General features: G+C 63.7%; 51 protein-coding genes and 1 other RNA gene. 36 read left to right on the top strand and 16 right to left on the bottom strand.

Going from position 1 to position 56,340, the window contains the following annotated elements:
- Nucleotides 1-175 precede the first annotated feature (175 nt).
- The 10 genes from glnA to ACIQ09_RS06325 all read left to right on the top strand — a co-directional run bounded on the left by glnA (nucleotide 176) and on the right by ACIQ09_RS06325 (nucleotide 8,953).
- Complete coding sequence (glnA, locus tag ACIQ09_RS06370; protein WP_398307353.1) at nucleotides 176-1,585, top strand: type I glutamate--ammonia ligase; 1,410 nt, start codon at nucleotides 176-178, stop codon at nucleotides 1,583-1,585.
- 149 nt (nucleotides 1,586-1,734) lie between these two features.
- On the top strand, nucleotides 1,735-2,220 hold the full coding sequence (locus ACIQ09_RS06365; protein WP_398307351.1) for a DUF4124 domain-containing protein: 486 nt from the start codon (nucleotides 1,735-1,737) through the stop codon (nucleotides 2,218-2,220).
- A gap of 79 nt (nucleotides 2,221-2,299) precedes the next feature.
- Nucleotides 2,300-3,373 (top strand): nitrogen regulation protein NR(II), encoded by a 1,074-nt coding sequence (gene glnL, locus ACIQ09_RS06360; RefSeq protein ID WP_398307349.1) that lies wholly within the window; start codon nucleotides 2,300-2,302, stop codon nucleotides 3,371-3,373.
- Between the two features lie 81 nt (nucleotides 3,374-3,454).
- A complete protein-coding gene (gene ntrC, locus ACIQ09_RS06355) occupies nucleotides 3,455-4,858 on the top strand; it encodes a nitrogen regulation protein NR(I) (protein WP_296564686.1) in 1,404 nt (467 codons plus the stop codon).
- Nucleotides 4,859-4,946: 88 nt separating this feature from the next.
- Entirely contained in the window at nucleotides 4,947-5,750 is an 804-nt protein-coding gene (locus ACIQ09_RS06350) for a biotin--[acetyl-CoA-carboxylase] ligase (RefSeq protein WP_398307347.1), read from the top strand.
- Entirely contained in the window at nucleotides 5,750-6,469 is a 720-nt protein-coding gene (locus ACIQ09_RS06345) for a type III pantothenate kinase (RefSeq protein WP_398307345.1), read from the top strand. The genes ACIQ09_RS06350 and ACIQ09_RS06345 overlap by 1 nt, the downstream gene beginning before the upstream one ends.
- A 74-nt stretch (nucleotides 6,470-6,543) precedes the next feature.
- Nucleotides 6,544-7,314: an SPOR domain-containing protein gene (locus ACIQ09_RS06340; RefSeq protein WP_398307343.1), complete on the top strand. Its 771-nt coding sequence runs from the start codon at nucleotides 6,544-6,546 to the stop codon at nucleotides 7,312-7,314.
- Entirely contained in the window at nucleotides 7,302-7,934 is a 633-nt protein-coding gene (coaE, locus tag ACIQ09_RS06335) for a dephospho-CoA kinase (protein WP_398307341.1), read from the top strand. The genes ACIQ09_RS06340 and coaE overlap by 13 nt, the downstream gene beginning before the upstream one ends.
- Nucleotides 7,935-7,994: 60 nt before the next feature.
- Complete coding sequence (gene zapD / locus ACIQ09_RS06330; protein ID WP_398307339.1) at nucleotides 7,995-8,750, top strand: cell division protein ZapD; 756 nt, start codon at nucleotides 7,995-7,997, stop codon at nucleotides 8,748-8,750.
- On the top strand, nucleotides 8,747-8,953 hold the full coding sequence (locus ACIQ09_RS06325; RefSeq protein ID WP_296408874.1) for a DNA gyrase inhibitor YacG: 207 nt from the start codon (nucleotides 8,747-8,749) through the stop codon (nucleotides 8,951-8,953). The genes zapD and ACIQ09_RS06325 overlap by 4 nt, the downstream gene beginning before the upstream one ends.
- Before the next feature lie 26 nt (nucleotides 8,954-8,979).
- Here the strand turns inward: ACIQ09_RS06325 and ACIQ09_RS06320 are convergent, their stop codons facing one another.
- Nucleotides 8,980-9,918 (bottom strand): Nudix family hydrolase, encoded by a 939-nt coding sequence (locus tag ACIQ09_RS06320; RefSeq protein WP_398307336.1) that lies wholly within the window; start codon nucleotides 9,916-9,918, stop codon nucleotides 8,980-8,982.
- Nucleotides 9,915-10,778: an ATP-binding protein gene (locus ACIQ09_RS06315; RefSeq protein WP_398307334.1), complete on the bottom strand. Its 864-nt coding sequence runs from the start codon at nucleotides 10,776-10,778 to the stop codon at nucleotides 9,915-9,917. The genes ACIQ09_RS06320 and ACIQ09_RS06315 overlap by 4 nt, the downstream gene beginning before the upstream one ends.
- Before the next feature lie 188 nt (nucleotides 10,779-10,966).
- Between ACIQ09_RS06315 and ACIQ09_RS06310 the strand changes: the two genes are divergently transcribed.
- Both ACIQ09_RS06310 and ACIQ09_RS06305 read left to right on the top strand, forming a co-directional pair.
- A complete protein-coding gene (locus tag ACIQ09_RS06310) occupies nucleotides 10,967-12,211 on the top strand; it encodes a murein transglycosylase A (RefSeq protein ID WP_398307332.1) in 1,245 nt (414 codons plus the stop codon).
- 139 nt (nucleotides 12,212-12,350) lie between these two features.
- A complete protein-coding gene (locus ACIQ09_RS06305; protein WP_398307330.1) occupies nucleotides 12,351-13,199 on the top strand; it encodes an EAL domain-containing protein in 849 nt (282 codons plus the stop codon).
- Between the two features lie 53 nt (nucleotides 13,200-13,252).
- Here the strand turns inward: ACIQ09_RS06305 and ACIQ09_RS06300 are convergent, their stop codons facing one another.
- From ACIQ09_RS06300 to ACIQ09_RS06285, 4 genes are all read right to left on the bottom strand, one after another.
- Nucleotides 13,253-13,981, bottom strand: coding sequence for a DsbC family protein (locus ACIQ09_RS06300; protein WP_398307328.1), 729 nt, complete (start codon nucleotides 13,979-13,981; stop codon nucleotides 13,253-13,255).
- A gap of 74 nt (nucleotides 13,982-14,055) precedes the next feature.
- A complete protein-coding gene (locus tag ACIQ09_RS06295) occupies nucleotides 14,056-15,219 on the bottom strand; it encodes a UbiH/UbiF family hydroxylase (protein WP_398307326.1) in 1,164 nt (387 codons plus the stop codon).
- 63 nt (nucleotides 15,220-15,282) lie between these two features.
- Nucleotides 15,283-15,768 (bottom strand): hypothetical protein, encoded by a 486-nt coding sequence (locus ACIQ09_RS06290; protein ID WP_398307324.1) that lies wholly within the window; start codon nucleotides 15,766-15,768, stop codon nucleotides 15,283-15,285.
- A complete protein-coding gene (locus ACIQ09_RS06285; RefSeq protein ID WP_398307322.1) occupies nucleotides 15,765-16,289 on the bottom strand; it encodes a hypothetical protein in 525 nt (174 codons plus the stop codon). Before ACIQ09_RS06285 ends, ACIQ09_RS06290 begins: the two co-directional genes overlap by 4 nt.
- A gap of 211 nt (nucleotides 16,290-16,500) precedes the next feature.
- On the opposite strand from ACIQ09_RS06285, the gene ACIQ09_RS06280 reads away from it, so the two are divergent.
- The 19 genes from ACIQ09_RS06280 (at nucleotide 16,501) to ACIQ09_RS06190 (ending at nucleotide 35,829) form a co-directional block, all read left to right on the top strand.
- Nucleotides 16,501-16,929 carry a hypothetical protein gene (locus ACIQ09_RS06280; protein WP_398307320.1) on the top strand — a complete coding sequence of 143 codons (429 nt, stop codon included), beginning with the start codon at nucleotides 16,501-16,503 and terminating at the stop codon, nucleotides 16,927-16,929.
- Between the two features lie 43 nt (nucleotides 16,930-16,972).
- An RNA gene (gene rnpB, locus ACIQ09_RS06275) (RNase P RNA component class A) lies at nucleotides 16,973-17,362 on the top strand.
- Between the two features lie 349 nt (nucleotides 17,363-17,711).
- The gene (gene mraZ / locus ACIQ09_RS06270; RefSeq protein WP_398307318.1) at nucleotides 17,712-18,158 is read left to right on the top strand and encodes a division/cell wall cluster transcriptional repressor MraZ; all 447 of its coding nucleotides are present in this window, start codon (nucleotides 17,712-17,714) and stop codon (nucleotides 18,156-18,158) included.
- The gene (gene rsmH / locus ACIQ09_RS06265; protein WP_398307316.1) at nucleotides 18,155-19,084 is read left to right on the top strand and encodes a 16S rRNA (cytosine(1402)-N(4))-methyltransferase RsmH; all 930 of its coding nucleotides are present in this window, start codon (nucleotides 18,155-18,157) and stop codon (nucleotides 19,082-19,084) included. The genes mraZ and rsmH overlap by 4 nt, the downstream gene beginning before the upstream one ends.
- A 1-nt stretch (nucleotide 19,085) precedes the next feature.
- A complete protein-coding gene (gene ftsL, locus ACIQ09_RS06260; protein WP_299882525.1) occupies nucleotides 19,086-19,352 on the top strand; it encodes a cell division protein FtsL in 267 nt (88 codons plus the stop codon).
- Nucleotides 19,349-21,106 (top strand): peptidoglycan D,D-transpeptidase FtsI family protein, encoded by a 1,758-nt coding sequence (locus ACIQ09_RS06255; protein ID WP_398307314.1) that lies wholly within the window; start codon nucleotides 19,349-19,351, stop codon nucleotides 21,104-21,106. Before ftsL ends, ACIQ09_RS06255 begins: the two co-directional genes overlap by 4 nt.
- Before the next feature lie 2 nt (nucleotides 21,107-21,108).
- A complete protein-coding gene (locus ACIQ09_RS06250; RefSeq protein WP_398307312.1) occupies nucleotides 21,109-22,623 on the top strand; it encodes a UDP-N-acetylmuramoyl-L-alanyl-D-glutamate--2,6-diaminopimelate ligase in 1,515 nt (504 codons plus the stop codon).
- A complete protein-coding gene (gene murF, locus ACIQ09_RS06245; protein WP_398307310.1) occupies nucleotides 22,620-23,996 on the top strand; it encodes a UDP-N-acetylmuramoyl-tripeptide--D-alanyl-D-alanine ligase in 1,377 nt (458 codons plus the stop codon). Before ACIQ09_RS06250 ends, murF begins: the two co-directional genes overlap by 4 nt.
- 60 nt (nucleotides 23,997-24,056) lie before the next feature.
- The gene (mraY, locus tag ACIQ09_RS06240; protein WP_296564745.1) at nucleotides 24,057-25,145 is read left to right on the top strand and encodes a phospho-N-acetylmuramoyl-pentapeptide-transferase; all 1,089 of its coding nucleotides are present in this window, start codon (nucleotides 24,057-24,059) and stop codon (nucleotides 25,143-25,145) included.
- 6 nt (nucleotides 25,146-25,151) lie between these two features.
- Nucleotides 25,152-26,546 (top strand): UDP-N-acetylmuramoyl-L-alanine--D-glutamate ligase, encoded by a 1,395-nt coding sequence (gene murD, locus ACIQ09_RS06235; RefSeq protein ID WP_398307307.1) that lies wholly within the window; start codon nucleotides 25,152-25,154, stop codon nucleotides 26,544-26,546.
- Nucleotides 26,543-27,778 carry a putative lipid II flippase FtsW gene (gene ftsW, locus ACIQ09_RS06230; protein ID WP_398307305.1) on the top strand — a complete coding sequence of 412 codons (1,236 nt, stop codon included), beginning with the start codon at nucleotides 26,543-26,545 and terminating at the stop codon, nucleotides 27,776-27,778. The genes murD and ftsW overlap by 4 nt, the downstream gene beginning before the upstream one ends.
- Nucleotides 27,778-28,836: an undecaprenyldiphospho-muramoylpentapeptide beta-N-acetylglucosaminyltransferase gene (gene murG, locus ACIQ09_RS06225; RefSeq protein ID WP_398307303.1), complete on the top strand. Its 1,059-nt coding sequence runs from the start codon at nucleotides 27,778-27,780 to the stop codon at nucleotides 28,834-28,836. The genes ftsW and murG overlap by 1 nt, the downstream gene beginning before the upstream one ends.
- Before the next feature lie 22 nt (nucleotides 28,837-28,858).
- Nucleotides 28,859-30,253 (top strand): UDP-N-acetylmuramate--L-alanine ligase, encoded by a 1,395-nt coding sequence (gene murC / locus ACIQ09_RS06220; protein WP_398307301.1) that lies wholly within the window; start codon nucleotides 28,859-28,861, stop codon nucleotides 30,251-30,253.
- A gap of 4 nt (nucleotides 30,254-30,257) precedes the next feature.
- Nucleotides 30,258-31,172, top strand: a complete 915-nt coding sequence (locus ACIQ09_RS06215) for a D-alanine--D-alanine ligase (RefSeq protein ID WP_398307299.1) — start codon at nucleotides 30,258-30,260, stop codon at nucleotides 31,170-31,172.
- The gene (locus ACIQ09_RS06210) at nucleotides 31,165-32,037 is read left to right on the top strand and encodes a cell division protein FtsQ/DivIB (RefSeq protein ID WP_398307297.1); all 873 of its coding nucleotides are present in this window, start codon (nucleotides 31,165-31,167) and stop codon (nucleotides 32,035-32,037) included. Before ACIQ09_RS06215 ends, ACIQ09_RS06210 begins: the two co-directional genes overlap by 8 nt.
- A complete protein-coding gene (gene ftsA, locus ACIQ09_RS06205) occupies nucleotides 32,037-33,266 on the top strand; it encodes a cell division protein FtsA (RefSeq protein WP_296564769.1) in 1,230 nt (409 codons plus the stop codon). Before ACIQ09_RS06210 ends, ftsA begins: the two co-directional genes overlap by 1 nt.
- A gap of 151 nt (nucleotides 33,267-33,417) precedes the next feature.
- The gene (gene ftsZ / locus ACIQ09_RS06200; protein ID WP_398307294.1) at nucleotides 33,418-34,554 is read left to right on the top strand and encodes a cell division protein FtsZ; all 1,137 of its coding nucleotides are present in this window, start codon (nucleotides 33,418-33,420) and stop codon (nucleotides 34,552-34,554) included.
- Nucleotides 34,555-34,714: 160 nt separating this feature from the next.
- Nucleotides 34,715-35,632, top strand: coding sequence for a UDP-3-O-acyl-N-acetylglucosamine deacetylase (gene lpxC / locus ACIQ09_RS06195; protein ID WP_398307292.1), 918 nt, complete (start codon nucleotides 34,715-34,717; stop codon nucleotides 35,630-35,632).
- 8 nt (nucleotides 35,633-35,640) lie between these two features.
- Nucleotides 35,641-35,829: a hypothetical protein gene (locus ACIQ09_RS06190; RefSeq protein ID WP_398307290.1), complete on the top strand. Its 189-nt coding sequence runs from the start codon at nucleotides 35,641-35,643 to the stop codon at nucleotides 35,827-35,829.
- Here ACIQ09_RS06190 and ACIQ09_RS06185 read toward each other — a convergent pair.
- On the bottom strand, nucleotides 35,826-36,257 hold the full coding sequence (locus ACIQ09_RS06185; protein ID WP_398307288.1) for a DciA family protein: 432 nt from the start codon (nucleotides 36,255-36,257) through the stop codon (nucleotides 35,826-35,828). The two genes, ACIQ09_RS06190 and ACIQ09_RS06185, sit on opposite strands and share 4 nt — an antisense overlap.
- A gap of 146 nt (nucleotides 36,258-36,403) precedes the next feature.
- On the opposite strand from ACIQ09_RS06185, the gene secA reads away from it, so the two are divergent.
- Nucleotides 36,404-39,130, top strand: a complete 2,727-nt coding sequence (gene secA, locus ACIQ09_RS06180) for a preprotein translocase subunit SecA (protein WP_398307286.1) — start codon at nucleotides 36,404-36,406, stop codon at nucleotides 39,128-39,130.
- Between the two features lie 481 nt (nucleotides 39,131-39,611).
- Here secA and ACIQ09_RS06175 read toward each other — a convergent pair whose 3' ends face one another.
- Both ACIQ09_RS06175 and ACIQ09_RS06170 read right to left on the bottom strand, forming a co-directional pair.
- Nucleotides 39,612-40,490, bottom strand: a complete 879-nt coding sequence (locus ACIQ09_RS06175) for a class I SAM-dependent methyltransferase (protein WP_398307284.1) — start codon at nucleotides 40,488-40,490, stop codon at nucleotides 39,612-39,614.
- Between the two features lie 274 nt (nucleotides 40,491-40,764).
- Complete coding sequence (locus ACIQ09_RS06170) at nucleotides 40,765-41,553, bottom strand: PEP-CTERM sorting domain-containing protein (RefSeq protein WP_398307282.1); 789 nt, start codon at nucleotides 41,551-41,553, stop codon at nucleotides 40,765-40,767.
- 354 nt (nucleotides 41,554-41,907) lie between these two features.
- Here ACIQ09_RS06170 and ACIQ09_RS06165 point away from each other — a divergent pair, with 354 nt between their 5' ends.
- Together ACIQ09_RS06165 and ACIQ09_RS06160 are read left to right on the top strand one after the other, a co-directional pair.
- Nucleotides 41,908-43,131 carry an ABC transporter permease gene (locus ACIQ09_RS06165; protein WP_398307280.1) on the top strand — a complete coding sequence of 408 codons (1,224 nt, stop codon included), beginning with the start codon at nucleotides 41,908-41,910 and terminating at the stop codon, nucleotides 43,129-43,131.
- A 1-nt stretch (nucleotide 43,132) separates the two neighbouring features.
- Nucleotides 43,133-44,356, top strand: a complete 1,224-nt coding sequence (locus ACIQ09_RS06160) for an ABC transporter permease (protein ID WP_398307278.1) — start codon at nucleotides 43,133-43,135, stop codon at nucleotides 44,354-44,356.
- 89 nt (nucleotides 44,357-44,445) lie between these two features.
- Here ACIQ09_RS06160 and ACIQ09_RS06155 read toward each other — a convergent pair whose 3' ends face one another.
- Nucleotides 44,446-45,522, bottom strand: coding sequence for a molybdopterin biosynthesis protein MoeY (locus ACIQ09_RS06155; RefSeq protein ID WP_398307276.1), 1,077 nt, complete (start codon nucleotides 45,520-45,522; stop codon nucleotides 44,446-44,448).
- 353 nt (nucleotides 45,523-45,875) lie between these two features.
- Between ACIQ09_RS06155 and argJ the strand changes: the two genes are divergently transcribed.
- Entirely contained in the window at nucleotides 45,876-47,114 is a 1,239-nt protein-coding gene (gene argJ / locus ACIQ09_RS06150; protein ID WP_398307274.1) for a bifunctional glutamate N-acetyltransferase/amino-acid acetyltransferase ArgJ, read from the top strand.
- A 67-nt stretch (nucleotides 47,115-47,181) separates the two neighbouring features.
- On the opposite strand, the gene ACIQ09_RS06145 is transcribed toward argJ, so the two are convergent.
- The 6 genes from ACIQ09_RS06145 to mshL are packed head-to-tail and all read right to left on the bottom strand — an operon-like array spanning nucleotide 47,182 to nucleotide 54,757.
- The gene (locus tag ACIQ09_RS06145; RefSeq protein ID WP_398307272.1) at nucleotides 47,182-47,772 is read right to left on the bottom strand and encodes a hypothetical protein; all 591 of its coding nucleotides are present in this window, start codon (nucleotides 47,770-47,772) and stop codon (nucleotides 47,182-47,184) included.
- The gene (locus ACIQ09_RS06140; RefSeq protein ID WP_398307270.1) at nucleotides 47,769-49,283 is read right to left on the bottom strand and encodes a hypothetical protein; all 1,515 of its coding nucleotides are present in this window, start codon (nucleotides 49,281-49,283) and stop codon (nucleotides 47,769-47,771) included. Before ACIQ09_RS06140 ends, ACIQ09_RS06145 begins: the two co-directional genes overlap by 4 nt.
- Nucleotides 49,284-49,285: 2 nt before the next feature.
- A complete protein-coding gene (locus ACIQ09_RS06135) occupies nucleotides 49,286-50,488 on the bottom strand; it encodes a type II secretion system F family protein (protein WP_398307268.1) in 1,203 nt (400 codons plus the stop codon).
- The gene (locus ACIQ09_RS06130) at nucleotides 50,485-52,197 is read right to left on the bottom strand and encodes a GspE/PulE family protein (RefSeq protein ID WP_398307266.1); all 1,713 of its coding nucleotides are present in this window, start codon (nucleotides 52,195-52,197) and stop codon (nucleotides 50,485-50,487) included. The genes ACIQ09_RS06135 and ACIQ09_RS06130 overlap by 4 nt, the downstream gene beginning before the upstream one ends.
- Nucleotides 52,194-53,093 carry a tetratricopeptide repeat protein gene (locus tag ACIQ09_RS06125; protein WP_398307264.1) on the bottom strand — a complete coding sequence of 300 codons (900 nt, stop codon included), beginning with the start codon at nucleotides 53,091-53,093 and terminating at the stop codon, nucleotides 52,194-52,196. The genes ACIQ09_RS06130 and ACIQ09_RS06125 overlap by 4 nt, the downstream gene beginning before the upstream one ends.
- Entirely contained in the window at nucleotides 53,090-54,757 is a 1,668-nt protein-coding gene (mshL, locus tag ACIQ09_RS06120) for a pilus (MSHA type) biogenesis protein MshL (protein ID WP_398307262.1), read from the bottom strand. Before mshL ends, ACIQ09_RS06125 begins: the two co-directional genes overlap by 4 nt.
- Before the next feature lie 540 nt (nucleotides 54,758-55,297).
- Here mshL and ACIQ09_RS06115 point away from each other — a divergent pair.
- Nucleotides 55,298-56,340: AMP-binding protein (locus tag ACIQ09_RS06115; protein ID WP_398307260.1), on the top strand; the 1,043-nt coding region annotated here is incomplete at its 3' end.

Below are 56,340 nucleotides of genomic sequence, written 5' to 3'. Positions count from 1 at the left end.
TGCACTATTTTGGTGCTTATTTTTTTCGGGGCGCCAAGACGGGGCCTTGTGGCACAATGAACTGTTTTGATTTGAAAGCTGGCATGCTCTATGCTTTCAAGCTTTCCTGACTTATTGTTGTAACCACTATCTTTTTCCACTGCGCAGCAGCTTCAACCCGTTAGGAGTGAGTGATATGACCCCGCAAGACGTCATGAAGATGGTCCAGGAAAACGAAGTCAAATTCGTCGACTTCCGTTTTACCGACACCAAGGGCAAGGAACACCACGTTGGCGTGCCCGTGAGCGCGTTTGACGATGACAAGTTCGAAAGCGGTCACGCCTTTGACGGTTCTTCGATTGCCGGCTGGAAGGGTATCCAGGCCTCCGACATGCTGCTGATGCCGGACCCCAACACCGCCTACATCGACCCGTTCTTCGATGAGACCACCCTGGTCCTGTCCTGTGACGTTATCGATCCGGCCGACGGCAAGGGCTACGACCGTGACCCGCGCTCCATCGCCAACCGTGCCGAGGCCTACCTGAAGTCCTCCGGTATCGGCGATACCGCCTTCTTTGGTCCGGAACCCGAATTCTTCATCTTCGACTCCGTCGAGTGGAAGGTGGACATGTCCGGCGCATACCACAAGATCTTCTCCGAAGAAGGTGCCTGGTCGTCCGACATCAAGTACGAAGGCGGCAACACCGGCTACCGTCCCGCCGTGAAGGGTGGCTACTTCCCCGTTCCCCCGGTTGATTCCTTCAACGACATGCGTGCCGCCATGTGTCTGGCTCTCGAGGCCTGCGGCGTGCCGGTTGAAGTGCACCACCACGAAGTGGCGAACGCTGGTCAGAACGAAATCGGCACCAAGTTTGACACCCTGGTGCGTCGCGCCGACCAGACCCAGATCCTGAAGTACATCGTCCAGAACGTTGCCCACCAGTACGGCAAGACGGCCACCTTCATGCCCAAGCCCATCGTTGGTGACAACGGTTCCGGCATGCACGTGCACCAGTCCATCTGGAAGGACGGCAAGAACCTGTTCGCCGGCAACGGCTACGCTGGCCTGTCCGAGACCGCCCTGTTCTACATCGGCGGCATCATCAAGCACGCCAAGGCCCTGAACGCCATCACCAACCCGTTGACCAACTCCTACAAGCGTCTGGTTCCGCACTACGAAGCTCCGGTGAAGCTGGCCTACTCGGCCAAGAACCGTTCCGCTTCCATCCGGATCCCGTTCGTGAACAGCGAAAAGGCCCGCCGTATCGAGACCCGTTTCCCGGATCCGGGCGCAAACCCCTATCTGTGCTTCGCCGCGCTGATGATGGCCGGCCTCGATGGCATCCAGAACAAGATTCACCCGGGCGACCCCGCCGACAAGAACCTCTACGACCTGCCGCCGGAAGAAGACGCGCTCATCCCGACCGTCTGCTCCAGCCTTGACGAAGCCCTGGCTGCCCTCGACAAGGATCGTGAGTTCCTGACCCGCGGTGGTGTGTTCAGCAGCGACTTCATCGACTCCTTCATCGCCCTGAAGCAGGAAGAAGTGAACCGTCTGCGCGTTGAAGTGCACCCGGTCGAGTTCGAGATGTACTACGCCATCTGATCTCCGGATCCGGACCGGTCAGCCTGCTGGCCGGTTGGTGCGTTACTCAAGGACGGGCTCAGGCCCGTCCTTTTGTTTCCGGCCGGCGTTTGTGTTTGACCGGGTCGGCCCCTACACTAGCCCTGCTTCCGGAATAACCTGTGCCGACGATGATCCCGAGAATCTCCCTTTCGCTCGCTGCCTTGCTGTGCTTCTCGCCGGCCTGGGCGGACATCTACAAGTGCGTCGATGAGGCCGGCCACATCACCTATACCAATACCAAGGCTTCCGGTCGGGGCTGCAGCCTCCTGGCCCGCGATCAAGCCGTCTCCTCCGTTCCCGGGCCCGGGCCTTCTCGCCCCGCTGCGGCGCCCCAAAATAGTGCATCACCCTCTGCGGCGGGTTTTCCGAAGGTCGATACGGGCACCCAAAAGGCGCGTGACAGCGACCGGCGCCGCATCCTCGACGAGGAACTGGCCAACGAGCAGCGAGCCCTCGATGCTGCCCGACGGGATCTTGCCGCCCAGGAAAGCGTCCGCTCCGACGAGCGTAATTACCAGAAGGCCCTTGAGCGCTTGCAGCCCTACAAGGACAAAATGCAGATCCACGAGCGCAACATCGAGGCACTGCGCAAGGAAATCGCAAATCTCCGCTAGCCGCCGGCGTCTCCGCGCCTGGCGGGTGTGTCGATGATTGGGCGGGCAAGTGGTCTGCTTCTTGCATTGATCTGCCCATATGCAAAACGACCAGTCCCCCAGCCCTGCCTCTCCCTTCGCCGGCCTCGAGCTGTTGTCGTCTGCCGTGGTGCTGGTGGACGATGAACTCATCGTTCGCTATCTGAACCCCGGGGCAGAAAACCTGTTTGCTGCGAGCAGTCGCAAGATAGTCGGCTACTCCCTGCGTCGCCTGCTTGGCGAGCCGCTCGGGCTGGCCAATGCACTCAACAACGTTCTGCGGGATAACTGGAGCTACACCGGACACAACCTGACCGTGGTACGCCCCGGGATGGAGACCTTGCAGCTCGATTGCACGGTCACACCGGTCGATTCGGTCAATGCGCGCCTGCTTCTGGAGTTTCGTCCGATGGACGCGCACCTTAAGGTGGCACGTGAAGAGCAGCTCGCGCACCAACAACAGGCGAGCCGCGAACTGATCCGCAATCTGGCTCACGAAATCAAGAATCCCCTCGGTGGTATCCGCGGCTCTGCCCAGTTACTGGAGCGCGAACTGGACGACCCGCAGCTCCGCGAATACACCCAGGTGATCATTGCCGAGGTGGATCGCCTGCAGGACCTGATGAACAGGCTGCTCACGTCCCACCGGATGATGCAGCCATCCCAGCTCAATCCCCATGATGTGCTGGAGCGGGTCCGGCGTCTGATCCTGGCGGAGTTTCCGTCGGTGGGGGTGCGGCGCGATTACGACACCAGCCTGCCCTATATCACCGGCGACCGGGAGCAACTCATCCAGGCGATTCTCAACATCGCCCGCAATGCGGCCCAGGCCCTGCATGGAGACGGAGAGATCGTCCTGCGGACCCGGGCGGCCCGCCAGGTCACCCTGGCCAAGCGCCGCTTCAAGCTGGCCCTGCAGCTGCAGGTGATCGACAACGGCCCCGGCATTCCGGACAGTATCCGCGACAAGATCTTCTATCCGCTTGTGTCCGGGCGGGAAAACGGTAGCGGCCTGGGTTTGTCCCTGGCACAGAGCTTCATCGAACAACACCAGGGCGCGATCGAGGTGGAGTCCCGCCCGGGGCGCACCTGCTTCACGATCTTCCTGCCGATCTCCAGGGATCTGGAATCATGAGCGGACGGGAATGCACCAATATGGTGCTCCGTCCTTTGAACCCCTTTGTTTGCCTGTATCAAACTTGTGCGCGTGAATGACATGAATGCAGTCTGGATAGTTGATGACGACCGCTCCATCCGGTGGGTGCTGGAGAAGGCCCTGGCCCGGGAAGAGATTCCGTACAAGAGCTTCGGGTCTGCCGGCGAGGTGCTGGCTGCCCTGGAGAGCTCCTCCCAGGCACCGCGGGTGCTGCTCTCCGACATCCGCATGCCCGGCGAGTCCGGCCTGACCCTGTTGTCCAAGGTCAAGGCGCGCTTTCCGCACATGCCGGTGATCATCATGACCGCCTACTCCGACCTGGACAGTGCGGTGGCAGCCTTCCAGGGGGGCGCCTTTGAATATCTTCCCAAGCCCTTCGACGTGGATCAGGCCGTCGAGCTGGTGCGCCGTGCCATCGACGAGAGCGCCCACCAGGCGGGTTCCGAGGAGGTACTCAGTGCCGTGCCCGAGATTCTCGGTCAGGCCCCGGCCATGCAGGAGGTCTTCCGCGCTATCGGCCGCTTGTCCCAGTCCCATGCTACGGTGCTGATCAACGGGGAATCCGGCTCGGGGAAAGAGCTTGTCGCCCGCGCCCTGCACCGCCACAGCCCGCGCAAGGATGCGCCCTTCATCGCCATCAACACTGCGGCGATTCCCCGTGATCTGCTCGAATCCGAGCTCTTTGGCCATGAGCGTGGTGCCTTCACCGGCGCCCAGACCATGCGCCGGGGCCGTTTCGAGCAGGCCGAAGGCGGCACCCTGTTCCTTGATGAAATCGGTGACATGCCCGCCGAGCTGCAGACCCGCCTGCTGCGGGTGCTGTCGGACAACAACTTCTACCGCGTGGGGGGGCATCAGCCCATCAAGGCTAATGTTCGGGTCATCGCCGCCACCCACCAGAACATGGAGGAGCGCGTCCGTCAGGGCTTGTTCCGGGAGGATCTGTTCCACCGCCTCAACGTGATCCGGCTGCGTCTGCCGCCGCTGCGTGAGCGCCGCGAGGACATCCCGCCCCTGGCCAAGCACTTCATCGCCCTGTCGGCCCAGGAGCTGGGCGTTGAAGCCAAGCGCCTGTCGGAGAGCACCCTGAAGTACCTCCAGAGCCTGGATTTTCCCGGCAACGTGCGTCAGCTCGAGAACCTCTGTCACTGGCTTACCGTGATGGCGCCCGGCCAGACCGTGGAGGTGGCGGATCTGCCCCCCGAGCTCAAAGACCAGCCCACCCGGGAGCAGCCGGCCAACTGGGGCGATGCCCTGATGGCTGAAGCCGACCGCTCCCTGGCCCAGAACCCGGGGGAGGTCTTCGACCGCTTGAGCAAGGATTTCGAGCGCATCCTCATCCGGCGTGCCCTGGCCGCCACCGGCGGACGGCGTATTGAGGCGGCCCAGCTGCTCGGGATCGGCCGCAACACCATCACCCGCAAGATCCAGGAGCTGGGGCTCGAGGATCCGGATCCGGTCTGAAAAGGTATCAAAGCGTCGCTGCCGCTGCGCAGGGCGCTCGCCTTACTCCATAATGTCCGGCTTGTTTTCATTAGCCGGGAATCGATTCTTGGACCGTTCCGATTACGACGCCCTCGATGCGGGGGCGGTGGCGGCCGCGCTGGGTGACCTGGCCGACGCCTTTTCACTGGTGCTCCTGGCGGAGTGCGATTCCACCAATAGCCGTCTTCTGGCCCAGTTGCCGCCGGATGACGGGCGCGTGCATGTGCTGGCGGCCGATGTGCAGACATCGGGGCGTGGGCGGCGTGGGCGGGTGTGGCAGTCCTGGCCGGGCGCCAGTCTGACCTTTTCTGCCCTGTGGCGCTTCGCCCCCGGCTCGCCGGTGCCGGCCGGCCTGTCCCTGGTGGCCGGGCTCGCCGTGGCGCGGGCACTGGAAGAACTGGGCGTCGACGGGGTGCAGCTCAAGTGGCCCAACGACGTGCTGGTGCACGGACGCAAGCTGGCGGGCATCCTTGTCGAGCTTACGCCCGGTCGCGGACGTACGCCGGCGGCTGTCGTCGGTATCGGCGTCAACCTGAGCCTGCCCCCCGATGCGCAGGTGGAGTACGCCACCGGCGTGACCGATCTGGCGGAGTGTCTGGGGCGCGCGCCCGGCGCGAGCCAACTCCTCGGCCTGGTGCTGGTGCAACTCCATCGCCTCTTTGAGGTGTATGCCGCCGCGGGTTTCTCCGCCCTGCGTGGCGCTTGGCAGCAGCGCAATGCCTTTGCCGATCTGCCGGTGAGCATCATCGGCGAGGCCGAGGCCTTGAGTGGCACCTGTGCTGGCGTGGACGAGGATGGTGCCCTGCTGTTGCACACGCCAGAAGGGCTGCGTCGTGTGCTGTCGGGCGAAGTGTCCCTGAGGCTAGCCTGATGGATCTGCTTCTCGATGTGGGCAACACCCGTCTCAAATGGGGGCTGCATGACGGCACCGGCTGGCGTGGCCAGGGCGCCGTGCTCCTCAGTGCCCTCGACGGCTTTGCCGACGTGCTCGCCAGCCTGGGGTCGGTCGAGCGCATGCTGGGCGCCAATGTGGCCGGGGCTACGGTCGGCGGGCGTCTTGGCGCCTTCCTTGAACGTGCTGGTCTGGCTGCCGAGTGGATACGCCCCCTGGGCGAAGGGTATGGCGTGCGCAACGCCTATCTCGATCCGTCCCGCCTTGGCGCCGACCGCTGGGCTGCCCTGGTCGGGGCCCGGGCGCTTCACGATGGGGCCGCGTTGGTGGTCACCTCCGGCACCGCCACCACGGCCGATGTGCTGGACAGCCAGGGGGTGTTCCAGGGCGGCGTGATATTGCCCGGCCTTGACCTGATGCGCCTCTCCCTGGCCCGCGACACGGCCCAGTTACCTTTCTCCGACGGGCGTTTCGAGCGCACCCCCCGGCGTACCGCCGATGCCATCCAGACCGGTTGCCTGCATGCCCAGCTGGGGGCCATCGAGCGCATGTTCCGCCTGGTTGCCGGCGAGCCGGGGAGTCTCTGTCTGCTCAATGGTGGCGCCGCCGCTGCGCTGGCGCCCCTGCTGGAGTGTCCGTTGCGGGAGGTGGACAATCTTGTGCTCGAAGGTCTGGTCCGCATGCTCGGGGCCGACTAGGGTGCCGCCGGCCTTTCTGGTGCCGGGGTGCCGGCGCCTTTTCCCGTGTCCTCGTATCGGTTAGTCTTGCTGCCATGGCCCCACTTCGTGTCGCTGTCATCATCCTGATCTTTGCCAACCTGCTGGCCCTCGCCCTGTGGAAGGGCTGGCTGGGCGGTGCCGCGTCCTATGGCGAGCCGGAGCGGCTCAGCAATCAGTTGAACCCCGAACGGATGCGTCTCATGACGGAAGCCCGCCCCCCGGCGGCGCCGCCGGTGGTGCTCAAGCCTGCCCCGGCCGCAGAGCCGGAGCCCGCGCCCGAAGCCGTCGAAGAGAAAACCGAGAAGAAGGATGACGGGAAGACCACTGAAAAAGCAGCCGCGCCAGCCCCGGTGGCTGAGGCCGTGGCGCCTCAGGCCTGCGTGGTGTTTGCCGGGTTGAGCGCCGACCAGGCGCGGGAGCTGACAGCACGCATCGCCAAGGCCGGAACGGGCTTCAAACTCAGCGAGACCCGCAGCGAGGCGCCCTCATCCTGGTGGGTGCATATCCCGGCCCAGGGCAGTCGCGAAGGGGCTGACAAAAAGGCCGCCGAGCTGCGCCGTCTCGGCGTGGATGACCTGTTCATCATGCAGGATCCGGGCCCCAACCAGTTTGCCGTGTCCCTCGGTCTTTACAAGAGCGAGGCGGCGGCCACCCGCTTGCTCGACGCGCTCAAGGAAAAGGGGGTGCGCAGCGCGCAGATCGCAGCCCGGGGGGCGGGCGTCGTCCGCATCGAGGTGCGTGGCCCCGGTGACAGTCTGGCTACCGTGGCCAGTGATCTTTCCGATCGTCTGCGCGGCGCCAATCGTCTCGAGTGCAGCCCGTGAGCGCCCGGCCCTTCATTGTCGGCCTCACCGGCGGTATTGGCAGCGGCAAGAGCGCTGCGGCCGACATCTTTGGTGAACTCGGGGCAGCGATTGTCGATACCGACCGCATCGCCCACCTTCTCACGGCATCTGGCGGGGCGGCCATGGCTGCCATCTCCGCCGCTTTCGGGGATGGTGTTTTGACGGAGGAGGGCGCCTTGAACCGCCCGGCCATGCGTGCGCTGGCTTTTGAGAGTCCGGACGCGCGCAAACGGCTGGAAGGCATACTCCACCCCATGATCCGCCAGGAAAGCGAACGTCAGTGCCTGAGCGCCAGCGCGCCCTACGTCATTCTTGCCGTGCCCTTGCTGATCGAGTCCGGTACCTACCGGGAGCGGGTGCAGCGCCTGTGCGTTGTGGATTGCCCTGAGGCGGTCCAGGTGGCCCGGGTCATGCAGCGCAGTGCCCTGGATGAAGCCCAGGTGCGTGCCATCATGGCCGCACAGGCCAGTCGAGCAGAACGCCTCGCTGCGGCTGATGATGTGGTGGACAATGCCGGCTCGCTGGACGCCCTGCGGGCGCAGGTTACGGGGCTGCATTCCCGCTACCTGGCCTTCGCCGCGACGCCTGGAGCCCTGTGATATGATTCGCCGCGGTCAGACAGACATACATCGATACCCCATCCAGGCCCAGGCGCGCGCGTGATCACCTACGAATATCCGCTCAATGAGAGGATCCGCACGCTGCTACGACTTGAGCAGCTGTTCGAAAAGGTCACGCATTTCGTGCGGGCCGAAGGCTCCCTCGAGCACCATGTGGCCTTGCTGACCCTGTTCGAGATCCTTGAAGTTGCCGGCCGCGCCGATCTCAAAGTTGACCTGGTCCAGGAACTCGAACGTCAGCGCCAGATCCTGCTTTCCTTCCGCAACAACCCGCAGATTTCCGAGGAGGCCCTGTCCGGCGCCCTCTACGAGATTGAGCAGGCGTCCGCCTCCCTGCTCGCCATGGCAGGCAAGACCGGCCAGTACCTGCGGGAGAACGAGTGGCTGATGAACATTCGCAGCCGGGCCGCGATTCCTGGCGGTGCCTGCGAATTCGACCTGCCTTCATATCATCACTGGCTCAACCGCGAGGTCGAATCCCGCCGGCGGGATCTGAGTGCCTGGGTTCATCCCCTGCTGCCCATCCGTGACGGCCTGGCCATCGTGCTGCGCCTCTTGCGGGCCAGTGGCCGGCCAGAAGAACTGATGGCTCTGCGCGGCGCTTTCCAGCAGACCATGGGGGGGCGCACGGCCCAGATGATCCGTATCCGCGTGGACTCGACCGCCATGTGCGTGCCAGAGACCAGCGCCAACAAATACGCCCTCAACGTGCGCTTCATGCACGCCGAGACGGTGGCCCGGCCCCGTCAGGCAGAGGCTGACATCGCCTTCGAACTGACTTTCTGCAATCTGTGAGCGATTCCCCCAAACCCCGCGTCGTCAAGTGCCCGACCTGCGGTACCGCCGTCGTCTGGGGCCCCCAGAGCCCGCAGCGCCCGTTCTGCTCCGAGCGCTGCCGCCTGATTGATCTGGGCGCCTGGGCCACCGACAGCTATCGCGTTGAGGGGGATTCGCCCCTTGATGACGAGTCCGATCCCCTTCGCGATCTGCGTCACTGAGCGGCCCACTGGCCGCTTCCTTTGTCTTATCCCTGCCAGAAACTCCGGATGCCCGCCACGCCGTGGGCGCCGTGGGCTTTTGCCGTGTCCAGGTCGTCGGGCTTGAGTCCGCCCAGGGCCAGCACCGGCAGCGGAAGGGTGTGGATGCGGTCGGCAAAGCCGGCCCAGCCCAGTCCGTCGCGTTCAGGGTGGCTGGCGGTGGGTTTGACCGCGCCGAGCAGGGCGTAGTCGAGCCCGAGGGCGGCGGCCTGCTCCAGTTCGTCGCGGGTGTGGCAGGAGGCGCCAACCCATTCCAGATCCGGTCGGGTGTTGAGTTCGGTCAGGCGACGGGCCGGCAGATGCACGCCGTCGGCACCGAGGCGGGTGGCCAGGTCCACGTCGTCATTGATCAGGGCGATGGCACCTGCGGCCCGGGTGCGTGCCAGCACGGCTCGGGCGAAGGCTTCCCGGTCGGGGGGCGACAGGCCCGGCTCGCGGATCTGGACCAAGCGCAGGCCACCGGCCAGGGCTTGGTCGAGGCGGGCCAGCTGGGTGTCGATGCCGATTTCGGCGGCCTGGGTGATGCCCATCCGGCGGGGCAGGCGCAGGGCCTTGATGATGGGCCCGTTGGCCGGCAGCATGGGCTCGACGTCCATGGTCGCGGCCTGTTGCCAGGAGAGGGCCGCATGCACCCGGTCGTGGATCTCGCCCCGCCAGGCCGGCACTTCGAAGAAGTGCAGATTGACGTGGGCGTGCTCGTAGACGTGTTCGCGGGTGAGCCACGGCCAGGCTTCCAGGACCTCCATGTCGAGCTCTTCATGGAGCTCGCGGATCAGGGCGTCGCGGGGGGTTTCGCCGGCTTCGACCTTGCCGCCGGGAAACTCCCAGTAGCCCGGGTAGAAGGTGTCGGCAGCGCGCTGCCCGACCAGGAAGCTGCCGTCGGGCCGGGTGATGACGGCGGCGGCCACATGCACGATCTTCTTCATTGTTCGAAGCGCCCCGCGTAGTCCCGGGCAAACTGCCAGGCCACCCGGCCGCTGCGGGAGCCGCGCAGCAGCGCCCATTGCAAGGCCTCGCCGCGGGCGTCGGGGATGGCCTCGGCCGGCACGCCGAACTCGCCCAGCCAGTGCCGCACCACCGCCAGGTACTCGTCCTGGCTGAAGGGGTAGAAGGAGATCCACAGGCCGAAGCGCTCGGAAAGGGAGATCTTTTCCTCCACGGCTTCGGACGGATGCACTTCGCCGTCCTTGTGTTTGGTGGCTGCGTTCTCGGAGAAATACTCCGGCATCAGGTGGCGCCGGTTGGAGGTGGCGTAGATCAGCACGTTGTCGGGGACCGCAGCCAGGGATCCGTCGAGGACGCTCTTGAGCGCCTTGTAAGCCGGTTCGCCGTCTTCGAAGGAGAGGTCGTCGGTGAACAGGATGAAGCGTTCCGGGCGCCCCTCCAGAAGCTCGACGATGTCGGGCAGGTCGATCAGGTCATCTTTGTCCACCTCGATCAGGCGCAGGCCCTCGGCGGCGTATTCAGTCAGCAGGGCCTTGACCAGGGATGACTTGCCGGTGCCCCGGGCGCCGGTGAGGAGGACATTATTGGCCCGCTTGCCGTTCAGGAACTGGCGGGTGTTGCCGACGATGCGGGCCTTCTTGTCGTCGATGTCCTGCAGATCGGCAAGGCGGATCTGGTGGGGGTGCAGCACGGCTTGCAGGCCGGCGGCATTGCCCTTGCGTCGCCAGCGGAAGGCGCTCGAGGCTTGCCAGTCGGGGGGCTGCGGGGCGGCTGGCAGAAAGTGCTCCAGGCGCTCAAGGAGCCGTTCGGCGCGGGCCAGAAATTGGTTGAGGTCGGTCATGGAGGGGCGTCCGTATCCTTGTTCTTCGGGCTGCGCAGGGCCAGGGCAACAATCACGAGCAGCACGGCAACGACGCCGAGTTCAAGGCCGATCAGCCACATGGATGTTCCCTTTCGCAGGCCCGGTCCGGCAAAGCGGTGGTTATACTCGGGCGGGTATCGACAGCAAGCCGCGAGTTTACCCCATCCATGTTCTCTGTCTTTTCCCGCCTGCCCGCTCTTTTTCCGGCGCTCCTTCTGGCGGCCTGTGCCAGTTCCCCCAAGCCGGTGAGCGAGCCGGCCCGGGCGCCGGTCACCACGCCCGCCCCGACGACACCCGCAACTGCGCCAGTGTCGCCTGCCGTGCTACCCCCGACAGGTGGGGCTCCCGCACCCCAGGCCCTGGCCCGGCCTCTGCAGGCCGCTGACTGGTCCGATCTGCCAGGCTGGGCGGCCGATCCGGTGGAGGATGCGTGGCCGGCATTTCTGGCCTCTTGCCGTGCGGTGAGCCGGCAGGCGGTGTGGCGGCCGGTGTGCGATGCAGCGAAGGCTCAGGGGGAGAACCCGGGGGGCGCTGCTGTGCGCCGTTTCTTCGAGGCACGCCTGAGCCCCTGGCGGGTGCTGAATGCGGACGGTAGCCGGGAGGGACTGGTCACTGGCTATTACGAGCCCCTGATCAAGGGCAGCCGCAGCCGCAGCAAGTCCTATCCGTGGCCGGTGCATGGTGTGCCGGACGATCTGCTGACCATCGATCTGGGCGATGTCTTTCCTGATCTCAAAGGGCAGCGGGTGCGGGGGCGTCTGGCGGGCAACCGGGTCGTGCCCTATTACACCCGCGCCGACGTGGCTCGCCAGGCCGAGCGCTTTGCCGGCAAGACCCTGCTGTATGCCGAAGATGCCGTCGAGCTGTTCTTCCTCCAGGTGCAAGGTTCCGGGCGGGTCCAGTTGCCTGACGGCAGTGTGGTACGGCTGGCCTATGGCGATGCCAATGGTCATCCCTATCAGTCCATCGGACGCTGGCTCGTGGACAAGGGCGAGATGAAGCTGGAGCAGGCGTCGATGGAGGGTATCAAGAGCTGGGCGCGGGCCAACCCCGGGCGCCTGCAGGAGATGCTCAACGCCAATCCGAGCTACATCTTCTTCCGCGAGGTGGCCCAGTCCAGCGGTGGTCCGGTGGGTGCGCTGGGGCAGCCGCTGACCGAGGGGCGCAGCCTGGCCGTGGATCCGCGCAGCATTCCCCTCGGGGCGCCGGTGTTTCTGGCCACAACTCAGCCTAACAGCGCCCAGCCCCTGCGTCGCCTGATGCTGGCCCAGGATACGGGGAGTGCGATCAAGGGTGGTGTGCGCGGGGATTTCTTCTGGGGCTTCGGGGCCGAGGCGGGTGCCCTTGCCGGTCGCATGCGTCAGAAGGGCGAAATGTGGGTCTTATGGCCCAGGGATCAGATTCCGCGATAGCCCGGATGAGTGAAAGCGTAGATTTGTAATAACTTTTGCGTAAATTCTTGGTTCGCTGACACGTTGGCCCTGGCTATCGTGCGAAGCTCGCGTCCCTGTTCATTGACGCGATCCGATCTGCATGCCTACGGAGACCACCGTGCCCCTCACCGAACTGGTTCACTATTTCAACAAGCGGAATCGACTTGCCCACAGCGTGGGGGAGGAGGACTGCTTCGCGATTGTGAGCGGGCAGGTTCGGGCGCAGTTTCGTGGCAACGTGCTCGGCTCCCTGTTTCAGCCGGTGGTCGAGCGAGTCAGCGGGCAGGTGATTGGCCACGAGGCGTATCTTCAGGTGCTGGCGGGGGAGTGGGCCGGCGGGCCAAGCCAGGGGGTTTTCCTGGAGGCATCCGACGATCACGAACTGGTTTACCTGGATCGGCTGGTGCGTACCCTGCACGCCCTCAATTTTCTGCTGGAGCGGGAGCAGCGCGGCGGTTTCCTGGCCCTCAACATTCATCCGCAGTTGCTGCGGGTGGTGCGTGAGCATCATGGGCATGTGTTCGAGAGCATCCTGGCGCGCTGCGGCCTGACGCCCGAGCGGATCGTGCTGGAGGTGTCCGATGACGGTTTCGATGGCTTGTCGCGCCTCAGGTCGGTCATCGCGGCCTACCAGGAGCGGGGTTACCGGGTGGCGATCGACAACTTCGGTCGTCACACCGCTTGCCTGGATCGCCTGGAGGCCTTGTCGCCGGATATCGTCAAGCTGGACCGCAGCCTGATCGGCCACGCCGGGCATTTGAGCCTGGCCAAGCGGGTGATGACCGAGCTCAGCGGAGAAATTCGTCGTCTGGGGGCGAGTGTGGTGTGCCAGTGCATCGAGAATCCCCTGCAGTTGCAGGTGGCCCAGGATGCGAATGTGGACTTCTTGCAGGGCTACCGTATCGGCCGCCCGGCAGTCCACTGCCTACCGGTGGTGAGGCAGCGCCAGCCCCGCGAAGCGGCCTGAGTGGCGCCGGCCGGTGGGCTGTGTGCCCTGGCCGGCCCTGATGTTCCGAAGGTTTACTTGCCGCCGGCTGCCTGGGTCATGGCCTGTTCCAGTTGGGCCAGGGGCACGGCGCCGGGCAGGCGATTGCCATCGGCGGTGAAGATCGTCGGGGTGCCGCTGACCTTGATCTTCTGGCCGAGCGCGACGTTCTTGTCGATGGCGCTGGTGTCGCAACCTGCGGCCGCCGCGGCAGGCGTCTTGCCGGCGGTCATCCAGTCATTCCAGGCGGCGGCCCTGTCCTTTGCGCACCAGATATTCTTCGATTTCTCGGTGGAGTCGGGGCTCAGGATCGGGTACAGAAAGGTGTACACCGTTGCATCCTTGAGACTCAGCAGATCCTTGGCGAGGCGCTTGCAGTAGCCGCAGTTGGGATCTTCGAAGCTGGCGATCACCCGCTTGCCGTTGCCTTTCACCTGTTTGATGGCCTGGTCGAGGGGCAGGGTGGCGAAGTCGATCTTCATCAGCTGGGCCATGCGTGCCTGGGTGATGTTCTTGCGGGTCTTGGCGTCGATCAGGCTGCCATCGATCAGGAAGCTGACGTTGGCGTCCGTGTACAGCAGCTCTCCCGACTTCAGTACGACTTCGTACAAGCCGCCGTAGGAGGTTTTCTTGATGCTCTCCACGGCGGGGGCGTTGAGGAAGTTCTCGACATTCTTCTTGACCGAGCTTTCATCGGCCGCGTGGGCGACGCCCGCTGCGAGCAAGAGGGTGGCGAGCAGCGAACGTACGAGGGGGAATTTCATCCGGGAATCTCCAGGGAAAGGCGGGTGAGGCAAAGGGGCAGGTGAGGCAAAGGGCAGGTGAGGCGTGAGCGCAGTCAGAAACGGCCGGCAATGGCGTATCGGACCAGTGCGTTGCGTACGACCGGCAGACGGTTGGTGAGGTTCAGTCCAAGATTGCGCAGACCTGACAGGAGCGGATCCGCGGGCTTGAACAGCCGGTTGAGGCCGTGGGTGGTGTACTGGAGCAGGGCGGTCTCTTCGGCCCGGGCGCGGGCGTAGGCGCGCAGGATGGACAGCTCGCCCGGGTCGCGCCAGCTGTCGAGCTGAGCCAGCTGCTCGGCGAGGACGCGGGCGTCCTGGTAGCCCAGGTTGATGCCATGCCCTGACAGGGGGTGAATGGCGTGGGCGGCATCGCCGATCAGGGCCAGGCGCGGCTTGACCACGGTTTCGACACGCATCAGGCGCAGCGGGAAGGCGGCGGCGGCGGTGACGGTTTCCAGGGCGCCCAGGCGGAACGCACCGGCTTCGCTGACGCGGGCCGCGAGCACTTCCGGCGAGAGGCCGACGAGCTCGTCGGCGAGGGCGTCGGGAGCCGACCAGACCATGGACATGTAGTCACCGGGCAGAGGCAGGTAAGCCAGCACGCCATCCTCGCGGAACCACTGGAAGGCGGTGTTGCGGTGGGGCTTTTCGCAGCGGAAGTTGGCGACTACGCCTTTCTCGTCATAGGGCGTGTTGTGGGCGCCAATGCCAGCGGCCTGGCGTACCCACGAATCCCGGCCATCTGCTGCGACGATGAGCCTGGACTCCAGGCGACGGCCGTCCTCAAGCGTCAGGTAGGCGGCGTCTTCTTCGATTGCGAGTGAGGTGGGGGCGGCTGGGCAGAGCAGGCTGACGTTGTGCTGACGCTTGACCGTTTCCCACAGTTCCAGCTGCATCTGGCTGGATTCCAGGATCCAGGCGAGCTCGCGCAGGCCGCAGTCATAGGCTGAAAAATCCAGCCGGCCGCCGGCGTCGCCATGGATTTCCATGTCGTACACAGGCGCCAGGCGCTGGGGATCCAGGTGCTGCCAGATGCCGATGGAGGACAGAAAGTCCACGTTGGCAGCGCTGATGGCGTAGATGCGGGGGTCCCAGCCCGTGGGTCGGGCCGGGGGGCGGGCTTCCACGATGCCGACCTTGAGACGGCTTCCGCGCAGGGCGGCGGCGAGGGCAGCGCCGGCAAGCCCGGCACCTACGACGAGTACATCAAATTTCATGGGGAATCTCCTGCGCCGGGATTGTGCCGGACAGCGCAGGGGAAGTCATCCGCGGCGGGTGTATCAGCGTGGCGGGGGCGGAGGGGGCGGATGGGGGGAGGTCTGCGGTGGGAGTGGTGTTGCCCGATAGAGGTAAGCGTTGCCGGGGAGCTGGTTGCCTTTGGCGTACATGCATTGCTGGTAGGCAATGTCGTAGCGGCGCTGGGCTTCGCTGCCACTCAGCGAGGACTGGCCGGCACCGCTGGCGGTGCCGGCCACCATGCCGATGGCTGCACCTGTGGCGGCGCCGTGCTGACCGCCGGCGAGGGCGCCCGCAGCCGCGCCGATGGCGGTGCCGGCGACGGCGTTGTCGACGAGATTGCGGCTGGCGAGCTCATTGGGCGACGTGCCGATGGATTGGGCTGCGAAGCTGCGACACAGGCGGTCGTCGGCGACGAACACGTCGAAGGGTTTGTTGGGGGCTGGCATCACGGCGACCCGGGGGCCGTCCGGTAGGCTGGCGCAGCCGGCTAGCAGTGCCAGCAGGGCGAGAGGGGCGAGCTGTCTCATCGCCGGGCTCCTTGAGGGGTGGAGTTTCCGGGGGCAGCCGGTGTTGTGCGCCAGCCGGACGGGCATTCCTGGACATAGGGGTAGTAGGCGCCGGCTGCGTCGCAGTAGTACCAGGTGCCGCCCGTGGCCTGGGTCGGTGTCTGTGTTGCGGGCGGGGCGGCGGGTACGGCCCGCCAGCCTTCGGCGCAGCTTTCCACATAAGGGTAGTAGGCTCTTGCGCTATCGCAGTAATACCAGTTCTGCGCGGCCGGCGCGGGCGGGACCACGATCGGTTCGGGCGGCGCTATGACCACGGGCCGTGCTTGGGCGACAAATGGATACAGCAACAGACCCGCGCCGGCAATCCACCACAGGCTGTTGAGATCGTTGTGGCGGCCGTGATGCCAGTGACCAGACGAATAGCCCCCTGGAGGTCCTCCATGTCGTCCGCCCGCTTCGGCGGGCGCGGTGGCCAGGGTGCCGGCGATGGCCATGGACAGGGTAAGGAGCGTTGTGGTCGAGCGGACAAGTGGTGCGTACATATAGGGCTCCGGTAGGGGGCTGCATGCTCATTGCAGCACCAGAAGCACGATCATGTGTGTATTGGCGCTTCACAGACGTAAGCAGATGCAAGCAGGGGGCGATCGGAAAAATCAGCTAGCCTGCCAACAGCATCACGAATGTGTCCGATTTGGCTGCGCTGGAGCTCCCGACTGGGGAGAATGTTGAGTCCTCTATTTACAGTGTTGTGCGATGGATGTAAGAAAACTGGTCCTTACCCTCTGCATCGTGACCCTGCTGGCGGTGGCGATCGTGCTTTTTCTTCAGCGGAATGACGCTGAAACGGGGCGTCCGTCCAACAATCCGGCCATTGCCGAGCACGTCGAGGCCCGCCACGGCCCGGCGTTGCGGGCCATCGGTGTTCGCAGTCTGGGGGTGGACCGACGCTCCGATGATGTGGTGGTGGTCTTTGCTGGCGGCGGGCGTCTGGGGCGGCGTGTGGCCGGTCGTCTGCCCGGCTTGGCAGGCAGCGAGGGGTGCGGCGAACTGGATGTGGGTATTTCGGTAGGTGAAACGATCACGGCCTGGGGGGACGCCCGAGCCCCCGAGTTCCGCTCCCGCCTGGATTGCATCATTGCCGAGGTCATCGAACAGGCGGCGGATCTGCGCGGCGGCGACTGATTCCGGGGCGCGGCCGGGCGCCAGCGGCTATACTCCGACCCGGGAAGTTCGCCAGGCAATCGCGGTGTGTTCGCGCATCGAGGAAAGTCCGGGCCCCATAGAGCAGGATGCCGGCTAACGGCCGGGCGCCATAGCCTTCGGGTGAAAGCGACGGAAAGTGCAACAGAGAGCAGACCGCCGATGGCTCCTCACGGAGATCAGGCAAGGGTGAAACGGTGGGGTAAGAGCCCACCGCGGACGTGGTGACACGGACGGCACGGTAAACCCCATCCGGGGCAAGGCCAAATAGGGGGACGCTGACGCTGCTCGCGGAGTCCCCGGGTAGGCTGCTAGAGCGGCGCGGCAACGCGTCGACCAGAGGAATGATTGCCCGGCGGGCCGGTTTCCGGATTGGCTCGCTCGACAGAACCCGGCTTATCGGCGGACTTCCCAACTCCCCGATTCACTCCACTTTTCCCCACGTATTGGCTGTTTTGTTGCGCAATGTTGCGCTGCGAAACGCTTTTTTACCTCCAGGGCCCTGAAGGGGGATGGCTCCCTCTATCCGATGGCTGGTCCGCAGCGATTAATCAAGCACTTTTGCAATGTTTTCTATGGCCATTGATTTATAAGCGGATTTCCTCCAAAGCTTGGCTTCGTCCTCTAAGTGCTTGTGTCCAAAAGAGATTTACGTTCCGGTCAGCTTGACCGCCTATTTCTTTTGCTCTAAAGTGGGGCGAAGTGGACGAAAGTGGGAGAAAGTGAGTTTTTCCTGCTCGTCCGGGTGAAGAAGTGGGGGAATCATGTTTCAAGGCGCAGCAGCGCTCACTCTCGATGCGAAGGGTCGCCTGGCGATACCGGCGCGGCATCGGGACGCGCTTGCCAAGCTCGCCGAGAATCAGCTGGTCCTCACGGCTCATCCCCATCGCTGTCTCCTGATCTACCCCGCTCCTGCGTGGGAGCCGATCCGCAACAAGGTTCTTGCGGGTTCCAGCCTTGATCATCAATCCGCCCTGCTCAAGCGCCTTCTGGTGGGCTTTGCCCGGGAGGAGGAAATGGATTCGGCTGGTCGGGTGCTGATCGCACCGGAGCTGCGTAGTTTTGGTTTGCTGGAAAAACAGGTGCACCTGGTGGGGCAGGGCGACCACTTCGAGTTGTGGTCGGATGCGGGTTGGCAGAAGCAGCAGGAGCAGATCTTCGCCCTGGGCGCCGATCTCATGCCGGCGGGCTGGGAAACCCTGCCGCTGTGAGCGCCGCATCGCACATCACCGTGCTGCTGCACGAGGCAGTGGAGGCGCTGGCCATTCGGCCGGACGGTATCTACGTGGACGGCACTTTTGGTCGTGGCGGCCATAGCCGGGCGATTCTGGCCCGACTGGGGCCGTCGGGGCGCTTGATTGCGTTTGATCGTGATCCTGTGGCGGTAGCTGCCGGGCAGGCAGTGCAGGACCCCCGTTTTGAGCTGGTGCATGCGCCGTTCTCGGATTTTGCGGCAGCGCTGGCGGAGCGGGGTGTGGAACAGGTGGATGGCGTTCTGCTGGATCTGGGGGTGTCGTCTCCCCAGCTGGACGAAGCCGAGCGGGGCATGAGCTTCAGGTTCGATGCGCCGCTGGATATGCGAATGGATACGACCCGCGGGGTGACCGCGGCGGAGTGGCTGGCGGAAGCGCCGGTTGCAGACATAACCCGCGTGCTGAGGGAATACGGTGAAGAACGGTTTGCTTATGAGATTGCAAAGGCGGTTGTTGCTGCTCGGGCAGGGGGGCATGTTGCAACCACTGGACAGCTTGCCGCGCTCGTGGAAAAAACGGTCCGCACACGCGAGCCGGGTCAGCACCCCGCGACGCGCACCTTCCAGGCTCTACGGATTTGCGTCAATCAAGAACTTGAGGAGCTGTCGCTAGTTCTGCCCCAGGTTGTGGCAGCGCTGGCGGCCGGAGGCCGTCTGGTGGTGATCAGCTTTCACTCCCTTGAGGATCGCATCGTCAAGCGCTTCATGCGTGACGAGTCGCGGCCGCCCCAGTTGCCGGCGCGTCTGCCGGTGCGTGCGGCCGATCTGCCCAAGCCCCGGCTGGGGCTGGTGGGCAAGCCGGTACGTCCGTCCGATGCAGAGGTGGCAGCCAATACCCGCTCCCGCAGCGCGGTGATGCGGATTGCCGAACGGATGGAGGCGTGACATGGCCCGTCTGACCGGATTCCTCGTGATGCTGGTGGTGGCGAGCAGCCTGGGCGTCGTTGCTTCGCAACACCAGGCTCGAAAGCTCTACTCCGCCGTCGAGCGCGAGCAGCAGCGCTCCCATCAGCTCGAAGTCGAGTGGGGGCAGTTGCAGCTGGAGCAGAGCACCTGGGCCGCTCACGCCCGGATCGAGAAACTCGCTCGCGAGAAGCTCGCGATGCGCCCCCCGCAGTCGGGGCAGATCATCGCAATCGAGGAGCGGCCATGAAAAAGGTCAAGAAGGGCGTCACCTTCAATCACAACCCCCTCCTGCGTTCCGAGTTGTCGGCCTGGCGGCCGCGCTTTGTTCTGCTGTGTCTGCTCGGTGGCTCCCTGGCCTTGGTGGGGCGGGCGGCTTATCTGCAGGGCGTGCATGACCAGTTTCTGCAGGCCAAGGGTGAGTCGCGCTACGCGCGGGTGCTCGAGGTGCCTGCCACTCGTGGCAAGATCACCGACCGGCAGGGTGACGTGCTGGCGGTGTCGTCGCCCGTCAAGTCGGTCTGGGCGATCCCCGAAGACGCCCGCCTTGACCCATCCCAGACTCGCCAGCTGGCCGGCCTGCTGGAGGTTGGCGTCAATGAGCTCAATCAGAAGCTGTCGAGCGAGAAGGATTTTGTCTACCTGAAGCGCCAGGTTTCGCCGGAGCTGGCGGATCGCATCGCGGCCCTCAAACTGCCCGGCATCCATGATCAGCGCGAATATCGTCGCTTTTACCCCGGTGGCGACGTAATGGCCCATGTGCTGGGTTTTACCGGCGTTGATGACAAGGGCCAGGAGGGTATCGAACTGGCCTTCGAGTCCCAGCTGGCCGGCAAGCCAGGCTCCCGCCGGGTGGTCAAGGACCGGCGAGGCAATGTGGTGGAGGACGTGCAGTCGATCCGTCTGCCCCAGGATGGGCGCGAGGTCGCGCTGTCCATTGACAACAAGATCCAGTATCTCGCCCATGCGGCGCTCAAGCAGGCCATGAACGACCACAAGGCCAAGGCCGGTGGTGTGGTTGTGCTGGATGCCAAGACCGGTGAAGTGCTGGCCCTCGCCAACGCCCCGACCTACAACCCGAACAATCGGGTCAAGCTGACCGGTGATCAGCTGCGCAACAGGGCCTTGACCGATACCTTCGAGCCCGGCTCGACCATGAAGCCCTTCACCGCCGCAATGGCTCTCGATAAGGGCAAGGTCACGGCCAATACCATCATCAACTGTGCACCGGGCCGGATGACCATCGGCTCTGCCACCATTTCCGATGCTCACCCCCATGGTGCCCTGTCGGTGGCCCAGGTCATCCAGAAGTCGTCCAACATCGGTGCTGCCAAGATGGCGTTGAGCTTTCCGCCGGAGACCATGTGGAAAATGCTGGACGATCTCGGTTTCGGCTCCCCGCTCAAGCTCGGTTTTCCGGGTGAGGTGGGCGGGCGCCTGCGTCCGGCCAAGGCCTGGCGGCCCATTGAGCAGGCCACCATGTCCTATGGTCACGGCATGTCGGTCAATCTGATGCAGATGGCCAACGCCTATCAGGTGTTTGCCCGCGATGGCGACATCGTACCCCTCTCCCTGTCCCGACTGGATGCACCCCCGGTGCATGGCACCCGTGTCTTCTCGCCGCAGACGGCCCGGGAAGTGCGGCAGATGCTTGAGATGGTCGTGCAACAGGGCGGTACGGCACCCCAGGCCGGGGTGCCAGGCTACCGTGTCGGTGGCAAGACTGGCACCGCCATGAAGCTGGTAGGCGGACGTTACGCACATAAATATGTCGCCTCCTTCGTCGGAATTGCGCCGATCTCCGACCCGCGCCTGATTGTTGCGGTCATGATTGATGAGCCCAGCAACGGCAAGCACTACGGAGGTGACGTGGCTGCCCCGATCTTCTCCCAGGTAACCGCGGGCGCACTGCGCTCGCTGGGGGTGGCGCCCGATGCGCCGCTCAAGCCGCTGCAGGTGGCCCGTCAGGGCGTGTCCCAGCCTGTCGCGCGGGAGGCCATGTGAGCTTGGCGCATACGGAAAACCAGGTCCGTCGCGTCCTCGACGAGCTTGCCGCGAGAGGGGTGAAGCCCCAGCGCCTGTGTGCCGATTCCCGCCAGGTACGGGCGGGTGATGTGTTCCTGGCCTTCCCGGGGCTGCGTGTGGATGGTCGCCGCTTCATCGAGAGCGCCGTTCATGCCGGTGCTGCAGCGGTGCTCTGGGAGCAGGACGGCTTTACTTGGGACGAGCGCCTACCGGTGCCGAATCTGGCAGTAGAGGGGCTCTCGGCACTGTCCGGCCATCTGGCCAACGAAGTGTACGGCCGCCCGTCCGAGACCCTGTGGACCGTGGGCGTGACCGGTACCAACGGCAAGACTTCAGTGACCCAGTGGCTGTCCAGGGCCTTTGCCGCCCTCGGTCGCAAATGTGGCGTCATCGGCACCCTGGGCATCGGCTATCCCGGGGCCCTCTCGGAGAGCCTCAACACCACACCGGACAGCCTGACCGTCCATCAGACTCTCGCCCAGTTCCGGGAATCGGGGGCTGATGCCGTGGCCATGGAGGTCTCCTCCATTGGTCTCGATCAGGGGCGCCTGAATGGCCTGCGCTTCGACGTGGCCGTGCACACCAACCTCACCCGCGATCATCTGGACTATCACGGCAACATGGAGAACTACGGCATCGCCAAGGCCCGCCTGTTCGACATGCCGGGCTTGCGCTCCGTGGTGCTCAATCTCGACGACCGTTTCGGCATGGAGCAGGCCCGCCGTCTGGCTGGCAAAGGCCTTGAGGTCATCGGCTACACCCTGTTCGCGAGCAATGCCGACGCGGCGCCGGTCAATCGCCTGCTGGTGGCCGACCGACTTACCACTACGGCGGCCGGGATCCGTTTCACGGCCCGCTGTGGCAATGACGCTGCCGACATGTACCCGCATCTGGTTGGCCAGTTCAATGTATCAAACCTGCTTGCCGTCATCGGCACGTTGATTGCGTCCGGTTTTACCCTCGAAGACGCGGCAATGGTGGCCGAAGGCCTCACCCCGCCCCAGGGGCGCATGCAGACCCTGGGCGGTATCGGTGAGCCTCTGGTGGTCGTGGATTACGCCCACTCCCCTGATGCACTCGAACAGGTGCTTACTGCTGTTCGGGCGACCGTAAAGGCGCGTAATGGCCGGCTTGTCTGCGTGTTCGGCTGTGGCGGCGATCGTGATCCGGGCAAGCGTCCCATGATGGGAGAGCTTGCTCATCGCCTGGCCGACCAGGTGGTGCTGACCAGCGACAACCCCCGGGCTGAAGACCCCGACCAGATCCTTCGCGACATCGTTGCCGGAGCGGGTCCCGAGGCCGCCGTGGTGCCGGATCGGGCCGAGGCGATCCGCCGCGCCATCCTTGCTGCAGCTGCCGATGACGTGGTCGTGATCGCTGGCAAGGGGCACGAGCCCTACCAGGAGATCAACGGCGTGCGCCACCCCTTTTCCGATGTGGAGCAGACCCGTGCTGCTCTCCAAGCCTGGAACGACGCCCAGGGAGCCCTTTCATGATGGATCTCCAGGAGGCCGCGCTGGCCACCGGCGGTACCGCAGTGGGCGGAAGCGTCGCCTTCCGTTCCGTGAGCACCGACTCCCGTGCCATTCAGCCCGAACAGCTGTTCGTGGCCCTGCGTGGCGATCGGTTCGACGGCCACGAGTTCGTCAATGTCGTGGCGGCCCAGGGGGCCGTTGCCGCAATGGTCGACCGTGCCTGGGCCGCGACCCATCCGGTGCCCTTGCCGCTGCTGGTCGTCGAGGACACCCGCCTGGGGCTGGGGCGCCTTGCCGCCGGTTGGCGCAGTCGCTTTGATCTGCCGTTGATCGGCGTCACTGGAAGCAACGGCAAGACCACCGTCAAGGAGATGTGTGCGGCGATCCTGCGTGCCCAGGCCCGCATCGACGGTTTCGACCCCGACCTGGCTGTGCTGGCCACCAAGGGCAACCTGAACAACGATATCGGCCTGCCGCTGATGCTGCTGCGCCTGTCTGGCAACCATCGTTCGGCCGTGATCGAGATGGGCATGAACCGTCCTGGCGAGATTGGCTATCTCACCCATCTGGCCAGGCCCACCGTGGCCATCGTCAACAACGCCCAGCGCGCCCACCTTCAGGGGATGGGCAGTGTCAACGAGGTGGCCCGGGAGAAAGGCGCGATCTACGATGGCCTGTCGTCCGATGGCGTGGCGGTGATCAACGCGGATGACCCGTTTGCGGCCTACTGGAAGTCGGCCAATGCCGGTCGCCGTACCCTGACCTTCGGCCTGTCGCCCGACGCGGACGTCAGTGCCCGGTGTACTACCCATGGTTTTGCCAGCGATGTGGTGCTGAACTCGCCGAAGGGCGTGATCCAGTTCCGTCTGCAGGTGCCGGGCCAGCACAACGTGCGCAATGCCCTGGCGGCGGCAGCGGCCTGTCTGGCCGCGGGCATGTCCCTCAACGCGGTTGGGGATGGTTTGGGCGGCTATGCTGGAACCCCAGGGCGCCTGCATCTGCGCAAGGGGCTGGGTGGTGCGGTGGTGATCGACGATTGCTACAACGCCAATCCGGACTCCATGCGCGCCGGGATCGCGGTGCTGGCCGCCACGCCGGGCCGCAAGATATTGGTCATTGGCGATATGGGTGAAATTGGCGATCAGAGTTTCCAGTACCACGACGAGATCGGGGGCTATGCCAAGAGTGAAGGCGTCGATTTCCTCTTTGGGTTGGGTGAGATGAGCGAGGTTGCCGCGCGCAACTTCGGGGACGGCGGACACCACTTCACCCGGCTCGACGATCTCGTTGCTGCGGTGAAGGCGGAGATGAATACAGATACGGTGGTGCTCGTGAAGGGCTCGCGTTTCATGAAGATGGAACGGGTCGTGGACGCCATCGCGGAGAAGGTTTGATGATTGTGTGTAGCGCAGATAGGGGTGCAGTTTCTTCCGTAAGGCAAGCGGAGATGCACCATGCTGCTTGAACTGGCCCTGTGGCTTGGCAAGGACGCGCGTTTTTTCAACGTGTTCGGCTATATCACCCTGCGCACCATGCTTGCGGCGGGCACTGCGCTGCTCCTGTCGCTGGTCTTCGGGCCGCCGGTGATCCGCTGGCTGGCCGCCAAGAAGATCGGGCAGGCGGTGCGCGACGATGGCCCCAAGTCGCACCTCACCAAGGCCGGTACGCCGACCATGGGGGGCGCGCTGATCCTGATTTCCATCTCGGTCACCACCCTGCTGTGGGGTGATCTGAGCAACAAGTACGTGTGGGTCGTCCTTTTCGTCACCCTCGGTTTCGGCGCGGTTGGCTGGGTCGATGACTGGCGCAAGGTGGTGTACCGTGACCCGAAGGGGCTGGCGAGCCGCTGGAAGTATTTCTGGACCTCGGCCATCGCCCTGGCCGCCGCCACCTTCCTGGGGCTCACCGCCACCCTGCCGGCCCAGCTCGAGCTGATCGTGCCCTTCTTCAAGGCGGTGAGCTACCCCTTGGGCGTGTTGGGCTTCATCATCCTGACCTACTTTGTCATCAACGGCACCAGCCACTCGGTGAACCTCACCGATGGCCTCGACGGCCTGGCGATCATGCCCACCGTGATGGTCAGCGCCGCGCTGGCGATCTTTGCCTACGTGGCCGGCCACATGGGTTTCTCCAAGTATCTGGGCGTGCCCTACATCCCGGGTGCCGGCGAGATGGCCGTGATCTGCGGCGCCATCGCCGGCGCGGGGCTCGGCTTCCTGTGGTTCAACGCCTACCCTGCAGAGGTCTTCATGGGTGACGTCGGCGCGCTGGCGCTGGGCGCTGCCATGGGCACCATCGCCGTGATCGTGCGCCAGGAGATCGTGCTCTTCATCATGGGCGGCCTGTTCGTGGCCGAGGCGCTGTCGGTGATGGTGCAGGTGCTCTACTTCAAATACACAGGGGGCAAGCGCATCTTCCGCATGGCGCCCCTGCACCACCACTATGAGCTGGGAGGCTGGAAGGAGACCCAGGTGGTCGTCCGTTTCTGGATCATCACCATCATGCTGGTGCTGTTTGGCCTGTCCACCCTCAAGCTGCGCTGACCGGACATGGCCTCCACCTCGTCTCTCACCCTCGTTCTCGGCCTCGGCGAGTCCGGCCTGGCCATGGCCCGCTGGCTTGCCCGTCAGGGCGCTGCCCTGCGTGTGGCCGATTCCCGTGAGACTCCGCCGGGCGTGGAGCGCCTGCGCAGCGAGGTGCCTGCGGCGGAAGTCATCACCGGGCCGTTTTCGGATGGCCTGCTGGACGGCGTTAGCCGCATCGCCATCAGCCCGGGGCTCGACCCCCGTCAGCCCCTGGTGAGCACCGCCCGTGCGCGGGGGATTCCCGTGATCGGGGAGATGGATCTGCTGGCCGATGCACTGGCACAGCCTAGCCTGCAGCCACGGCCCATTGTCATTGCCATCACCGGTACCAACGGCAAGACCACCACCACCACCCTGCTCGGCGAGATGGTCAAGGCGACCGGCCTGGATGGGGTGGTGGCGGGAAACATCAGCCCCGCCGCACTGGATGTGCTGATGGCGCGCCAGGATGCCGGCCTGTCTCCGCCAGCGGCCTGGGTGCTGGAACTCTCCAGTTTCCAGCTGGAAACCTTCCCCGCCCTGCAGGCCGTTTCGGCGACGGTGCTCAATGTGACCGACGATCATCTCGACCGCTATGCCGGCCTGGACGACTATGCCAGCACCAAGGCGGCGGTGTTCCAGGGTAGCGGTGTGCAGGTGCTCAATCGGCAGGATGCCCGGGTGGCCGCCATGGCCGTGCCCGGACGCAGGGTGTTCACCTTTGGTGTAGATGTGCCCACCGGCCCCGACGACTTCGGCGTGATCGATGCCGATGGTGGTGACTGGCTTGCCCGGGGAGCCGAACGGCTCCTGCGCCGCACCGAGCTTCCCCTGGCCGGGAGCCACAACGTGGCCAACGCCCTGGCGGCGCTGGCCCTGGGTGAAGCCGCCGACCTGCCCCGGGAGCCGATGATCGCCGCCCTGAAGGCTTTTCGCGGCTTGCCCCACCGGGTCGAGAAGGTGGCCGAGCGCAGCGACGGAGTGAGCTACTACGACGACTCCAAAGGCACCAACGTTGGCGCTACCGTGGCGGCTCTGGAAGGGCTGCGTTGCAAGGTGGTGCTGATTGCCGGTGGGGATGGCAAGGGGCAGGATTTCTCCCCCCTGAAGGATGCTTTTGCCCGCTATGCCCGCGCCGTCGTACTGATCGGGCGCGATGCCGACACCATTGCTGTGGCCGTGGACGGCTGTGAAGTGCCCCTGATTCACGCTGCAGACATGGACGCGGCCGTGCTCGAGGCCAACGCCCGGGCCCAGGCCGGCGACGTGGTGCTGTTGTCCCCTGCCTGTGCCAGTCTCGACATGTTCCGCAACTACGCCCATCGCGCCCAGGTCTTCATCGACGCGGTGCGCCGTCTTCCCGGAGTGCGCCCCGCATGAAACTTGCCGCCAGCCTCTCCGGTTTTTTTGCCCGCTACGGCCTTGGCGACACCGCCCCGGCAACCGGTCGGGCGGTCGGGCGACTGCTGCGCCCCAACGGGCAACCGCGGGAACTCGATCCGGCGCTGATCTGGTCGGCCGCAGCCCTGCTGCTGCTCGGCCTGGTGATGGTTTTTTCGGCCTCCATTGCGACGGCCGAAGGCAGCCGCATGTTCGGCCATCAACCGGCCTATTTCCTGATCCGCCACGCCGTCTTCCTGGCCATCGGAGTGATCGCCGGGGTGGTGGTGTTCCAGATTCCCATGCGTGCCTGGCAGGAGATGGCGCCATGGCTGTTCATCGCGGGTGTCGTCTTGCTGCTGATCGTGCTGATCCCCGGCATCGGGCGTGACGTGAACGGCGCCCGCCGCTGGCTACCCCTGGGCGTGGTGAATTTGCAGCCCTCGGAGCTGATGAAGCTCTTTGCCGCGCTCTATGCCGCCGATTACACCGCCCGCAAGCTGCCGCTGATGGGTAGCTTCAAGCAGGGTTTCATGCCCATGGCCGGGGTGATCCTGTTCGTGGGTTTCCTGCTGCTGAAGGAGCCGGACTTTGGCGCCTTCGTGGTGATCACGGCCATCGCCTTCGGCGTGCTCTTCCTGGGCGGCATCAATGTGCGCTTGTTTGTCCTGCTGGCCATCGTTGCGACCATCGGCTTCGTACTGCTGATCACCTTCTCCGAGTACCGGCGGCAGCGCATCCTGGGCTTCATGGACCCGTGGCAGGATGCCTACGGCAAGGGCTATCAGCTGTCCCATGCCCTGATCGCCTTCGGGCGGGGGGAGTGGTTCGGGGTCGGGCTTGGCGGCAGCATCGAGAAGCTCTTCTATCTCCCCGAGGCCCACACCGACTTCCTCCTGGCCGTGATTGCCGAAGAGCTCGGCTTTGTCGGCGTCTTTCTGGTTGTGGCCCTCTTCGCCGTCATCATTCAGCGGGCCTTCGCCATCGGCAAGCAGTCGGTGACGCTCGAGCGCACCTATGCGGCCCTCGTGGCCCAGGGCATCGGCATCTGGATCGGCGTGCAGTCCTTCATCAATATGGGCGTCAACATGGGCCTGCTGCCCACCAAGGGTTTGACCTTGCCGCTGATGAGTTTTGGTGGCTCGGGCATCCTGGCCAACTGCGTGGCCCTGGCGATCCTGTTGCGGATCGACTGGGAGAACCGGCAGATCATGCGCGGGGGCAACGCTTGATGCCGACCCTGATGGTCATGGCCGGCGGTACGGGCGGCCATATCTACCCCGGTCTAGCCGTCGCGGATGCCTTGCGTGACCGCGGCTGGAAGGTTGTGTGGATGGGCAACCCGGACGGCATGGAGGCGCGGATCGTGCCAGCCAGTGGCTATGAAGTGGCCTGGGTGCGCTTCACGGCCCTGCGTGGAAAGGGGCTCCTGCGCAAGCTGTTGCTGCCGCTCAACCTGATGCGTGGTTTTGCCCAGGCGCTGGGCCAGATCCGCCGGGTCAAGCCGGATGTGGTGCTCGGCATGGGGGGCTATGTCACTTTCCCGGGGGGCATGATGGCTGCGCTGCTGGGAAAGCCGGTGGTGGTGCACGAACAGAACTCGGTTGCCGGACTCGCCAACCGGGTGCTGGCGGGCGTGGCCGACAAGGTGCTTACGGGTTTCCCTGATGTTTTGAAGAAGGGTGAATGGGCAGGCAATCCGGTGCGCGCCGAGATCACTGCGGTGCCTCCGCCCGCCGCGCGTTTTGCGGGGCGCAGTGGCCCCCTCAAGGTGCTCGTCGTGGGGGGGAGCCTGGGTGCCGCGGCTCTCAACGAGGCAATGCCGCGGGCGCTTGCGCTGTTGGCGCCGGAGGAACGCCCGCAGGTGACCCACCAGGCCGGCAGCAAGCAGATCGAAGCCCTGAAGACAGCCTATCAGGCTGCCGGTGTGAGTGGCGAGTTGCTGCCCTTCATCGACGATATGGCCGAGCGCTATGCCAGTGCCGATCTGGTGATCTGCCGTTCCGGTGCCCTGACCGTGGCCGAACTGGCGGCGGTGGGCGTGGCCAGCGTGCTGGTGCCTTTTCCCCATGCAGTGGACGATCACCAGACCGGCAACGCCCGATTCCTGGCAGATGCCGGAGCGGCCGTGTTGCTGCCGCAAACCGAACTGACGCCGCAGCGTCTGGCAGCGCTGCTGCAAGAGATGAACCGCGAGCGCCTGCTGGTCATGGCCGAGAAGGCGCGTGGGCGGGCCAGGCCGGACGCGACGGCGCGGGTGGCCGACGTGTGCGCCGGCCTCGCCGCTTGAAAAGTATCCAACGGGACAGAATGTGAAACACAAAGTCAGAAGCATCCATTTCGTGGGCATCGGCGGTGCCGGGATGAGCGGCATTGCCGAAGTGCTGCTCAACCTCGGCTACGGCGTCAGTGGCTCCGACCTGGGCGACAACGCGGCCACCCGGCGCCTGAAGGCGCTGGGCGCCCGCGTGATCCAGGGCCACGATGCCGGTAACGTGTCGGGTGCCGACGCGGTGGTGACCTCCACCGCCGTCAAGGGTGACAACGCCGAGGTGATCGCGGCCCGGGCCAAGGGCATTCCGGTGGTGCCGCGGGCCCAGATGCTGGCCGAGCTGATGCGCCTCAAGCAGGGCATTGCGATCGCTGGCACCCACGGCAAGACCACCACCACCTCCCTGGTGGCCAGCATCCTGGCCGAGGGGGGGCTCGATCCCACGTTCGTGATCGGTGGCAAGCTCAATGCCGCCGGCGCCAATGCACGCCTGGGTAAGGGTGACTTCCTGGTTGCCGAGGCGGATGAGTCCGATGCGTCGTTCCTGTTGCTGACTCCGGTCATCTCGGTGGTCACCAACATCGACGCCGACCACATGGAGACCTACGGCCACGACTTCGCACGCCTGAAGCAGTCTTTCGTGGATTTCCTCCAGCACCTACCCTTCTACGGCGTGGCCGTGCTGTGCGATGACGACAAGCATGTGCGCTCCATCATGCCGCTGGTGTCCAAGCAGATCGTCCGCTACGGATTCTCCGAATCAGCCAATGTGCGTGCCGAGAACATCCATGCCGACGACGGCCGCATGAGCTTTGATGTGGTCCGGGTCAATGGCACCACCAGCCGCATCTCCGTGGTCCTCAATCTGCCCGGCCGTCACAATGTGCTCAACGCCCTGGCGGCGATTGCCGTGGCCACCGAGGTCGGCGTCTCCGACGAAGCCATCATCAAGGCCCTGGCCGAATTCAAGGGCGTAGGCCGGCGCTTCCAGCGTTACGGGGAGCTGGCGCTGCCGAACGGCGGTTCCGCCACGATCATCGACGACTACGGTCACCACCCGGTCGAGATGGCAGCGACGGTCGCTGCCGCCCGTGGAGCCTTCCCCGACCGACGCCTGATGCTGGCCTTCCAGCCCCACCGTTTCACGCGGACGCGGGACTGTTTCGAGGATTTCGTGAAGGTGCTGTCCACCGTCGATGCCCTGCTGCTGGGTGAGGTGTACGCGGCCGGAGAGGCGCCCATCGTGGCCGCCGACGGCCGCTCCCTGGCCCGCGCCTTGCGGGTGGCGGGAAAGATCGAGCCGGTGTTCGTGGAGAACATCGAGGACATGCCGGGGGCCATTCTGTCCTCGGCCCTGGATGGCGACGTGGTGATCACCATGGGTGCCGGCAGTATCGGCGGCGTGCCGGGCAAACTGGTGAGTGGCGAGGTTTAAGGACGTGAGCAGTCAATTCGGAAAAGTGGCGGTATTGCTGGGCGGAAGCTCCGCCGAGCGGGAAATCTCCCTGATGTCGGGGCGTGCCGTGCTGGCCGCGCTGCAGGGCGCCGGTGTGGATGCCCATGCCTTCGACCCCGCCGAGACCGACCTGCACATCCTCAAGGAGCAGGGCTACGAGCGCGCCTTCATCGCTCTGCATGGGCGTGGCGGTGAGGACGGTACGGTTCAGGGGGCGCTTGAGTTGATGGGCATCCCCTACACCGGCAGTGGCGTGATGGCTTCGGCCATCGGCATGGACAAGTGGCGCACCAAGCTGGTGTGGCTGTCGTCCGGCCTTCCCACGCCGCGTTTCGCGATTCTTGATGCTGATACCGACTGGGATGCCGTGGTGGCCGATCTGGGCCTGCCGATCTTTGTCAAGCCCGTGCATGAAGGTTCCAGCATGGGGGCCACCAAGGTCACCGAGGCCGGCCAGCTCAAGGCTGCCTGGGAACTGGCTGCGAAGTTTGATTCACTGGTGCTGGCGGAGGAGTTTGTCACCGGCCAGGAGCTGACCGCCCCTTTCCTGGGGGATCGGGCGCTTCCCCTGGTGCGCATCGTTGCGCCGGGTGGCAACTACGACTATCAGAACAAGTATTTTACCGACGACACCCAGTACTTCTGTCCGAGTGGCCTGCCAGAGGCCCAGGAGACGGAGATCCAGGCCGCCATCGTGCGCTGTGCCAAGGTGCTGGGCTGCCGCGGCTGGGGTCGCGCCGATCTGATCCTGCGCGAGGACGGCAGCTTCACCCTGCTCGAGATCAACACCGCCCCGGGCATGACCAACCATTCCCTGGTGCCCATGTCGGCCCGGGTGGCGGGTCTGTCCTTCGAGGCCCTGTGCCTGGAAATTCTTGCCGGAGCCCGCCTTGGCTGATCTGCGGCCCACCTCCAACGTGCCTCCCGAGGCCAGCGGCAAGGCCGCCGGCGGGAAGCGTGCGCGTCCCGCACGTCCGGCACGGGATGTGGGTGGCAACGGGCTGTGGGACCGTCCCCAGCTCCTCAACCTGATCTCCGACGTGCTGCTGGTCTTTGGCGCTGCAGGGCTGGGCTACGCCGCGGTGGCCGCTGTTTCGCGCCTGCCCGTGTATCCGCTGCGGGAGGTCGTGGTGACCACGCCCCTGGCTCAGGTGACTCATGCCCAGCTCGAGTACGCGGCCCGTTCATCCCTGCGCGGCAACTTCTTCACGGTTGATCTCGACGATGTGCGCGGTGCCTTCGAGAAGCTGCCCTGGGTGCGTCGCGCCGATGTGCGCCGGCGCTGGCCGGGTGGCATTGAGGTGCGTCTCGAAGAGCACGTGGCATCGGCCTACTGGCGGGTGGGTGAGACGGGCGACATGCGCTTGGTGAATCGATACGGCGAGATCTTCTCTGCCGCCAGCAATGCCCGCATGCCTGTTTTCAGCGGCCCAGAAGGTTCGTCGGGAGTGCTGCTGGCCAAGTTCGAGGATTTCACCAACAAGCTCGGGCCCCTCGGCAAACAGCTGGTTGGTGTCTCCCTGTCGGCCCGGGAGGCCTGGCAGTTGAAGATGGAGGACGGCCTGACCATCGAGCTTGGTCATGACCAGGCCAAGGCGCCCATCGACGAGCGCCTGTCGCGCTTCGTGCGCCACTTCCCCAAGGCCAAGGCCCAGCTGAACATGAATGTGGCGGTGGTGGACCTCCGCTACCCCAGTGGTTTTGCCCTCCGGCCGATCGCGTCCGCCGCGCCGTCGGGCAAGCAAGAAAGCAAAGGTAAGTGATGAGCAAAGAGTACAAGGAACTGATCGTCGGCCTCGACATCGGCACCTCGAAGATCACCTGCGTGGTGGCCGAACTCAAGCCGGACGGCCGCATGGACGTGATCGGCCTGGGCACACAGCCGTCTTCGGGCCTGAAGAAGGGCGTGGTGGTGAATATCGAGGCCACCGTCGACGCCATTTCCCGGGTCATCCAGGAAGTGGAGCTGATGGCCGATTGCAAGATCCGCGACGTCTATACCGGCATCGCCGGGAGCCATATCCGTAGCTTTAACTCCAACGGCATGGTGGCGATCAAGGATAAGGAAGTGTCGCCGATCGACGTGGAGCGGGTCATTGAAACCGCCCGCGCCATGCCCCTGCCGGCCGATCAGCAGATCCTGCACATCCTGACCCAGGAGTTCATCATCGACGGCCAGGACGGCGTGCGCGAGCCCATCGGGATGAGCGGCGTGCGTCTTGAAGTGAAGGTGCACATCGTCACCGGTGCCGTCTCCGCTGCCCAGAACATCGTCAAGTGCGTGCGGCGTTGCGGGCTGGAGGTGTTGGACCTGGTGTTGCAGCCGCTGGCGTCCAGCTACGCGACCCTCTCCGACGACGAGAAGGAGCTGGGCGTGTGTCTGGTGGATATCGGCGGCGGTACCACTGACCTGGCCGTGTTCACCCAGGGCGCCATCCGTCACACCGCCGTCATCCCCATTGCTGGCGATCAGGTGACCAACGATATCGCCATGGCCCTGCGCACGCCGACCGCCGAGGCCGAGGAAATCAAGATCCGCCACGGTGTGGCCATGCACACCCTCGCTGACGCCTCAGAGATGATCGAGGTACCGGGAGTGGGTGACCGCCCGCCCCGCAAGCTGTCCCGTCAGGCGCTGGCCGACGTGATCGAGCCGCGGGTGTGTGAGCTGTATGAACTGGTCCAGGCCGAATTGCGTCGTTCCGGTTACGAGGAGCTGTTGTCCTCCGGCATCGTGCTGGCTGGCGGTGCAGCGGTGATGCAGGGAATGGTTGAGCTTGGTGAAGAAGTGTTTCACATGCCCGTGCGTATCGGTTATCCGAAGTATGACGGGGCGCTGGCCGACGTGGTTTGCGAACCGCGCTATGCCAACGCAATGGGGCTGGTCATGGAGGGGGCGGCGCAGAAGCGGCGCGGCATTCAGGCCCGCCAGACGCGGAATGTGGGGCAGGTGTTTTCGAGAATGCGTTCCTGGTTCGAGCGTAATTTCTGATGGTGAATGCACCCCATGGAATGGGGTGTCATGAATTGAATATTTGTGTGCATCGGCCCTTTATTTAGTTATAGAATTTGCGGTTAATACTAGATATAGGATTGCTTGCGCGCAGGGCAAATAAGCGCAGTTTCTCTTGGAGGCGAGGTAAATGTTTGAAATAGTTGAAAAGGCGAGCGGCGGTACCAACATCAAGGTGATTGGTGTCGGTGGCGCAGGTGGCAACGCCGTCGATCACATGATCCGTGAAGGTGTTCAGGGCGTGGATTTCATCATCGCCAACACCGATGCCCAGGCCCTGTCCCGCTGCCTGGCCCAGACCAAGGTTCAGCTCGGCAAGACCGGCCTTGGCGCCGGCTCCAAGCCGGAGGCCGGCCGTGCCGCAGCCCAGGAGTCCCGTGACGCCATTGCGGCCGCCCTCGAAGGCGCCCACATGTGCTTCATCACCGCCGGCATGGGTGGTGGTACGGGCACCGGTGCTGCCCCCGTGGTGGCCGAGATCGCCAAGGAAATGGGCATCCTGACCGTTGCCGTGGTGACCAAGCCCTTCGACTTCGAGAATCGTATCCGCGTGGCCGAGAGCGGCGTGGAAGAGCTCTCCAAGCAGGTGGACTCCCTGATTGTCGTCCTCAATGACAAGCTGCTCGAGGTGTACGGCGACGACGCCGGCTTCGAGGATTGCTTCCGTTCTGCAGACAACGTGCTGACCAGTGCTGTTGGCGGCATTGCCGAGATCATCAACGTGCCTGGCCTGGTGAACGTGGACTTCCAGGACGTACGCACGGCCATGGCCGAGATGGGCCGCGCGATGATGGGCTCGGCCCAGGCCGCCGGTCTCGATCGTGCTCGCATTGCCGCCGAGCAGGCTGCTGTTTCGCCGCTGCTCGAAGGCACGGAGCTGTCCGGCGCCCGCTGTGTGCTGATCAACATCACCGCCAGCCGCAACCTGAAGATGTCCGAGGTCCGTGATGCGGTGAAGACCGTCCAGGCCTTCGCTGCTTCCGAAGCCTTCGTTAAGTATGGCACCGTGTTCGATGAGAACATGGAAGACCGTATCCGTGTCACCGTGGTGGCGACTGGTCTCGGTGCCGTGCGCGCTGCGGTCATGCCGCGCAAGATCGAAATGGTGCGTACCGGTACCGATAACATCGGCATGGAAATCGACTACGGAAACCTGGAGTTGCCGGCGGTGATCCGCCGCACTTCCCGCACCACCGTGGAGGCCATGAGCGCCAACGGAATGTCCACCCTGGACATTCCGGCCTTCCTGCGCAAGCAGGCGGACTGATCGCTCCGGGCCGCTCCGGTGGCTCAGACAAACGCGCAGCGGGAGGTCGCCTCCAACCGCTGCGCGTTTTTCGTTTAAGGGGTATCTTCAGGCTGGAGCTTGCTGCAGTGCAGCAGCTTGCCTGTGTTAAGATTCAATGACTTGAACGCGGATCCGGATCATGCTGAAGCAGCGCACCCTCAAAACCGTTGTCACCGCCACAGGCGTCGGGCTCCACAGCGGCGCCAAGGTGACGCTGACCCTCAGGCCGGCTGCGCCCGATACCGGCATCGTCTTTCATCGGGTCGATCTTGATCCTGTCGTTGACCTGCCCGCCGACCCCTATGCCGTCTGTGACACCCGCATGTGCTCCGGACTGCAGCGCGAGGGCGCCAAGGTCAATACCGTTGAACACTTGATGTCGGCCCTGGCGGGCCTCGGCATCGACAACGCCCACATCGACGTGGACGCAGCGGAGATCCCCATCCTCGACGGCAGCGCCGGGCCTTTCGTGTTCCTGATCCAGTCCGCCGGTATCGAGGAGCAGAAGGCCCCCAAGCGCTTCCTGCGCGTGCTCAAGCCGGTGGAGTATGTGGAGGGCGACAAATGGGTGCGCCTGGAGCCTTACGATGGCTTCAAACTCAGCTTTTCCATCCTCTTCAACCACCCGGCCATCGACAGTACCGGTACGTCGGTGGTGGTGGACTTTGCTGAGCATTCTTACGTGCGGGAAGTGGCGCGGGCGCGGACCTTCGGCTTCATGCAGGACGTGGAGTTCATGCGCGCCAATGGGCTTGGCCTGGGCGGCAGCCTGGACAACGCCATCGTGATGGACGAGTACCGGGTGCTCAACGCCGATGGCCTGCGTTACGCCGACGAATTCGTGAAGCACAAGGTGCTCGACGCCATCGGCGATCTGTACCTGGCGGGGCACTCCCTGCTGGCCTCATACAGTGCCTACAAGTCCGGCCATGCCCTCAACAACCAGATCCTGCGGGTGCTCCTCGAAGACAAGACCGCCTGGGATATCGTGACCTTCGAGGAAGAGGCCAGTACGCCACCGGCCGTAGCCCAGCTGTTTGCTTTGGCCAGCGTCTGAGCTGAGTCATGCTGATCCTGCGACTCGTCGCGGTATTGGTGGCGATCGGAATTGCCGGCTCGCTGCTGGCCTTTGTATTCACCCGTGACCGGCGCTATCTCGCCCTCGGCTGGCGGCTCTTTCGCTACGCCATCATTGTCGCGCTGGTGTTCTTCGCGCTCCTTGTCGTTGAGCGCGTCTTCGTACCCTTCGTCTAGCCGGCCTGCTTGACGAAGCGCTTCAGGGCCTTGGCCAACGGCGAATCGGCTGGCAGGCTGGCGGCCAGGTGATCCAGGCCCGAGCGCGTCGAGTCGCTCACGTGCCTGTGGGGAGGCGGCGGTGGCGCGGGCCGGTATTCCCGAACGGCTACCTTGATCTTGATGTCCCGGAGAATCACCCCCGCTCGGGCAAAGTCCGCCAGCAAGCTGGGCACGGCCTGGCGGAGCTTGACGGCAAGCCCGGCGCTCTCTACGTGGATGACCAGTTCTTCTCCCTTGATGTTGGCGACCCGGCAGGCGTCCGCCATGTAGTCCGGCAACAACTCGCCGAGTTGCCGCTGCAGGCGCAGCAGGCGGCCAGCATGGGCCTGCAGGCGGGCGAGAGCGTCACCGCTTCCGAGGAAATTGTCGATCGAACTGGCGCTCATCAGGGCTTGGAAATTACGAAATCGTCCCCATCGTAAGGAGATAGTCCGGGTCGGACAAGTATCAATGGCACCCGGTGCTCCGTCACGGTCGCGTCCGGGTGCCATGATAGAATCCGCGTTTTGCCGCGTTTCCCCTTCGAAATCAAATGATCGCAGGCCTTCTCAAGAAAATTTTCGGCAGCCGCAATGACCGGCTGATTCGCCAGTACTCCCAGACGGTGCGTGCCATCAACGCACTCGAGCCGAAGATTCAGGCCTTGTCCGATGAGGAGTTGCGCGGCAAGACGGACGAATTCCGTGAGCGTGTCGCCAAGGGCGAGAGCCTCGATGCCCTGCTGCCCGAAGCCTTTGCCGTGGTTCGCGAAGCCGGCAAGCGGGTGCACGGGATGCGCCACTTCGACATGCAGCTGGTGGGCGGCATGGTGCTGCACGCGGGCAAGATTGCCGAAATGCGCACCGGTGAAGGCAAGACCCTCACCGCCACCCTGCCGGTCTACCTGAACGCGCTCACCGGTAAGGGCGTTCATGTGATCACCGTCAATGACTACCTGGCCAGCCGTGACTCGGACTGGATGGGGCGCATCTACCGTTTTCTCGGGCTGAGTGTCGGCTGCAACCTGTCGCAGATGCCCCATGACGCGAAGAAGGCTGCGTACGAGGCAGACATCACCTACGGCACCAATAACGAGTTCGGTTTTGATTACCTGCGCGACAACATGGTGTATGAGTCGGGCGAGCGCGTGCAGCGCGGCCTCAACTACGCCATCGTCGACGAGGTGGACTCGATCCTGATCGATGAGGCCCGTACGCCCTTGATCATCTCCGGCCAGGCCGAGGATCACACCGAGCTCTATGTCAGCATGAATGCCGTTCCGGCCCTGCTGACGCGTCAGGAGGGCGAAGGCGAGAGCATCACCGTTCCGGGCGATTACACCGTCGATCTCAAGGCCCATTCCGTGCTCCTCACCGAGCAAGGGCACGAGCATGCGGAGGAGATCCTGGCCCGTCTGGGTATGTTGCCTGAGGGCTCCAGCCTCTATGATCCGGGCAACATTCTGCTGATCCACCACCTCTATGCTGCCCTGCGTGCCCACGCGCTGTATCACAAGGATCAGCATTACGTGGTGCAGAACGGTGAAGTGGTTATCGTTGATGAATTCACCGGGCGCCTGATGGCCGGACGACGTTGGTCCGAGGGCCTGCATCAGGCCGTCGAGGCCAAGGAAGGCGTGAAAATCCAGGCCGAGAACCAGACCCTCGCCTCGATCACCTTCCAGAACTACTTCCGGATGTACGGCAAGCTGTCGGGCATGACTGGTACGGCCGACACCGAAGCCTACGAGTTTCACCAGATCTATTCGCTTGAAACCGTTGTTGTGCCCACCTCCCGTCCGATGATCCGCAAGGACCAGAACGACAAGGTGTATCGCACGATGAAGGAGAAGCACGACGCCATCGTCGCCGACATCAAGGATTGCGTAGAGCGTGGTCAGCCCGTGCTGGTGGGCACGACCTCCATCGAGAACTCCGAGCTGTTGTCCGATCTGCTGACTCGCTCCAAGCTGCCGCACAACGTGCTCAACGCCAAGCAGCACGCCCGCGAGGCCGAGATTGTTGCCGAGGCAGGGCGCCCCGGGGTGATCACCATCGCTACCAACATGGCCGGTCGGGGGACCGACATCGTGCTGGGGGGCAATGTCGAGAAGCCCGTGTCCCTGATCCGCGAGGATGAGTCCCTCACCGATGCCGACAAGGACGCCCGCATTGCGGCCATGCGCGAGGAGTGGAAGGCGGTTCACGAGAAAGTCCTGCAGGCGGGGGGCTTGAAGATCATCGGCACCGAGCGTCATGAGTCCCGACGCATCGACAACCAGCTGCGCGGCCGCTCCGGCCGTCAGGGGGATCCGGGCGAGAGCCGCTTCTACCTGTCGCTGGAAGATCCCCTGATGAAGATCTTTGCCGGCGAGCGCCTGAACGCCATCATGGTCCGCCTGAAGATGCCCGAAGGGGAGGCCATTGAAGCCGGCATGGTGACCCGCTCCCTGGAGTCGGCCCAGCGCAAGGTCGAGCAGCGCAACTTCGACATCCGCAAGCAACTGCTCGAGTACGACGACGTTTCCAACGATCAGCGCAAGGTCATCTACCAGCAGCGCAACGAGTTGCTGGAGAGCACCGACATCTCCGAGACCGTCGCAGCGATGCGTGAGGGGGTGCTCCATGACCTCTTCCGTATCTACGTGCCGGTCGATTCGGTTGAAGAGCAGTGGGATATTCCCGCCCTCGAACTGGCGCTCGAGTCCGAGTATCAGCTCAAGGTGCCGGTCAGCGAGTGGGTGAAGGCCGATTCCGGCCTGACCGACGATGACATCCTGCAGCGCCTGCTTGAGGCTGGCGCCCAGGCTTACGCCGACAAGGTCGCTCTGGTGGACGCCAACGCCTGGCACGGCTTCGAACGCAATGTGATGCTGCAAAGCCTGGATACTCATTGGCGCGAGCATCTGTCTGCGCTGGACCACTTGCGTCAGGGCATCCACCTGCGAGGCTATGCCCAGAAGAATCCGAAGCAGGAGTACAAGCGCGAGGCTTTCGAGCTCTTCGAGAATCTGCTGCAGATCGTACGTACCGAGGTGACCCGGCTGCTTATGACCGTCCAGATTCGTTCGGAAGCACAACTTGAGGAAGTCGAAGCGCCGGCCGAGCTCGAGAACGTCCAGTACCACCACGCCGATTACGACGAGGCCCTGGCCACGGCCAATCCGGATCGCGAAGCTGCCCAGCCGCACGCAGCTGCTGCGCCAAGGGCTGGCCGCAACGATCCTTGTCCCTGCGGTTCTGGCAAGAAATACAAGCACTGCCACGGCAAGTTGAGCTAATGCTTACTCGCTTGTGCGGATTCTGGTCGGTTCTGTTTCTGCGCACGGCGTGAAGTCCGGTGTCGCTGGAGTGGGCCAGTTCAAACTGCTTGTAACTTTATTGATAGCAGTAGCGCCCCCTTTGCACCTGTTCGGGCCTGGGGATGACCATTGTTGTCAGGGACGTCATGGCCTGCTTGAGTCGCATGATTGAAAAATGCGCTCTGCAGGCTGTCGCTGCGTGTGTGCTTCGGAAGGGCGCGCGCGTGGGGCGCCGGCGCAAGCAAGAGAAGGTGTCGTTCCTCCCACTTCCTGGCGCTCGTTAGGAAGTAGGCTCAGGACAGGTTCAGGCTACTTTTCCTCCGATGAGCCGCTGCACTGAATTGATGTACATCATCACTTTCTTCGACAACGCAGTGCGAGGTTTTTGCGTTGGGCAAGCCCTTCTGCATTGGAAGCGGACTTGATGTTCAACAAGAGCCTGTCAGAGCAGGATCGAGGGCTAGCCCAGCGCCGGGGTTTTCACTCCCCCCAGATTGAAAAACGTCTTCAAGTCTGCAAAATCCCGCTTATGGTAATCCGGCAAATCGGCGTGGATGGCCTTCAGGGCCTCTGTGAGTTGCTGCGGTAATTCCCTGCGCGCGGGGGTCCGTGTGGTGAGCATGTAAGGCACCTTCCAGGTGCTGAACACTTTCGCACGGTGACCAAATGCGTCCTCGCATGCCTGTTCGTAGTCTTGGAGCGTGAATGCGGCATGGAGCGAGTTCAGGTAGTCGAGTGTAAATAGGGGGTGCTGCCGATCTTTGTATTGATTGGCAAAATAGTCGATGGAGTCCCTACGTTTGAGTCGACCAAAATCGGCAAGATAGAGCCCTCCTTCGTGTTTTAGGACTCGTGCCGACTCCTTCAAGGTGCAGCGCAATGCATCAACGTTGGGGAGGTGGTGCAAGGCCATCGTTGACATGATGCAATCGATGCTGGCGTCGCCAAACTCGGAGAGTTCCGTGATGGATCCAGCGACGAACTTTACATTGGCAAGGCCCATGGACGCGGCGAGCGCACGGGCCTGATTCAGCATGTTCGGAGAGAGATCAACGCCTGTGAATTGGCAGTCAGGATTGAGCCTGGCAATCATGCACAGCTGATTTGCCGGACCGCAGGCGAGGTCGAGGACATGGTCTCCAGGCAAAATGATCTGGCAGATCTGCATTGCATGAAACAGGTAGACCGGGGCCATCACTCCGTTTTCACGTCCAGCCCGCGTGTAAGCCTCCACTTGGTCGATGTCATCCATCACCAGCGTTGGCTCAGGGACTCTGGGGACTTGCTCGTTCGTCGTCAGTTCCTTCAGCAAGACTTTCATCACCGACAATGAGGGCATGGTAGAACGCTCCGCGAATTTCAGTACCTAGACTTCCACTTTACATTCGATTGCCGAAAAGACAAACCGTCGGAGGATTGTGGAACGCAAAGTTGGCCTGCGGTCTGGTAGGGATTTCGCGCTTGGGGCTTAGGTCCAAGGTTGGCAGAGAGGCAAGGAGAAGCGCAAAAAAGCAGGGCCCCCCGACAGTCGGGGGGCCCTGCTTTTCAAGCGAGCGGCTTGCGCCGCTCACCGTATCGACATCACACCTGGAGAGGGGCGATGTCGATGTCGATCAGACAGCCTTGCGACGACGGATCAGGCCAGCCAGACCGCCGAGGGCAAGCAGCGCCAGGCTGCTGGGTTCCGGCACAACGAAGGAGGCAGAACCGTTGTGGTCCAGGAAGCGCTCTTGAGTACCGCCAACCACATCATAGGTCGGGGAGAAGAAGGTCGGGAGGATGCGGTCAACGTTCATGTCGACACGGAGGCCAGCATTCAGGAGGCCCAGATCGATGCCACCAGAGGTGAAGACACCGGCTTTGCTCACAGCGGCGTCGTCAAAATCGAAGCCGAGCACGCAAGCGCCGCCGTTGATGGCTTGAGCGACCACGCAGTTACCCGCGCCGTTGGTGCCTTGACCGATCACGGTCGAGGTGCCCATTTGCAGGCCAGCGGTCAGGTCGGTGTCGTAGTAGAGGGTGAAGCTAGAGACGCCGCCGAAGCCCACTTGGTAAAAGCCGGGAGCCGCGAACGTCACCATGCCAGCCAGCGGGTTGAACACGGCGAACAGCTGATAACCACCAGCCTCGTTCAGACCGCTGTTGTTGATCGGGTCGCCGTTGATGTCAGTGAAGCCAAAGCCAGCCACCAGGCCGTTTTCCACGAAGGTGTCGCCCGCGTCGACAACGCCGTTGGCGTTGGCGTCGGTCAGGATGACCTGGGAGTTGCCGCCGGAGATCTGGATCTGATCAAAGGCGATGGTCTTGGAGCCGCCCATCGGGACGTCGCTGAAGGTGGTGAGGGCGGCGAAAGCGGACAGCGGTGCAGCAAGGGCCAATGCGATAAGAGTCTTTTTAAACATGAATTACTCCTTGAGTTCGTTAAGTTTAGGCAGATACCAGCGCCGTGTAACAATCTTAGCAAGAGGTGGGCCCGTTTTTTGGGCGGCTAGTTAGTGGTCTGTTTTTTAAGAGAAAAAATTTGTTATTTGCGGGTGGCTCGCGCAGTCTTGAACTTGTTTGAGGAGCATCTGTAAAAAATGCCGACACAAATTCCAGTGTCTGCCTGGCGCACGCTTCGCTTCGCCTCCGAATGCTCTGAAGTCGAGGCCGCTGGTTGCCGTGGGGGATGCTGGGTATCATATGAACTCCCATGACAAGTAAGCAGGTAACAAGGCGCGCGCCGTCCCGACACGATGATTGCTCTATCAACCGTGATGCTGGAGCTGGATGTTGCCGTTCGCAACGTACTGAGGCAGAGACGCCGGGCCCTGTTCGCCCTGCTCACCATTGTGGGAGGCGTCGTGGCGCTGATGCTCGCCAGCGGCTTCATAGAATGGATCTTCCTGCAGATGCGGGAGTCTACGATTCAGTCGCAGCTAGGGCACGTGCAAGTTGTCCGGTCCGGTTATTTTGAAGGGGGGGCGGCAGACCCCTACGCCAATCTGCTTCCCGCGGACGAGGCGAACGGTGAACTTCAGAGTCTATCCACGGCGCCTGGCGTGCAGGTCGTAGCTCCCCGTCTTGCTTTTACGGGTCTGATAAGTTTCGGGGAGGCGACGCTGTCGTTTTCTGGCGAGGGAGTGGATCCGGGCAAGGAAATCCGGTTGAGCAAGGGCATCCAGATTATCTCGGGTGAGCCCATGTCGCCGTCTGACCCAACGGGACTGGTCATTGGTGAGGGGCTTGCCGCTAATCTTGGTGTCAAGGTAGGGGATCGCGTGGTGCTGCTTGTAACGACCAAGTCGCGTGGCGTGAATGGCGTTGATTGTCACGTGAGGGGTATCTTTTCGACTTATAGCAAGTCCTTTGATGACAGTTCGCTGCGGGTGCCTCTTGTGACGGCGCGCAAACTCGTCAAAGTCGCCGGAGCAACCAACTGGGTTGTTGTTCTGGATCGGACGGACGCGACCAGCCTGTTCATGGAGCAGTACGGGGCGCAGCTCAAGAGCAAGGGGTTCGACGCAGTGCCTTGGTACGATCTGGCCGATTTCTACAATAAGACGGTAGTCCTTTTTTCCAGGCAGGTAGGGGTCGTCAAGCTTTTGATCGGGATGATCATCATTCTGTCCATCTCCAATACCCTTTCCATGGCAGTCATAGAGCGGATGAATGAGATCGGGACTGTCATGGCGCTCGGAAAGAGGCGCAAGGCGGTCTTGCGCATGTTCATCATTGAGGGCGTGATTTTAGGGCTGTTGGGCGGGGCGCTTGGGGTCGTCGTCGGCTACCTTTTGGCTCATCTTATTTCTGCCATAGGCATTCCGATGCCTCCTCCTCCCGGCATGGCCAAGGGCTATATCGGGGAGATCATGATCACGCCCTTGCTGGTTCTCGATGCGCTGCTTCTTGCGGTTGGTACGACGCTCATTGCGAGCATCGTTCCGGCCTGGCGAGCATCCAATGTGATCATTGTGGATGCGTTGCGGCATCAGCGTTGAGATGAGCATCATGCCGATTAACCTGGCCTTGCGGAACATACTCAGGCAGAAGCTGCGAAGCGGCGTCACCTTGATGGCGGTGGCGTTTGGGGTCGTAGGGTTGATCCTTGCCGGTGGATTCATTCAGGACATTTTTATCCAGTTGGGCGAAGCCATCATCCACTCGCAAACGGGCCATCTTCAGGTTTTCAAGAAGGATTTCATCGACAAGGGTACGCGCTCTCCCGAGCGTTTCATGATTGAGAATCCGGCGGAGCTTGAAGCCAGAATTGCTCAGATTCAGGGTGTCGATGCCGTCATGGGACGGATGTATTTTTCGGGTTTGCTGAACAACGGGAAACGTGATTTCGCAATTATTGGAGAGGGGTTGGAGGCCGATAAGGAAGCACGTCTCGGCACCCTGGTGATGATCACCGAAGGTCGCCACCTGCGAGCCGCCGACACCGATGGCATCATGCTGGGAGACGGGTTGGCACGCTCTCTTGGCTTGAAGCCCGGAGACCGCGTGACACTGTTGGCCAATACCGCGGAAGGTGCCATGAACACGCTCGATCTCCAGGTGGTCGGAGTGTTTCAGACCTTTTCCAAGGAGTACGATGCACGAGCGGTAAGGATTCCGTTGACGGCAGCACAAGAGCTGCTTTTCAGCAAAGGAGTCAATTTGTTGGTTGTTTCCCTGCATGAAACCAGGGATACCGATCGCGTGTTGAGCCTTGTTGAGACACTTCTGAATGGCAGTGAATTCGAGGTCAAAAGTTGGAGGACCATATCCGACTATTATGACAAGGCGGTTCAGTTGTATGACCGGCAGTTTGGTGTCCTGCAATTCATCATTCTGCTCATGGTTCTGCTCTCCGTGGCCAACAGCGTCAATATGAGCCTTTTCGAGCGTCAGGGTGAGTTTGGCACCATGCAGGCGCTCGGAAACCGGCGCAAGGACGTGGTGCGTCTGGTTATCACGGAAAGTATCCTGTTAGGCTTGGCCGGGGCCGCTCTGGGGGTCATGGCGGGAGTCCTCCTGGCCATCCTGGTATCAGCCATCGGGATTCCGATGCCGCCTCCGCCCAATTCCAATGTCGGTTATACCGCCATGATCAGAATCGTGCCACTTACGATTGTGATGGCATTCTTCATTGGCTTCCTGGCAACGGTGATGGCAGCGGTGCTGCCGGCACGCAAGATCAGCCGGATTCCGATCGTCGATGCCTTGCGCCAGAACATCTGAAGCGCCGTTTGTCTGAATCCATCAAGAAATGAAGCGCCTTCTTCATACCAAGGGTGGCTGAAGGCGCAGTATCCTCGGGGCGGGCAGGCTCAGGAGCGGATGATCAGATCCCCTAGAGCCTTGCGCAAGGATCTGGAGCGTGGAGGGCTGGATTCTCCGAGGCGGCAAAAGAAGGCAAGGTCGTCCTGTTTGTCTATATTTGCCAGTTTCTCAAATCGATCGGATATTTCCTTGGCTACGCTCATGGGTTCGGGTAAGGCCGAAAAAGGCTTTTCATGTCGGGCGTACCAGCGGAATATTACGGGCGTCATTTGAGGCTGAAGATAGAGCCCTTGCGACGCAACTGTCAGCCAGAAACGCTGTATGGACATACCGGCGGTGACATAGTCGTCAGTGCTGGAAAGTCGAGCTTTCGGTTTCAGCAAGGCGTGCGTGCCGCAGAAAATCGCCGGGAGTACGTCGAGTTGGATTCGTGGCAGGATAGTCCCGAACAGGAACTTGTTGAAAAAGCTGACGCGTTTCCAGCTGTGCATCACCCATCGCATGAGTCTGGCTGTCAGCCTGTCTACGCCTACGGCCTCTTCCGGAATTCTGTCGATACTTAAGCGAGCGTTCCATTCAATGACTTCGCGATGAACGGAGTAGGCCTCGGGGCAGGTGAGGCGCACGTATGCACTTCGCCATAGAAGTTTGGCGATGTTCGACTTGTCCGATCCTGTTTCAAAGAAAACGACTTCGAGATCAGGGGCCACCGCACTGGCAAGTGTTCTCTTTTGTTCCTCGGTCAGGGGTGTCGTCTTCATCATGCGACGCTGAACGACGCGCGACTCGATGAACGGCAGCAAAGGATCGTCAGAAAGTTCAGGTTCCGGTTGGAAATGGATGTCGTAAATCGCGGTTGTTCCGGCTGAGTCACCTCGTCTTTTCCAGGAAACTGTCAGTTTTTCTGCGCTCGCCGCGATTCTTATCGTTTCGATCAGGGCTCCGTGGGCTATGTGGCTTGCATGCCCGTCGAAGTCATAAAGGCACCATTCACGGGTGTCGGTTCCGTGAACGACAACATGTTTTTCGTTAATGATCTCGAATTTCCAGGGTTGGCAATTATCTCCACTCGGCGCCCAGCGAGCGAGCGTGAGTATCCTGACGATGGGATCTGGAATTGTCATGTGGTGCCTCATTTTTCCTGTCAAGTCGTCGCCTCTGAATACGTCGAGCGGCCACGTTCATCCCGGTGTCGCTTGGATCCTGGCCTGCGCCAGTCCGTAAATCAGCCAACGGCTGCTGCCGATCTGGGGTGCGGAGATTCGAGTGGTCCGCTTGCCGCTCCATATCCGGTGAGGTGCTCGGGACGCCCGAGAGTTCCCGAGTCTGATCGGTACGCTCCATGAGTATCTTGCGTGAAGGGGGGATCGGCGTCCACTCTGTTCGTGCGGGCGTGAGTCCGGATGGTGCGCCTGAAACGCATCCGGGCTTATCATCGCAGACTTTGCCGAATGGCCCTGTTTCTGGAGTTCTCGTCATGCCTGTTTTGCTCTCCCCCCCTGATGCTGCTGCCCTGCTGCCGGTTCCCGGCGTACGACTCGGTGTGACCGAAGCCGCCATCCGCAAGCTCAACCGCAAGGATCTCACCCTCATCGAACTGGCGCCGGGCGCCCGGGTGGCCGGGGTGTTCACCCAGAATCGTTTTTGCGCTGCGCCTGTCCAGGTGTGCAAGGCACATTTGCCGGCAGGGCGTGTACGCGCTCTGGTCATCAACACCGGGGTGGCCAATGCCGGTACTGGCGAGCCCGGCCTGGCCACCGCGCGAGCCAGCTGCGAAGCCGTGGCCGGCTTGCTCGGCATTCAGGCCGACCAGGTGCTGCCTTTCTCTACTGGCGTCATTCTCGAACCCTTGCCCGTGGACAAGCTGATTGCCGGGCTCCCGGCGGCGCGCGATGCCCTCAAGGTCGATGGCTGGTACGAGGCCTGCCACGGCATCATGACCACTGACACGGTGCCCAAGGCGGCGTCCCGCCAGGTGAACATCGGTGGCAAGACCGTGACCCTGACCGGTATGTCCAAGGGGGCCGGCATGATCAAACCGAACATGGCGACCATGCTGGGCTTTCTGGCCACCGATGCCGATGTGGCCCAGCCGCTGCTGGATGCCCTCGTCAAGGAGGTGGCCGATCTGTCCTTCAACAGCATCACCGTCGACGGCGATACGTCCACTAACGACAGTTTCATCCTGATGGCGACTGGCCAGGCTGGCAACCCGACCCTTGTCGATGCCCAGTCGGCCGACTTCGCTGCTTTCCGGGCAGCAGTCCTGGATCTGTCCATCTGGCTGGCCCAGGCCATCGTCAGGGATGGCGAGGGCGCTACCAAGTTCATCACCCTGCAGATTGAGGGGGGCAAGGACCGGGACGAGTGTCGCAAGGTTGGCTATGCCATCGGTCACTCGCCTCTGGTCAAGACGGCCTTCTTTGCTTCTGACCCCAACCTTGGGCGCATCCTGGCGGCCATCGGCTATGCGGGCATTGATGATCTGGATGTGTCCCGCCTGCGTGTCTGGCTGGGCAGCGCTGGTGAAGAGGTGCTGGTGGCTGAGAAGGGCGGACGTGCCGAGTCTTACCGGGAAGAGGCGGGCGCCCGCGTCATGCAAGGTGCTGAGATCACCGTACGGGTTGATCTGGCGCGCGGGGCCGCAGCGGCCACGCTGTGGTCGTGCGACTTCTCCTACGATTACGTGAAGATCAACGCAGACTACCGCTCCTGATTGGAAGCCCCCGTGAGGGGGCTGAGTCACTTGCTGCCGAGGCGCCTTGAAGGGCGCCTTTGTTGTCTTAGGGGGTGGTGAGGCGGAGGTGTATCCAGTCCACGTCACAGTGGACGTTCAGACTGGCCTTCTTGCCTGCCTCGTCCAGGCGCGAAAGCTGGCAGCGGGTGGGGCGAAGGGGCGTGTCGGCCTTGCCGAGCCTGTTCATGAGCTCAAGAAAGGCGTCTTCATGGGGCACGCTGGCGTGCATGTGCAGGGTGTGGGCAAGCAGCACCGGGCGCTCATCGGTTCCCGCTTCAGCCGGCATGAGTGGGTGCTCGGGGCTGATTTCGTAGTTGAGTTGTGTGATCGACGGGCTCCTCCGCAGGGACTCGAGATGCTCGATCCAGGCCACCCGGTCTGCAGGGCGGCTGATGCCCGTGCTCAGGACTTTTGCGTGGCGGGTCAGGGCCTCCCGGGTCTGGTTTGCGGTCTGCTCCGCCTCCAGGAGCGCGTGCTCCGTTTGAGCCAGACTGCGCGCCGCTGCTCGCGTCCGCTCCTCCGCGATGTTCAGAAGCTGATGGCTGCTAAAGGCTACACCGATGCCACCCGCGAGCAGGACGGCGCAGATGACGGCCGGCGTACGCAGTTGCAGGTAAGGGCGGTCTGGTGGCGTCATGGGTGGGTGAGAGTGAGCTGAACAAGGACTTCAAACTGGGGGGAGGTGTCGCCCGGAGGCGATTCCGCAACCCGCAACGGCTCGGACTCAGCCATCTCCGGTGGCTGGCGCATTACCTGGAGTTGCGCCCCGGGTAGTGTGCCCAGGGCGGCCAGCAGGGCCTTGGCCTGACCGACCCGCTCCCGTGTCTGCTCTATCCCAGGTGGGAGGCTGAAGCGGACCCGCAGGGTCTGGGTGGTGGACTCAGGCGCAGAGGGCTGCCGGTTGGGGGGCTGCACATTCCATTCGATCTCCTGCAGGCTGAAATCGGGTACCGGTGCGAGGGCAGCGGCGAGCTGGCGCAGTGCAGGCTCAGGGCCTGTGCTGCTGGTGGCGAGGGCCTGAACCCGGTTCAGAGTCTGGTTCAGGCGCTCAAGGGGGAGCGGTGTGGCCGGCGTCCCGGCGATGACGGCCTTAAGACGTGCTTCCAGCAGGGTGGCCTGGTGCTGGCTGGCTTCGGCAAGGTTGCGCTGGCTGCGGGCGGCGAGCAGGTTGAGGCTGGTGTAACCGAGGCAGGCGATAAAGAAGGCGCTCGCGAGGATGCCGGCAATGTGCCCGATTTGCTGAAGGCGGTGTCCGGCGAGGGCTTCGGCGGGGGCGAACTGGGGGAGCCGGGGGTGGGCGGCGAGCGCCCGGAGCAGCAGCGGCAGGCTGTCGGTGTCTGTGGGGGTGTATTGCAGCTTCAGGGCGAGGGCGGCTTGCCCCAGGCGCAATGGCTGGAGATCCAGCCCTGAACTGGGGCCTGCGGGGCCTGTGCCGAGGGTGGTGCAGGTTTCTTCGTCGGCGGTCAGAACCAGTGCCCTGGTGGGGCGGTCACGGGGCACGATGCGCTGACTGAGCAGGTAGTCGAAGCTGCGCCGGATCTCGTCGTGCACGAAGCTCGCGTCAGGGTGGTCCTGCGCTGCCGCGCTCACGGTGAGGCGGCTGAAGCGCAACTGACTGTTCTCGAAGCAGGAAACGCGCAGGCCTGCGGGCGTGGTGTGCACCAGCAGGAAAGGGGTGGCGCCGGAGTGAAGTGGGGCGGCCAGGGCTTGAGAGAGGAAGGAGGTGCTCACCACCTCCGCCAGGATGCACGGCGATTGCACGATCCGCCGCAGCCAGGGCTGGATGGTGGCAGGCCGCGTGAGGGCTGCGAAGAGGATTCGCTCGTCCCGGCGGCCGCTTCGCTCCCGGCCGAGGGACAGGTAGCTGCGGAAGGGGGTGTCGCCAAACAGGTGCTCCTGGCGACGGGTCAGCATCGGCCGTCGATCGCGGCCCCGGATGAAAGGCAAGGTTTCAAGGTGGTGTGCTTCGTCCGGCAGGTCCACCAGCAGGCTGAGGCGCGTACCCGCTGCCAGCCTCGACAGAAAGCTGTCGAAATGCTCCAGCCCATCATCCGGAGAAAAGCGCTGCAGCGCCTCGATGCCGCTGCGCGCAATGGCGAATGCAGTGAGACCCGAGGGGCTCAGGTAAAGGATGTGCTGGGCTGCCATGTTCAGAGCTTCATCCGGGTGATGATGTCGTAGACCGGCATCATCACCGCGCCCATGACGGCAAGGAGCAGCCCGCCCAGTACCAGGGTGAGGGTGGGTTCGATGCTGGCTTGCAGCTTTTCGATGGCCTCCCGCACGTCCCGATCGTAGAAATAGCTGACGTTGGCGAGGGCGGTGTCGAGGGCGCCGGTGCTTTCGCCAACCCGCAGCATGCGGGTGACCAGGGGGGGAAACAGTTCGACCTTGCGGAAGGCGTCCGATACCTTGCTGCCCTGGGCGATCTCCTGGCCGACCTGCTGCAGACCCTGGCGCAGGGCGGTGTTGCCGACCACGTCTTCGGCGGACTGTAGTGCGTCGATGACCGTGATGCCTGAGGCGTACATCATGGCAAACAGGCCTGTGAAGCGGGCCATGATGATCTTGTGTCGCACGGCGCCGAGAATGGGCAGGTGAAGGAGGGCCGCATCGAAACGCAGCCTCAGGGCCGGGCGTGTACTGATGGCGTGGCGCAGCAGTAGCAGCCCGGAGACACCCGTCAGCACAATGAGCCAGCCGTGGTCGATGATGAAGCCGGACAGGGCGATGAGGATGCGGGTTTGCCATGGCAGCGCCTGCCCGGCGCTTTGGAACAGGCGGGCCAGCTCGGGGACGACATGAACCAGGGCGACGCCCAGCGCGGCACTGATCACGATGGCCACGATGGCCGGGTAAATGGCGATGCGTCGGGCATAGGCGGCCAGCTCGTCGTCGCGCTTGAGGGTGTCGGTGAGCGCACGGAGAACGCCGGGCAGTTGCCCGGTATGTTCGCCGGCCCGGACCAGGCTGCAGAACACCCCATTGAACACGTCCGGGTGACGCTGCAGGGCCTGGGACAGGCCGAGTCCGCCTTCGATGGCCTCTACGACATCGCCGATGACTTGCCGGAAGCGGGTGCGATGGAGGGAGTCGCGCAGATCGGCCAGGCTGTCGATGATGGGCACGCCGGCGCGCAGGAACTGTTCCAGGTGAAAGCAGAAGTTGATCAGTTCGCGCCGGCTGATGCTGCGCTGGCGCTGCCATGTGATCTGTCGGACCGGCGTGCCATGGACCAAGTCGAGGCCGAGCCGGCGCAGGCGCAGTTCGAGGTCAGCCAGGTTGGCGGCCTCCATGCGACCACGCACACTACGTCCGCGCGGGTTTATCGCCCGATAGCTGAAGGCACTCATGGGAACAGGCGTTCAGTCAGGTCCACGACCCGGGCCAGCTCTTCGAGGGAGGTGTCCCCGTCGAAAACGCGCCGGGTGCCGTCGTCGGCCAGGCGGGTGAAGCCTCTTGATGCAGCGGCGTGGTGAAGTTCCCGTGCGGTGGCGCGCCGGGCGATCAGTTCGTCCAGGTCGGGGTCCAGACGCAGGAGCTCCATGATGGCGAGGCGCCCCCGGTAGCCCTGGAAGTCGCACTGGGGGCAGCCCGTAGCCCGGAAAAGCGTGGGGCGAGTGGCATTGCCCGCACTGCCGAGCAGGCGCATTTCGTAGTCGGCAGCCGGGTAGGCTTCGCGGCAGTGGGGGCACAGGCGGCGGATCAGGCGCTGGGCGACGATGCCTATCAGGTTGCCGGCCAGGATATCGGGCACGATGCCCAGGTCGAGCAGGCGCGGAATGGCCCCGATGGCCGAGCTGGTATGCAGTGTGGAGTACACCTGGTGGCCGGTCATCGCCGCCTGGAAGGCCATGCGGGCAGTGTCGCCGTCGCGGATCTCACCCACCAGAATCACGTCCGGATCCTGGCGTAGCATGGCTCGCACGCCATTGGCAAAATCCAGCCGGGCGGCGTCGGACACGGCGGTCTGGCGGATCTGCGCCATGGGGTATTCCACCGGGTCCTCGAGGGTCATGATGTTGATGCCCTCGGCGTTGATGTGGCCGAGGATGGAGTACAGCGTGGTGGTCTTGCCGCTGCCGGTGGGGCCGGTGACAAGGATCAGCCCCTCCGGCCGGGCGATCATCAGTTTGAGCAGCTCGAGCCGGGCGTCACTGAGTCCGAGCTCGTGCAGGCCTACGATGCCTTTCTGGCGATCCAGTACCCGCAGCACGATGTTCTCGCCGTGGATGGTGGGTTGCGTGGAAACACGAAAATCCACTGGCCGGCCGCTGACGCTGAGGGAGATCCGGCCGTCCTGGGGGGCCCGGGTTTCGGCGATGTTGAGCCCGGCCATGACCTTGATGCGCACGGCCATGGCGGGCCAGTAGGATTTGTGCAGGGCACGGATCTGGCGCAGCAGCCCGTCGATGCGGTAGCGGATGCGCAGGAAGGCCGCTTCCGGTTCGAAGTGCAGGTCAGAAGCGCCCCGTTTGACGGCATCGGCGAGCAGGGCGTCGATCAGACGCACGACGGGTTGGGCGTAGGTATCGCCCCTGCCGGTAAGGCTGGCGGTGTCGGCCTCACCGGTTTCGATCTCGTGGAGGATCCCGTCAATGGAGAGTTCGTGCCCATACAGCAGGTCGATGGCGCAGGCGATTTCCGAATCACCGGCCAGGCGCAATTCAACGGTGGCACCACCTGGCAGCAGGCTGCGCAATTGGTCCTGGGCCACGATGTCGCCGGTGTTGCTGGCAGCAACCACCAGATGCCGCTGCAGGGCGTCGTAGCTGAGGGGGATCAGGCCGAGCCGGCGGGCGGCCTGGCGGGGTACCAGAGCAAGGGCCTCTGCGTCGGGCAGCAGGCCCGACAGGTCGGCGCTGGCCTGGTCGAGACTGCGGGCGAGTGCGTCGCGCAGCGTGGCTTCTGAGAGAAAGCCCAGGCGCACGAGCTGTCGCCCGATGATCTCCCGGGTCCGGGTCTGTTCCCGCAGGGCGATGTGGAGCTGGTCGGTGCTGATCAGGCCCAGGGCAATCAGCGTCTGGCCGATGGGCTGATGGGCGTGCGGGTCACGGTTCATGGTGACGGCTCCTGGAGAAGGGCCTGCAGGCGCGCGCTGCCTTCGGCCAGGTTGAAGTGCGCCGGGCTCTGGGCGGCCAGTGCCAGGGCCTGACGGTAGTGGGTCGCTGCCGCCTTGAGCTGGCCTGTCTGGTCGAGGGTGACGGCCAGGTTGTAGGCGAGGTCGGGGTCGTCGGGGGAGAGGCTGCGGGCCTGGGCGTAGGCACGCCGTGCTTCGGCCCAGCGCTGCTGGAGAGCCAGGATGGTGCCAAGGCCGCGCTGCGCGTCGCTGTCGTTTGGCGATGCTTGCAGGGCTTCCCGATAGAGCGCTTCAGCCCGGGGCAGGTCATGGGCAAGGTAGGCCGCGTGGGCCTGGATTGTCGCGGTATCGGAGTTGGTGCTTGTCTGCTCCAGACGGATAACAGTGGCCGTGCCAGGGTGGGCAGGGGCAGACAGGTTTTCAGGGGCGGCAACGCGTGCTACGGGTGGCGCTGTAGCGGCTCTGCGCGACGTGGTGATGGGGCCGCCCGGGCTTTCGGGGGCTGGGGCAAGGGGGTGGTCCGATGTGGCTTCGGGAAGGGGCGCTACAGATGCGAAGTCGCCCGGGTGGGCGGGCTCGGCGCGGGTCAGCGGGCGCATCTCGAACCCTATGCCGACTGCCAGTGCCATCAGGGCGGTGGTGCCGGCAAGCCCGGCAAGCAGGGCTTGGCGCGGGTACGCCGCGGGTGGTGGGCTGCCGGCTTGATCGGAGGGGGCTGCGGGTGGTTCGCCCTGACTTTCGGTAAGCGCGCGGGTGGGTGGTGGCGAGCTGTTGAGCGGTTCGAGCGCGAGCCTCGGCGGGGATGGATCCAGGGGGAGGGGGGCCGGTGCGCCCCTGCCATCCTCTGCTCCGCGCAGGGCTTCGATGAGAAAGCTCATGGCTGGTGCCTTTCCGGGTTGGCACCCGTCCGGGCCTCGGTCGGGAAGTTGGGGGCGCCAGGGGATGGCGCGGTGCTGAAGAAACCCGCGTCAGGGAGCCTGTCCCGCAGCGGTGCCATCACAGCGGCAAGCCGGGTGTCGGTGACGACCACCGGGCGCAGGAAGATGACCAGCTCGGTTTTCTGTATGCCGTTGTCCCGGTTGGTAAATAGCTCGCCTAGCAGCGGCAACTGTCCGATCAGCGGGACGCGGCCGGTCTTGTAGTCGATACGGTCTTCCATCAGACCGCCCAGCACCGCCGTCTCGCCGTTTTCAATACGCAACACGGATTCGATCTCGCGGGTCCGGATCTGCGGAACCAGATTGGCGATACCGCTTGGAATGCTTGGGTTCGGATCTCGGCGAAAGTCCGAAATGCTGGAGATGGTGGGACGGACGTTGAGGATGACCTCGTCGTTGTCGCTGATCTGGGGGGTGACGGTCATTACCAGCCCCACCGAGACCGACTGGGGGGTGGTGGTGACGGTGGTCAGGGCGCCGGCATTGGTGGTCTGGGTGGTATCGGCCTTGACACTGAAATAGACGTACTCCTCAACGACCTTGATGGCTGCGGTCTGGTTGTTGAGCACCGAGAGCTTCGGGCTGGAAAGGACCTTGACCGTGCCGAAGCTCTCGAGCAGCTTGACGGTGGCATCGATGCCGTCGGCACTCTTGTAGGCGACGCTGAAGGGGGTGACGGCATTGCCCGCGGTGCTGCCAAGTCCGGGGCCGCTGATGCCGAAGCTCGTGCCGCTGGTGAGGATGCGGCTCCATTCGATACCCTGCCGGTAGGTGTCGCCGAGGCTGACCTCGACGATGGTGGCCTCAATGAGCACCTGGCGACGGGCGGCCGTGGTCACCCGGTCAATGAACTCACCCACCTTCTCGTGCTGGCGTGCGGTGGCGCGGACGGTGAGGACGCCGGTCTCCCGGTTGGCAATCACCGAGGCCGCTTCGCGGAACGTGGATTTGTGCACCGTGGTGGTGGCGCTGTTCTGCATCGAACTGGGGCCGGCGGGGCCGGGGGCTTGAGGCTGAGTGCCGCTCCGGGATCGGGGGCGGGCGTCGCCGGTCTGCGTGCTGAAACGTGAGGCCGACGCCGGCCCTGTGCTGGTGGCCGTTTCAAAGTTCTCGATCACGGTTTCGCTGGAGCCCTCGGGCAGAATCTTGTCGGTCTCGCGGAGCAGGTCACGCAGGTTTTTCTCTACCGATTCCCACAGCTGGTTGCGGGAAGTGTTCTCGATCCGGGTGGCCGACACGTTGCCGCCTGCCATCAGGGACCCCGCACCGCCGCTGCTGCTTCCGGCAAGCGTGCCACCTGTCCCGCTGGTGGCGATCTGGGTGTTGGTCGATACGGTGCCCGTCACGCTGCGATTCAGATTGACGTAATCAAGCCGGTAGCTGCGAAGAAACGGAGTGTCCGGCATCACGGAGAGGGTCCTGCCGTTGATTTCGTAGCGCATGTCCACCTGCCGCGCCAGCCGTTCCAGGATCTGCGGCAGGGTCTGGTCGATGGCGTTGAGGGTGACGGTGCCGGCAAGACCGGGGTGAATGTCGATGTTGATCCGGGCGTCCCTGGCCAGCGCGAACAGCAGATCCTGCACGCGCACTGCAGTGACCACCACGGAGTATGTCTCCGGCCTGGCCGCCGGAGCGGGGGGCGGCAAAGGCAGGATGTTCGGCTGCGGGGCCGGAGCTGACTGTGTCGTGGTCGGGCGGGTTCCGGCGCGGATGTGGCTGGAGGAAGGCAGGTCTGGTGGGTGGGATGCGCACGCGGCCAGCAACATGGGCAATAGCAGACAGAGACGGTGGGCTGGCATCGCAGCAGGGCCGAGTTATGTTTATGACATTTATTCTATTTCAGTTTATCTGTTTTGAATAAAAGTGTGACGTTGGCGATTGAGGATGCGTGCAATCAATTTATGGGTATGCACCCTTAGGGTGCGGTGCTGGCATGGAATGCCCGGAACGGGTGCTCGACCGGTCGTGTGTAAGTCCTGTGTAAGATTGATCGTCTTAAATGCCCGTCGGACCCAGGGCCGGTGCACCAATAAGCGCCACGACAAGGCGCATGCATCCATGAGGCACGAGCGGCCGGACTCCCCGCCAGCAAGGTTTCAGAGCTAACAACGTTGCACACTCATAACACGAGGAGAGGTGAAAAAATGACGAGCGAAACCACCCAGAAGTTCTACTATCCGTCTGAAGAGGTGGTGAAGAACGCGGCCGTGTCGGGCATGGATGCGTACAAGGCCTTGTGTGCCGAAGCCGAGAAGGATTACGAAGGCTTCTGGGGTGCCCGTGCCAAGGAGCTTCTCGATTGGCAGACACCCTTCACCCAGGTTCTGGACGAGAGCAACGCTCCGTTCTTCAAATGGTTTGCCGATGGCAAGCTCAACGTTTCCTACAACTGCCTTGATCGCCAGGTCAAGAATGGTCTTGGCGACAAAGTTGCCCTGATCTTCGAAGGCGACAAGGGCGATGTGACCAAGGTCACCTACTCCGACCTGCTCAGCCGTGTCTGCAAGTTTGCCAACGCGCTCAGAAGCCAGGGCGTCAAGAAGGGTGATCGCGTCGTCATCTACCTGCCGATGTCCATCGAAGGCGTGGTTGCCATGCAGGCCTGTGCCCGTATCGGCGCAACCCACTCCATCGTGTTCGGCGGCTTCTCTGCCCAGTCCCTGTCCGACCGCATCAACGATGCCGGCGCTGTTCTGCTGATCACCTCTGACGGCCAGAACCGTGGCGGCAAGGCACTGCCCCTCAAGTCCATCGCTGACGAAGCGCTGGCCAGCGGCTGCCCCACCATCAAGAGCGTCATCGTGGTCAAGCGCACCGGCGCTGAAACTGCCATGGTCGCCGGTCGCGATTTCTGGGCCGACGATCTGGTCGCCCAGCAGTCCGATGTGTGCGAACCGGAATGGGTCGAGGCCGAGCACCCCCTGTTCCTGCTCTACACTTCCGGCTCTACCGGCAAGCCGAAGGGCGTTCAGCACTCCACCGGCGGCTACCTGCTGCACGCCATTCTGACCATGAAGTACACCTTCGACATCAAGCCGGATGATGTCTTCTGGTGTACCGCCGATATCGGTTGGGTCACGGGCCACACCTACATCACCTACGGCCCTCTGGCCTGCGGTGCAACCGAAGTCGTCTTCGAAGGCGTGCCCACCTACCCGGACGCCGGCCGCTTCTGGAAGATGATCCA

The organism is Zoogloea sp. (assembly GCF_044344315.1).
In the GTDB taxonomy this organism is placed as follows: Bacteria; Pseudomonadota; Gammaproteobacteria; order Burkholderiales; family Rhodocyclaceae; genus Zoogloea.
This window is presented reverse-complemented; position numbering and strand designations above follow the sequence as displayed.

Coding starts and splice junctions, on each gene's coding strand:
- glnA (WP_398307353.1), top strand. CDS start 176: ATGACCCCGCAAGACGTCATGAAGATGGTCCAGGAAAACGAAGTCAAA.
- ACIQ09_RS06365 (WP_398307351.1), top strand. CDS start 1,735: ATGATCCCGAGAATCTCCCTTTCGCTCGCTGCCTTGCTGTGCTTCTCG.
- glnL (WP_398307349.1), top strand. CDS start 2,300: ATGCAAAACGACCAGTCCCCCAGCCCTGCCTCTCCCTTCGCCGGCCTC.
- ntrC (WP_296564686.1), top strand. CDS start 3,455: ATGAATGCAGTCTGGATAGTTGATGACGACCGCTCCATCCGGTGGGTG.
- ACIQ09_RS06345 (WP_398307345.1), top strand. CDS start 5,750: ATGGATCTGCTTCTCGATGTGGGCAACACCCGTCTCAAATGGGGGCTG.
- ACIQ09_RS06340 (WP_398307343.1), top strand. CDS start 6,544: ATGGCCCCACTTCGTGTCGCTGTCATCATCCTGATCTTTGCCAACCTG.
- ACIQ09_RS06320 (WP_398307336.1), bottom strand. CDS start 9,918: ATGAAGAAGATCGTGCATGTGGCCGCCGCCGTCATCACCCGGCCCGAC.
- ACIQ09_RS06315 (WP_398307334.1), bottom strand. CDS start 10,778: ATGACCGACCTCAACCAATTTCTGGCCCGCGCCGAACGGCTCCTTGAG.
- ACIQ09_RS06310 (WP_398307332.1), top strand. CDS start 10,967: ATGTTCTCTGTCTTTTCCCGCCTGCCCGCTCTTTTTCCGGCGCTCCTT.
- ACIQ09_RS06300 (WP_398307328.1), bottom strand. CDS start 13,981: ATGAAATTCCCCCTCGTACGTTCGCTGCTCGCCACCCTCTTGCTCGCA.
- ACIQ09_RS06295 (WP_398307326.1), bottom strand. CDS start 15,219: ATGAAATTTGATGTACTCGTCGTAGGTGCCGGGCTTGCCGGCGCTGCC.
- ACIQ09_RS06290 (WP_398307324.1), bottom strand. CDS start 15,768: ATGAGACAGCTCGCCCCTCTCGCCCTGCTGGCACTGCTAGCCGGCTGC.
- ACIQ09_RS06285 (WP_398307322.1), bottom strand. CDS start 16,289: ATGTACGCACCACTTGTCCGCTCGACCACAACGCTCCTTACCCTGTCC.
- ACIQ09_RS06280 (WP_398307320.1), top strand. CDS start 16,501: ATGGATGTAAGAAAACTGGTCCTTACCCTCTGCATCGTGACCCTGCTG.
- mraZ (WP_398307318.1), top strand. CDS start 17,712: ATGTTTCAAGGCGCAGCAGCGCTCACTCTCGATGCGAAGGGTCGCCTG.
- ftsL (WP_299882525.1), top strand. CDS start 19,086: ATGGCCCGTCTGACCGGATTCCTCGTGATGCTGGTGGTGGCGAGCAGC.
- ACIQ09_RS06255 (WP_398307314.1), top strand. CDS start 19,349: ATGAAAAAGGTCAAGAAGGGCGTCACCTTCAATCACAACCCCCTCCTG.
- murF (WP_398307310.1), top strand. CDS start 22,620: ATGATGGATCTCCAGGAGGCCGCGCTGGCCACCGGCGGTACCGCAGTG.
- mraY (WP_296564745.1), top strand. CDS start 24,057: ATGCTGCTTGAACTGGCCCTGTGGCTTGGCAAGGACGCGCGTTTTTTC.
- murD (WP_398307307.1), top strand. CDS start 25,152: ATGGCCTCCACCTCGTCTCTCACCCTCGTTCTCGGCCTCGGCGAGTCC.
- ftsW (WP_398307305.1), top strand. CDS start 26,543: ATGAAACTTGCCGCCAGCCTCTCCGGTTTTTTTGCCCGCTACGGCCTT.
- murG (WP_398307303.1), top strand. CDS start 27,778: ATGCCGACCCTGATGGTCATGGCCGGCGGTACGGGCGGCCATATCTAC.
- ftsA (WP_296564769.1), top strand. CDS start 32,037: ATGAGCAAAGAGTACAAGGAACTGATCGTCGGCCTCGACATCGGCACC.
- ftsZ (WP_398307294.1), top strand. CDS start 33,418: ATGTTTGAAATAGTTGAAAAGGCGAGCGGCGGTACCAACATCAAGGTG.
- lpxC (WP_398307292.1), top strand. CDS start 34,715: ATGCTGAAGCAGCGCACCCTCAAAACCGTTGTCACCGCCACAGGCGTC.
- ACIQ09_RS06190 (WP_398307290.1), top strand. CDS start 35,641: ATGCTGATCCTGCGACTCGTCGCGGTATTGGTGGCGATCGGAATTGCC.
- ACIQ09_RS06185 (WP_398307288.1), bottom strand. CDS start 36,257: ATGAGCGCCAGTTCGATCGACAATTTCCTCGGAAGCGGTGACGCTCTC.
- secA (WP_398307286.1), top strand. CDS start 36,404: ATGATCGCAGGCCTTCTCAAGAAAATTTTCGGCAGCCGCAATGACCGG.
- ACIQ09_RS06175 (WP_398307284.1), bottom strand. CDS start 40,490: ATGCCCTCATTGTCGGTGATGAAAGTCTTGCTGAAGGAACTGACGACG.
- ACIQ09_RS06170 (WP_398307282.1), bottom strand. CDS start 41,553: ATGTTTAAAAAGACTCTTATCGCATTGGCCCTTGCTGCACCGCTGTCC.
- ACIQ09_RS06165 (WP_398307280.1), top strand. CDS start 41,908: ATGCTGGAGCTGGATGTTGCCGTTCGCAACGTACTGAGGCAGAGACGC.
- ACIQ09_RS06160 (WP_398307278.1), top strand. CDS start 43,133: ATGAGCATCATGCCGATTAACCTGGCCTTGCGGAACATACTCAGGCAG.
- ACIQ09_RS06155 (WP_398307276.1), bottom strand. CDS start 45,522: ATGACAATTCCAGATCCCATCGTCAGGATACTCACGCTCGCTCGCTGG.
- argJ (WP_398307274.1), top strand. CDS start 45,876: ATGCCTGTTTTGCTCTCCCCCCCTGATGCTGCTGCCCTGCTGCCGGTT.
- ACIQ09_RS06145 (WP_398307272.1), bottom strand. CDS start 47,772: ATGACGCCACCAGACCGCCCTTACCTGCAACTGCGTACGCCGGCCGTC.
- ACIQ09_RS06140 (WP_398307270.1), bottom strand. CDS start 49,283: ATGGCAGCCCAGCACATCCTTTACCTGAGCCCCTCGGGTCTCACTGCA.
- ACIQ09_RS06135 (WP_398307268.1), bottom strand. CDS start 50,488: ATGAGTGCCTTCAGCTATCGGGCGATAAACCCGCGCGGACGTAGTGTG.
- ACIQ09_RS06130 (WP_398307266.1), bottom strand. CDS start 52,197: ATGAACCGTGACCCGCACGCCCATCAGCCCATCGGCCAGACGCTGATT.
- ACIQ09_RS06125 (WP_398307264.1), bottom strand. CDS start 53,093: ATGAGCTTTCTCATCGAAGCCCTGCGCGGAGCAGAGGATGGCAGGGGC.